General features: G+C 72.2%; 56 protein-coding genes and 5 tRNA genes (2 of these 61 only partly in view). 50 read left to right on the top strand and 11 right to left on the bottom strand.

The annotated features are described in order from the left end of the window. From gltX to AF335_RS30380, 8 genes are all read left to right on the top strand, one after another. On the top strand, positions 1-738 hold the 3' portion of the coding sequence (gltX, locus tag AF335_RS30415) for a glutamate--tRNA ligase (protein ID WP_102921646.1). The gene continues 735 nt to the left of window position 1, outside the view; only the last 738 of its 1,473 coding nucleotides appear in the window; its start codon lies beyond the left edge, outside the window; its stop codon occupies positions 736-738. A gap of 293 nt (positions 739-1,031) precedes the next feature. Next, positions 1,032-1,103: transfer RNA gene (locus AF335_RS30410), tRNA-Gln, on the top strand. Positions 1,104-1,174: 71 nt separating this feature from the next. After that, positions 1,175-1,247: transfer RNA gene (locus tag AF335_RS30405), tRNA-Glu, on the top strand. Positions 1,248-1,309: 62 nt separating this feature from the next. Next, positions 1,310-1,382: transfer RNA gene (locus AF335_RS30400), tRNA-Glu, on the top strand. Between the two features lie 12 nt (positions 1,383-1,394). Beyond that, positions 1,395-1,466, top strand: a tRNA-Gln gene (locus tag AF335_RS30395). Between the two features lie 32 nt (positions 1,467-1,498). After that, positions 1,499-1,571: transfer RNA gene (locus AF335_RS30390), tRNA-Glu, on the top strand. Positions 1,572-1,657: 86 nt separating this feature from the next. Then, complete coding sequence (locus AF335_RS30385) at positions 1,658-2,551, top strand: MEDS domain-containing protein (protein WP_170127843.1); 894 nt, start codon at positions 1,658-1,660, stop codon at positions 2,549-2,551. Beyond that, a complete protein-coding gene (locus tag AF335_RS30380) occupies positions 2,541-3,533 on the top strand; it encodes an MEDS domain-containing protein (protein WP_102921644.1) in 993 nt (330 codons plus the stop codon). The genes AF335_RS30385 and AF335_RS30380 overlap by 11 nt, the downstream gene beginning before the upstream one ends. A 58-nt stretch (positions 3,534-3,591) precedes the next feature. Here the strand turns inward: AF335_RS30380 and AF335_RS30375 are convergent, their stop codons facing one another. Beyond that, positions 3,592-4,230, bottom strand: a complete 639-nt coding sequence (locus AF335_RS30375) for a MerR family transcriptional regulator (RefSeq protein WP_184742832.1) — start codon at positions 4,228-4,230, stop codon at positions 3,592-3,594. Positions 4,231-4,309: 79 nt separating this feature from the next. On the opposite strand from AF335_RS30375, the gene AF335_RS30370 reads away from it, so the two are divergent. Beyond that, complete coding sequence (locus AF335_RS30370; RefSeq protein ID WP_102921642.1) at positions 4,310-4,825, top strand: DUF4188 domain-containing protein; 516 nt, start codon at positions 4,310-4,312, stop codon at positions 4,823-4,825. A gap of 20 nt (positions 4,826-4,845) precedes the next feature. Here AF335_RS30370 and ndgR read toward each other — a convergent pair whose 3' ends face one another. Beyond that, entirely contained in the window at positions 4,846-5,574 is a 729-nt protein-coding gene (ndgR, locus tag AF335_RS30365) for an IclR family transcriptional regulator NdgR (RefSeq protein WP_087926089.1), read from the bottom strand. Between the two features lie 129 nt (positions 5,575-5,703). Between ndgR and leuC the strand changes: the two genes are divergently transcribed. The 4 genes from leuC (at position 5,704) to AF335_RS30345 (ending at position 9,021) form a co-directional block, all read left to right on the top strand. Then, on the top strand, positions 5,704-7,146 hold the full coding sequence (gene leuC, locus AF335_RS30360; protein WP_102921641.1) for a 3-isopropylmalate dehydratase large subunit: 1,443 nt from the start codon (positions 5,704-5,706) through the stop codon (positions 7,144-7,146). A gap of 6 nt (positions 7,147-7,152) precedes the next feature. Beyond that, complete coding sequence (leuD, locus tag AF335_RS30355; protein ID WP_102921640.1) at positions 7,153-7,758, top strand: 3-isopropylmalate dehydratase small subunit; 606 nt, start codon at positions 7,153-7,155, stop codon at positions 7,756-7,758. A 169-nt stretch (positions 7,759-7,927) separates the two neighbouring features. Further along, on the top strand, positions 7,928-8,173 hold the full coding sequence (locus AF335_RS30350) for an SCO5555 family protein (protein ID WP_095581146.1): 246 nt from the start codon (positions 7,928-7,930) through the stop codon (positions 8,171-8,173). A gap of 125 nt (positions 8,174-8,298) precedes the next feature. Continuing rightward, entirely contained in the window at positions 8,299-9,021 is a 723-nt protein-coding gene (locus AF335_RS30345) for an HU family DNA-binding protein (RefSeq protein WP_102921639.1), read from the top strand. A gap of 250 nt (positions 9,022-9,271) precedes the next feature. Here AF335_RS30345 and AF335_RS30340 read toward each other — a convergent pair whose 3' ends face one another. Next, on the bottom strand, positions 9,272-9,475 hold the full coding sequence (locus AF335_RS30340; protein WP_102921638.1) for a hypothetical protein: 204 nt from the start codon (positions 9,473-9,475) through the stop codon (positions 9,272-9,274). Between the two features lie 9 nt (positions 9,476-9,484). After that, entirely contained in the window at positions 9,485-10,138 is a 654-nt protein-coding gene (gene cofC / locus AF335_RS30335) for a 2-phospho-L-lactate guanylyltransferase (RefSeq protein ID WP_102921637.1), read from the bottom strand. 160 nt (positions 10,139-10,298) lie between these two features. Here cofC and AF335_RS30330 point away from each other — a divergent pair, with 160 nt between their 5' ends. From AF335_RS30330 to AF335_RS30320, 3 genes are read left to right on the top strand one after another with little or no spacing between them, the layout of a single operon-like run. Continuing rightward, positions 10,299-11,108 carry a lysophospholipid acyltransferase family protein gene (locus AF335_RS30330; protein WP_102921636.1) on the top strand — a complete coding sequence of 270 codons (810 nt, stop codon included), beginning with the start codon at positions 10,299-10,301 and terminating at the stop codon, positions 11,106-11,108. Further along, positions 11,105-12,106, top strand: coding sequence for an NAD(P)H-dependent glycerol-3-phosphate dehydrogenase (locus AF335_RS30325; RefSeq protein WP_102921635.1), 1,002 nt, complete (start codon positions 11,105-11,107; stop codon positions 12,104-12,106). The genes AF335_RS30330 and AF335_RS30325 overlap by 4 nt, the downstream gene beginning before the upstream one ends. A gap of 34 nt (positions 12,107-12,140) precedes the next feature. Next, positions 12,141-13,289: a D-alanine--D-alanine ligase family protein gene (locus AF335_RS30320; protein WP_102921634.1), complete on the top strand. Its 1,149-nt coding sequence runs from the start codon at positions 12,141-12,143 to the stop codon at positions 13,287-13,289. Here AF335_RS30320 and AF335_RS30315 read toward each other — a convergent pair. Together AF335_RS30315 and AF335_RS30310 are read right to left on the bottom strand one after the other, a co-directional pair. Further along, positions 13,286-13,786: a DUF3515 domain-containing protein gene (locus AF335_RS30315; RefSeq protein ID WP_102921633.1), complete on the bottom strand. Its 501-nt coding sequence runs from the start codon at positions 13,784-13,786 to the stop codon at positions 13,286-13,288. The genes AF335_RS30320 and AF335_RS30315 overlap by 4 nt on opposite strands. Before the next feature lie 20 nt (positions 13,787-13,806). Further along, the gene (locus AF335_RS30310) at positions 13,807-14,040 is read right to left on the bottom strand and encodes an Lrp/AsnC family transcriptional regulator (RefSeq protein WP_087926078.1); all 234 of its coding nucleotides are present in this window, start codon (positions 14,038-14,040) and stop codon (positions 13,807-13,809) included. Between the two features lie 137 nt (positions 14,041-14,177). On the opposite strand from AF335_RS30310, the gene AF335_RS30305 reads away from it, so the two are divergent. Beyond that, positions 14,178-15,176: a thiamine-phosphate kinase gene (locus AF335_RS30305; RefSeq protein ID WP_102921632.1), complete on the top strand. Its 999-nt coding sequence runs from the start codon at positions 14,178-14,180 to the stop codon at positions 15,174-15,176. A 10-nt stretch (positions 15,177-15,186) separates the two neighbouring features. Beyond that, positions 15,187-16,020, top strand: coding sequence for a bifunctional hydroxymethylpyrimidine kinase/phosphomethylpyrimidine kinase (gene thiD, locus AF335_RS30300; RefSeq protein ID WP_102921631.1), 834 nt, complete (start codon positions 15,187-15,189; stop codon positions 16,018-16,020). Positions 16,021-16,186: 166 nt separating this feature from the next. Here the strand turns inward: thiD and rpmB are convergent, their stop codons facing one another. Then, positions 16,187-16,372 (bottom strand): 50S ribosomal protein L28, encoded by a 186-nt coding sequence (gene rpmB / locus AF335_RS30295; protein ID WP_087926075.1) that lies wholly within the window; start codon positions 16,370-16,372, stop codon positions 16,187-16,189. Positions 16,373-16,696: 324 nt separating this feature from the next. On the opposite strand from rpmB, the gene AF335_RS30290 reads away from it, so the two are divergent. The 10 genes from AF335_RS30290 (at position 16,697) to mutM (ending at position 26,711) form a co-directional block, all read left to right on the top strand. Continuing rightward, positions 16,697-18,403, top strand: coding sequence for a DAK2 domain-containing protein (locus tag AF335_RS30290; protein WP_184742829.1), 1,707 nt, complete (start codon positions 16,697-16,699; stop codon positions 18,401-18,403). A 37-nt stretch (positions 18,404-18,440) separates the two neighbouring features. Then, complete coding sequence (gene recG, locus AF335_RS30285) at positions 18,441-20,645, top strand: ATP-dependent DNA helicase RecG (protein ID WP_102921630.1); 2,205 nt, start codon at positions 18,441-18,443, stop codon at positions 20,643-20,645. Between the two features lie 268 nt (positions 20,646-20,913). After that, positions 20,914-21,432 carry a hypothetical protein gene (locus tag AF335_RS30280; RefSeq protein WP_102921629.1) on the top strand — a complete coding sequence of 173 codons (519 nt, stop codon included), beginning with the start codon at positions 20,914-20,916 and terminating at the stop codon, positions 21,430-21,432. 88 nt (positions 21,433-21,520) lie between these two features. After that, positions 21,521-22,120 carry a 16S rRNA (guanine(966)-N(2))-methyltransferase RsmD gene (gene rsmD / locus AF335_RS30275; protein ID WP_102921628.1) on the top strand — a complete coding sequence of 200 codons (600 nt, stop codon included), beginning with the start codon at positions 21,521-21,523 and terminating at the stop codon, positions 22,118-22,120. Then, complete coding sequence (gene coaD / locus AF335_RS30270; protein ID WP_087930387.1) at positions 22,117-22,626, top strand: pantetheine-phosphate adenylyltransferase; 510 nt, start codon at positions 22,117-22,119, stop codon at positions 22,624-22,626. The genes rsmD and coaD overlap by 4 nt, the downstream gene beginning before the upstream one ends. Before the next feature lie 100 nt (positions 22,627-22,726). Further along, positions 22,727-23,905, top strand: a complete 1,179-nt coding sequence (locus AF335_RS30265; RefSeq protein ID WP_102921627.1) for an ATP synthase subunit B family protein — start codon at positions 22,727-22,729, stop codon at positions 23,903-23,905. 223 nt (positions 23,906-24,128) lie between these two features. Then, positions 24,129-24,725: a YceD family protein gene (locus AF335_RS30260; RefSeq protein ID WP_184742826.1), complete on the top strand. Its 597-nt coding sequence runs from the start codon at positions 24,129-24,131 to the stop codon at positions 24,723-24,725. A gap of 2 nt (positions 24,726-24,727) precedes the next feature. Beyond that, positions 24,728-24,901: a 50S ribosomal protein L32 gene (gene rpmF, locus AF335_RS30255; RefSeq protein ID WP_030087884.1), complete on the top strand. Its 174-nt coding sequence runs from the start codon at positions 24,728-24,730 to the stop codon at positions 24,899-24,901. Positions 24,902-24,920: 19 nt separating this feature from the next. After that, positions 24,921-25,724 carry a ribonuclease III gene (gene rnc, locus AF335_RS30250; protein WP_095581131.1) on the top strand — a complete coding sequence of 268 codons (804 nt, stop codon included), beginning with the start codon at positions 24,921-24,923 and terminating at the stop codon, positions 25,722-25,724. 93 nt (positions 25,725-25,817) lie between these two features. Beyond that, positions 25,818-26,711 (top strand): bifunctional DNA-formamidopyrimidine glycosylase/DNA-(apurinic or apyrimidinic site) lyase, encoded by an 894-nt coding sequence (gene mutM / locus AF335_RS30245; protein ID WP_102921626.1) that lies wholly within the window; start codon positions 25,818-25,820, stop codon positions 26,709-26,711. 11 nt (positions 26,712-26,722) lie between these two features. Here the strand turns inward: mutM and AF335_RS30240 are convergent, their stop codons facing one another. Next, positions 26,723-27,547: a CAP domain-containing protein gene (locus AF335_RS30240; protein WP_244927205.1), complete on the bottom strand. Its 825-nt coding sequence runs from the start codon at positions 27,545-27,547 to the stop codon at positions 26,723-26,725. Between the two features lie 327 nt (positions 27,548-27,874). On the opposite strand from AF335_RS30240, the gene AF335_RS30235 reads away from it, so the two are divergent. The 4 genes from AF335_RS30235 (at position 27,875) to AF335_RS30215 (ending at position 34,273) form a co-directional block, all read left to right on the top strand. Continuing rightward, on the top strand, positions 27,875-28,156 hold the full coding sequence (locus tag AF335_RS30235; protein ID WP_102921624.1) for an acylphosphatase: 282 nt from the start codon (positions 27,875-27,877) through the stop codon (positions 28,154-28,156). A 436-nt stretch (positions 28,157-28,592) separates the two neighbouring features. Next, positions 28,593-28,799 (top strand): hypothetical protein, encoded by a 207-nt coding sequence (locus tag AF335_RS30225; protein ID WP_087926066.1) that lies wholly within the window; start codon positions 28,593-28,595, stop codon positions 28,797-28,799. A gap of 293 nt (positions 28,800-29,092) precedes the next feature. Continuing rightward, entirely contained in the window at positions 29,093-32,656 is a 3,564-nt protein-coding gene (smc, locus tag AF335_RS30220) for a chromosome segregation protein SMC (protein WP_102921623.1), read from the top strand. A 213-nt stretch (positions 32,657-32,869) separates the two neighbouring features. Then, positions 32,870-34,273, top strand: coding sequence for a sugar porter family MFS transporter (locus AF335_RS30215; RefSeq protein WP_102921622.1), 1,404 nt, complete (start codon positions 32,870-32,872; stop codon positions 34,271-34,273). Between the two features lie 409 nt (positions 34,274-34,682). On the opposite strand, the gene AF335_RS30210 is transcribed toward AF335_RS30215, so the two are convergent. Beyond that, complete coding sequence (locus AF335_RS30210) at positions 34,683-36,146, bottom strand: purine-cytosine permease family protein (protein WP_102921621.1); 1,464 nt, start codon at positions 36,144-36,146, stop codon at positions 34,683-34,685. Between the two features lie 230 nt (positions 36,147-36,376). Here AF335_RS30210 and ftsY point away from each other — a divergent pair, with 230 nt between their 5' ends. Further along, a complete protein-coding gene (gene ftsY, locus AF335_RS30205; RefSeq protein ID WP_102921620.1) occupies positions 36,377-37,612 on the top strand; it encodes a signal recognition particle-docking protein FtsY in 1,236 nt (411 codons plus the stop codon). A gap of 133 nt (positions 37,613-37,745) precedes the next feature. Here the strand turns inward: ftsY and AF335_RS30200 are convergent, their stop codons facing one another. After that, positions 37,746-38,417 carry a bifunctional DNA primase/polymerase gene (locus tag AF335_RS30200; RefSeq protein WP_102921619.1) on the bottom strand — a complete coding sequence of 224 codons (672 nt, stop codon included), beginning with the start codon at positions 38,415-38,417 and terminating at the stop codon, positions 37,746-37,748. A 451-nt stretch (positions 38,418-38,868) separates the two neighbouring features. Here AF335_RS30200 and nsdA point away from each other — a divergent pair, with 451 nt between their 5' ends. The 5 genes from nsdA to ffh all read left to right on the top strand — a co-directional run bounded on the left by nsdA (position 38,869) and on the right by ffh (position 46,566). After that, entirely contained in the window at positions 38,869-40,380 is a 1,512-nt protein-coding gene (gene nsdA, locus AF335_RS30195; protein ID WP_376697760.1) for a transcriptional repressor NsdA, read from the top strand. A gap of 296 nt (positions 40,381-40,676) precedes the next feature. Next, positions 40,677-42,002, top strand: a complete 1,326-nt coding sequence (locus AF335_RS30190) for an ammonium transporter (protein ID WP_102921618.1) — start codon at positions 40,677-40,679, stop codon at positions 42,000-42,002. After that, positions 41,999-42,346, top strand: coding sequence for a P-II family nitrogen regulator (locus AF335_RS30185; RefSeq protein WP_102921617.1), 348 nt, complete (start codon positions 41,999-42,001; stop codon positions 42,344-42,346). The genes AF335_RS30190 and AF335_RS30185 overlap by 4 nt, the downstream gene beginning before the upstream one ends. Positions 42,347-42,365: 19 nt before the next feature. Then, positions 42,366-44,789 carry a [protein-PII] uridylyltransferase gene (locus AF335_RS30180; RefSeq protein ID WP_102921616.1) on the top strand — a complete coding sequence of 808 codons (2,424 nt, stop codon included), beginning with the start codon at positions 42,366-42,368 and terminating at the stop codon, positions 44,787-44,789. 229 nt (positions 44,790-45,018) lie between these two features. After that, entirely contained in the window at positions 45,019-46,566 is a 1,548-nt protein-coding gene (ffh, locus tag AF335_RS30175) for a signal recognition particle protein (protein WP_102921615.1), read from the top strand. A 108-nt stretch (positions 46,567-46,674) separates the two neighbouring features. Here the strand turns inward: ffh and AF335_RS30170 are convergent, their stop codons facing one another. After that, entirely contained in the window at positions 46,675-47,520 is an 846-nt protein-coding gene (locus AF335_RS30170; RefSeq protein WP_102921614.1) for a class I SAM-dependent methyltransferase, read from the bottom strand. Positions 47,521-47,810: 290 nt separating this feature from the next. Here AF335_RS30170 and proS point away from each other — a divergent pair, with 290 nt between their 5' ends. From proS to AF335_RS30110, 12 genes are all read left to right on the top strand, one after another. Continuing rightward, positions 47,811-49,226, top strand: coding sequence for a proline--tRNA ligase (proS, locus tag AF335_RS30165; RefSeq protein ID WP_095579112.1), 1,416 nt, complete (start codon positions 47,811-47,813; stop codon positions 49,224-49,226). Positions 49,227-49,448: 222 nt separating this feature from the next. Continuing rightward, positions 49,449-50,042: a hypothetical protein gene (locus tag AF335_RS30160; RefSeq protein ID WP_102921613.1), complete on the top strand. Its 594-nt coding sequence runs from the start codon at positions 49,449-49,451 to the stop codon at positions 50,040-50,042. Between the two features lie 157 nt (positions 50,043-50,199). Further along, the gene (rpsP, locus tag AF335_RS30155; protein ID WP_087926054.1) at positions 50,200-50,640 is read left to right on the top strand and encodes a 30S ribosomal protein S16; all 441 of its coding nucleotides are present in this window, start codon (positions 50,200-50,202) and stop codon (positions 50,638-50,640) included. A gap of 2 nt (positions 50,641-50,642) precedes the next feature. Further along, a complete protein-coding gene (locus AF335_RS30150) occupies positions 50,643-50,882 on the top strand; it encodes an RNA-binding protein (RefSeq protein ID WP_020868149.1) in 240 nt (79 codons plus the stop codon). A 90-nt stretch (positions 50,883-50,972) separates the two neighbouring features. Further along, positions 50,973-51,569: a ribosome maturation factor RimM gene (gene rimM / locus AF335_RS30145; protein WP_102921612.1), complete on the top strand. Its 597-nt coding sequence runs from the start codon at positions 50,973-50,975 to the stop codon at positions 51,567-51,569. Then, on the top strand, positions 51,569-52,384 hold the full coding sequence (trmD, locus tag AF335_RS30140) for a tRNA (guanosine(37)-N1)-methyltransferase TrmD (protein ID WP_102921611.1): 816 nt from the start codon (positions 51,569-51,571) through the stop codon (positions 52,382-52,384). Before rimM ends, trmD begins: the two co-directional genes overlap by 1 nt. 132 nt (positions 52,385-52,516) lie before the next feature. Then, positions 52,517-52,864 carry a 50S ribosomal protein L19 gene (rplS, locus tag AF335_RS30135; RefSeq protein ID WP_087926051.1) on the top strand — a complete coding sequence of 116 codons (348 nt, stop codon included), beginning with the start codon at positions 52,517-52,519 and terminating at the stop codon, positions 52,862-52,864. A 51-nt stretch (positions 52,865-52,915) separates the two neighbouring features. Beyond that, positions 52,916-53,740: a signal peptidase I gene (lepB, locus tag AF335_RS30130; RefSeq protein WP_102921610.1), complete on the top strand. Its 825-nt coding sequence runs from the start codon at positions 52,916-52,918 to the stop codon at positions 53,738-53,740. Then, positions 53,733-54,812 (top strand): signal peptidase I, encoded by a 1,080-nt coding sequence (gene lepB / locus AF335_RS30125; RefSeq protein WP_102921609.1) that lies wholly within the window; start codon positions 53,733-53,735, stop codon positions 54,810-54,812. Before lepB (AF335_RS30130) ends, lepB (AF335_RS30125) begins: the two co-directional genes overlap by 8 nt. Then, the gene (gene lepB, locus AF335_RS30120) at positions 54,745-55,809 is read left to right on the top strand and encodes a signal peptidase I (RefSeq protein ID WP_102921698.1); all 1,065 of its coding nucleotides are present in this window, start codon (positions 54,745-54,747) and stop codon (positions 55,807-55,809) included. Before lepB (AF335_RS30125) ends, lepB (AF335_RS30120) begins: the two co-directional genes overlap by 68 nt. Before the next feature lie 85 nt (positions 55,810-55,894). Next, on the top strand, positions 55,895-56,692 hold the full coding sequence (gene lepB, locus AF335_RS30115) for a signal peptidase I (RefSeq protein ID WP_102921608.1): 798 nt from the start codon (positions 55,895-55,897) through the stop codon (positions 56,690-56,692). Further along, positions 56,682-56,715: the beginning of an NUDIX hydrolase gene (locus AF335_RS30110; RefSeq protein WP_102921607.1), read on the top strand. The gene runs 458 nt beyond the window's last position; the window shows 34 of its 492 coding nt (coding positions 1-34); its start codon is at positions 56,682-56,684; the stop codon falls past the right edge of the window. Before lepB (AF335_RS30115) ends, AF335_RS30110 begins: the two co-directional genes overlap by 11 nt.

The following is a 56,715-nucleotide window of genomic DNA, read 5'->3' as shown; positions in this document are numbered from 1 at the left end:
CACCTCCCGTACGTCATGGGCGAGGGCAACAAGAAGCTCTCCAAGCGTGACCCGCAGGCGTCGCTGAACCTCTACCGCGAGCGCGGTTTCCTCCCGGAGGGCCTGCTCAACTACCTCTCCCTGCTCGGCTGGTCCTTCTCGGCCGACCAGGACGTCTTCACCATCCCCGAGATGGTCGCCAAGTTCGACCTCTCGGACGTGAACGCCAACCCGGCCCGCTTCGACCTGAAGAAGGCCGAGTCGATCAACGCCGACCACATCCGCCTGCTGGACGGGAAGGCGTTCGCCGACGCCTGCGCCCCCTGGCTCAAGGCCCCGCACGCCGCCTGGGCGCCCGAGGCGTTCGACCAGGCCGCCTGGGAGGCGATCGCGCCGTACGCGCAGACCCGCGTCACGGTCCTCTCCGACATCACCGCCAACGTCGACTTCCTCTTCCTCGACGAGCCGGTGGAGGACGAGGCGTCCTGGGTCAAGGCGATGAAGGAGGGCTCCGACGCCCTGCTGCGCACCGCGCGGGCCAAGCTGGCCGCCGCCGACTGGAACGCTGACGCCATCAAGGCCGCGGTCGTCGAGGCGGGCGAGGAGCACGGCCTGAAGCTCGGCAAGGCCCAGGCCCCGGTCCGGGTGGCCGTCACCGGCCGTACGGTCGGCCTGCCGCTGTTCGAGTCCCTGGAGATCCTGGGACGCGAGCGCACCCTGGCACGGGTGGACGCGGCCCTGGCGAAGCTCACGGCCTGACGTCCGCTCCCAGCAGCCCCCGTGGGGCCCGGCAGCCCCTCGGGGCCTGCCGGGCCCCACGTGCGTCAGCGGCCGTACGACGGCCGCTCAAGCGCTGTTCAGGGGCCGTTCGAGGGGTGCGCCCGGCCGTTCGAGAGCCCGCCCGGGGTGCCCGGACGGCGGTCGCTGGTTATCGGTTTTGGAGCCCCGACCACCTTCGGGTAATGTTCTTCCTGCGCCGCCCGAGAGGGCCGAGAGGCCGGAGCGGACGGAGCAAGCCCGAGCAAGACCCCTTCAAAAGGGTCGAGTTCTGGTGGGGTATGGTGTAATTGGCAGCACGAGGGTTTCTGGTTCCCTTAGTCTAGGTTCGAGTCCTGGTACCCCAGCAAAAGAAATTCACTCGGATTTCTTTTGATAAAGTAGGAAACGCAGTAACAAGCAGTAAAGCGCAGTGCGAGCCCCCGTTGTGTAGCGGCCTAGCACGCCGCCCTCTCAAGGCGGTAGCGCCGGTTCGAATCCGGTCGGGGGTACAGATCCTGAATCCGTCACCATCCAGGTAATCACTGGAGGCGACGACGAATGGATCGCTAGGGCCCCCGTTGTGTAGCGGCCTAGCACGCCGCCCTCTCAAGGCGGTAGCGCCGGTTCGAATCCGGTCGGGGGTACTGGTATCACCATGGGATATGGTGTAATTGGCAGCACGAGGGTTTCTGGTTCCCTTAGTCTAGGTTCGAGTCCTGGTATCCCAGCGCAGAGAGCGATAGCTCTGCAAGCAAAGCTAGCCCCCGTTGTGTAGCGGCCTAGCACGCCGCCCTCTCAAGGCGGTAGCGCCGGTTCGAATCCGGTCGGGGGTACAAGCGAAGAAATGTCTTCCGCATCTGCGGGGGGCATTTTTTCATGCGCCCTTCCGCCCGCTCGTGCCCGCCTCGATAATCCACGCATGGTCCCTCCTCACGGTGTGCACCGCCGGGTCCACGTCGGTGATCTCCGGCCCGGCGACCACGCGTGCCTGCTGTTCGCGTCGGAGGAGGAACGGACCTCGATCCTGCGCGGCTTCGTCCTCGGGGGCCTCGACGCCGAGCACAAGATCCTGTATCTCGCCGGGGCGGACGGACCACCGGGCCCCCAGGCGCTCCTGGAGCAGTGCCGGCTCACCGGACTGCCCGGCGGCCTGGACGGCCGGCTGGAGGTCCTCCGGCCCGCCGAGCTCGCCCCCGGGCAGGGCCGGTTGGACCCCGCCGCGCTGCTCGGCCGGCTGCGGGACGCCGCGGACCGTTCCCGGAGCGAGGGCTACCGCGGCCTGCGGGTCACCGGCGACCTGTGCGCCGTCCTGCGCGACGGGCCCGACCTCTCCCGGCTGCTGCGCTACGAGACCCTGCTGGCCACCGAGTTCAGCTCGGCCCGGACGCTCGCGGTGTGCCAGTACGACATCCGGCGCTGCGATCCCGCCGCCCTGGACGCCTTCGCCTCGGCCCACCTCAGGAGTGTGGAAGTGGACCCGCTCGTCCGCACGGCCGAACTGACCGTCGTCCGCACCTACAGCCCGCCGGGCCTGCGCATCGAGGGCGTGGTCGACGCCGGCTCGCACCGCCGCGTCAGGGACGCCCTGCGCTCCGTCGCCTCCGTCCGCGGCGACGTCCGGCTGGAGATGTCCCGGGTGGAGTTCCTGGACCTCGCCGGGCTGCGACTCCTGATGACCTTCGCGAGGGCCCGCGCCGCCCGGCACTGCACCGTCGAGCTGACCGGGCTGCCGCCCCACCTCCTGCACGTCATCACCCTCATCGGCTGGGACCGCACCCCGGGCCTCCGGCTGGGGGCCGCGCATGCCTGCTGACCACGCCGACGGGCCCGCGCCCGCACCAGGACGCGCCCGGGGCTTCGTCCACCACGCCTGTCTCTACGGCAGCGACGAGGACTTCCTCGCGATGGCGCTGCCGTTCGCCCGCGCCGGACTGGCGGCGGGCGAGCCCGTACTGGCCGCGACCACGCCGGCCAACATCGACCTGCTCCGGCGGGCCCTGGGGGAGCGCGCGTACGCCCTCGACACCGCCGAGACCGCCTACTTCGGCCGCCGTCCCGTCGAGCGGGTCTCCGCCTTCCTGCGCTACCACGACCGCCGCGCCCGGCCGGGCCGGCGGATGCGGATGATCGCCGAGCCGGTCTGGGGCGGCCGGTCCGACCGCCAGATCGCCGAGTGGCAGCGGATGGAGTCCGGGCTCAACGTCCTGCTGGCCGCGCTGCCGGTGTGGATGATCTGCCCGTACGACACCCGTGTCGTGCCGCCGGCCGTGGCCGAGGCCGCCTGCGCGACCCATCCGGCGCGCCTGGAGGGCGAACGGCTGACGCCCTGCGCGGCCTACACCGACCCCGGGGCCTACGCCGAGGCCGTCCGTCCCGCGCCGGTCGCCGCGCCGCCCACGGCGGCCGAGTCCGGTCCGGCCGACCGGGTCGCGGACGTGCGCCGGTTCGCCCGGGAGCGGGCCGCCGCCGCGGGCCTGGCCGGTGAGCGGCTGTCCCTGGCCGAGCTGGCCGTCTGCGAGGCCGCGAGCCATCTGCTGGCCGCCGGGGGCGCGCGCGTGGTCCTGAGAGCCTGGGAGGAGCCCGGGGCCGTGCTGTACGAGCTGTCGCGCCCGGAGCCGTCCGGCGCCCCCGTGCCGCCCTTCGCCGGATTCCGGCCCCCGGGCGGCGCTCCCGGTGCCGAGGACGGCCTCTGGCTCGCCCGCACCCTCAGCGAGTGGCTGGAGGTGCGCACGACGGGCCCGGCGACACTGATCACCCTGCGCATCGCGGGCCCGCGGGACGCCGAGCGGCTGTGAGCACCGGGGACCCTGGGCGCCCGGCCGTTCCCCGGCCCCACGAGCGGGCGCCCGTACGTCAGAGGAAGCGGCGGGCGGACTCCTCCGCGTGCGCCAGCCGGCGCAGGCTCAGCAGCACCGGCTCGTAGAGCACGGTCAGCACGACGGCCGCCTCGATCTGCCCGGCCCGGGTCTCCTCCCGCTCCACGAGGTCGAGGTCGCTGACGGCCAGCCGCTCGGCCAGCCGCCCGTACGGCAGCAGCTGCTCCACGTCGCAGGGGTAGCCGAGGCGGACGATCGCGGCGACGGCGGCGATCAGCGTGCGGTGGGCGGGGGAGAGCTCGTCCGGGCCGCACTCGCACGGCCAGCCGAGCCGCCGCAGCAGCTCCGTCACCGAGCGCCGGGCGGCGTCGGCGGCCGGGTCGTCCCCGGCGGGCCCGGGGCCGAGCGGCAGGGCCAGGGTCGCCGCGCCGAGGCGCTCGTGGTGGTCCAGCGACTCGTCCTCGGCCGCGGAGATCACCTCGCGGGCGGTGGCCACCGGCACCTTGCCGATCTGGATCAGCGCCCGTGCCAGCCGCAGCCGGCGCAGGTGGTCCTCGCCGTACTCGGACTGGGTGGCGGAGACCCTGCGGCCCGGCTGGAGGAGGCCCTCGCGCAGGTAGTACTTGATCGTCGCGGTGGGCACCCCGCTGCGTTCGCTCAGCTCCGCCAGTCGCATCCTCTTGCGTCCCTTGTTAGGTAGTGTCACTATCCAAGCATGGATAGCGTCGCTATCCAATATGGATTGGGGGGATCTCATGGGTGGTACCGAACCGATCGCCGGGCGGGTCACGGCGAAGAGCGAGACCGTCGTCGTCTTCCTCATCGGGATGCGGGTCAACCGCTGGCGGGCGGTGCGCCACTGGCTGCCCACCCTGCTGGCCATGCCGCGCATGCTCAAGGAGCTGGCCGGCGACGAGGGGAGCGGCCTGCTGGCCCTGCGGCGGCTCGGCGGCGGGCCGCGGGAATTCGGCACGGTCCAGTACTGGGAGTCGCGCGAGAAGCTCCTCGCGTACGCCTCGGCCGCCGGCCGGGAGCACCGCCCCGCGTGGGCGGCGTTCAACCGCCGCGCGCGGGGCGGCGGGGGAGCGGTGGGCATCTGGCACGAGACGTTCGACGTCCCGGCCGGCTCCGTGGAGTCCGTCTACAACGCCATGCCGGAGGCGGGCCTCGGCACGGCGTTCGGGACCGAGCCCGTCGGGCGGCGCGGCGAGCGCGCCGCCGAGCGGCTCGCGTACGGCGCCGCCGAGGCGGGGGAGGCCGCCCGGCCCTAGCCGGGGACCCGCCCCGGCCGTCAGCCGTTGCGGCGCAGCGCCTCGCTGAGCCGCACGGCCGCGTCGATGACCGCCTGGGCGTGCATCCGGCCCGGGTGGCGGGTCAGGCGCTCGATCGGTCCGGAGACCGAGACGGCGGCCACGACCCGGTTGGACGGGCCGCGCACCGGCGCCGAGACCGAGGCCACACCCGGCTCCCGCTCGCCGATCGACTGGGCCCAGCCGCGGCGGCGCACACCCGAGAGCGCGGTCGCCGTGAAGCGCGCGCCCTGCAGGCCGCGGTGCAGCCGCTCCGGCTCCTCCCAGGCCATCAGCACCTGGGCCGCCGAGCCGGCCTTCATCGGCAGCGTGGAGCCGACCGGCACGGTGTCCCGCAGTCCGGACAGCCGCTCCGCCGCGGCCACGCAGATGCGCATGTCGCCCTGCCTGCGGTAGAGCTGCGCGCTCTCGCCCGTCACGTCCCGCAGGTGGGTGAGGACCGGGCCCGCCGTGGCCAGCAGCCGGTCCTCGCCGGCCGCCGCGGCCAGCTCGCTCAGCCGCGGGCCGAGGATGAAACGGCCCTGCATGTCCCGCGCCACCATCCGGTGGTGCTCCAGCGCCACCGCGAGCCGGTGGGCCGTCGGGCGCGCCAGCCCGGTCGCCGTGACCAGCCCGGCCAGCGTGGCCGGACCGGACTCCAGAGCGCTGAGAACCAGAGCCGCCTTGTCGAGAACGCCCACACCGCTCGAGGCGCCACCAGAGTTGTCCATGAAACGATACTTGCGTCTCACACTGTGAAACGCAAGTTCAAATTCTCCGGAGACGCGCCAACCTGGACGCACAGGACCCCACAGGCACGACTACTTGGTCCGGCGACGGCGCCGGCCGGAGGGACAGCGATGGGACGGACACTCGCGGAGAAGGTCTGGGACGACCACGTCGTCACGCGCGCCGAAGGCGAGCCCGACCTCCTCTTCATCGACCTGCACCTGCTCCATGAGGTGACCAGCCCGCAGGCGTTCGACGGCCTGCGCAAGGCCGGCCGCGCGGTGCGCCGCCTGGACCTCACCATCGCCACCGAGGACCACAACACCCCCACCCTCGACATCGACAAGCCCATCGCGGACCCCGTCTCCCGCACCCAGCTGGAGACGCTCCGCCGCAACTGCGCCGAGTTCGGCGTACGGCTGCACCCGCTGGGCGACGTCGAGCAGGGCGTCGTCCACGTGGTGGGACCGCAGCTGGGACTGACCCAGCCCGGCACCACCGTGGTCTGCGGCGACAGCCACACCTCCACGCACGGTGCGTTCGGCGCGCTGGCCTTCGGCATCGGCACCAGCCAGGTCGAGCACGTGCTCGCCACCCAGACCCTGCCGCTGGCCCCCTTCCGGACCATGGCCGTCACCGTCGAGGGCGAACTGCCCGAGGGGGTCACCGCCAAGGACCTGATCCTCGCCGTCATCGCCCGGATCGGCACCGGCGGCGGCCAGGGCTACGTCATCGAGTACCGCGGGTCCGCCGTCGAGAAGCTCTCGATGGAGGCGCGGATGACCGTCTGCAACATGTCCATCGAGGCGGGCGCCCGGGCCGGCATGATCGCCCCCGACGAGACCACCTTCGCCTATCTGAAGGACCGCCCCCACGCCCCCCGGGGCGAGGACTGGGACGCCGCGGTCGCCTACTGGCGCACCCTGCGCACCGACGACGACGCCGTCTTCGACCACGAGGTGGTCATCGACGCCGCCGAGCTCTCCCCCTTCGTCACCTGGGGCACCAATCCGGGCCAGGGCGCGCCGCTGTCGGCCGCCGTCCCCGACCCCGCCTCGTACCCGGACCCCTCGGACCGGTTCGCCGCCGAAAAGGCCCTGGAATACATGGGGTTGACGGCGGGTCAGGCACTGCGGGGCATCTCCGTGGACACCGTCTTCGTGGGCTCCTGCACCAATGGCCGCATCGAGGACCTGCGCGCCGCCGCGGCCGTCCTGGACGGCCGCCGGATCGCCGGCGGAGTCCGGATGCTGGTCGTCCCCGGCTCCGTGCGGGTGGGGCTCCAGGCCGTCGAGGAGGGGCTGGACAAGGTGTTCACCACGGCCGGCGCCGAATGGCGGCACGCGGGCTGCTCGATGTGCCTGGGCATGAACCCCGACCAACTCGCGCCCGGGGAGAGGTGCGCGTCGACCTCCAACCGTAACTTCGAGGGCAGGCAGGGGAAGGGCGGCCGGACCCATCTGGTCTCGCCGCAGGTCGCCGCCGCCACCGCCGTACTGGGCCATCTGGCCTCCCCGGCGGACCTCGCCGGCCGGGCCGCCGCGTCCGACGTCCGCACCCCCGTGGAGGCATGAGCAGTCATGGAAGCATTCACCACGCACACCGGCCGGGCCGTACCGCTGCGCCGCGGCAATGTCGACACCGACCAGATCATCCCGGCGCACTGGCTGAAGAAGGTCACCCGCGACGGCTTCGAGGACGGGCTCTTCGAGGCGTGGCACAAGGATCCGGAGTTCGTCCTGAACCGTCCGGAGCGGGCCGGGGCCTCGGTCCTGGTCGCCGGTCCCGACTTCGGCACCGGCTCCTCCCGCGAGCACGCGGTGTGGGCGCTGCAGAACTACGGCTTCCGGGCCGTGGTCTCCTCCCGCTTCGCCGACATCTTCCGGGGCAACTCGCTCAAGAACGGACTGCTGACCGTCGTCCTCCCGCAGGAGACCGTCGAGGCCCTCTGGAAGCTGACCGAGGCCGACCCGGCCGCCGAGGTGACCGTGGACCTCGTCGCGCGGCAGGTCCGGGCCGAGGGCATCACGGCCGATTTCGCCCTTGACGAGAACGCCCGGTGGCGCCTGCTGGAGGGACTGGACGACATCGGCCTGACCCTGCGGCACGCCGACGGCATCACCGCCTACGAGGCCCGCCGGCCCTCCTTCAAGCCCTCCACCAGGCCCCTCGGGGCCCAGGTCTGACACGGATTTCCAGCAGTTTCGGGGAGGTCCGGGCAACCGGTCGGGGACCCGGATTTTCGCTGCTCACCCAGGGTTTGACATGATGCGCCCCCTGTCTTCGGACAGGGGGCGCATCGCTCTGTTGAGGCCCTGTGAAGCGACAACTCGCCTCAGATGGCACAATCGGTGCATGGAACGCGACAGCCAACTCGAGCTTTACCGGCTCGTCGCCGACCGACTGAAGGAAGCGCACACAAGGGTGCGCGCACTGCAAGTCCCGGAGGGCGTACGGATGGCGCTGTCCCGGAAGCTGCTGGCCATCACGGCCGCGGCAAAGCACGATCTCTCAGGCGCGGCAATGCGTCTGGACCGGCTGATGAACGACCTCGACGAGGGCCGTTTCCCCGAAGAGCCCGACCGTGACGGAACTCCGTGATGGTCGAGTTCGTTGCGGCACAAGGGTGATTAGACCGTTTCGTGTTTGATTTGCGGTATATATCTGCCTAACGTGCGAAAAGGCTGGAACGCATTCGTTCCAGCAATGTCTCCGAAGGGGAAGACGTGAACAAGGCGCAGCTCGTTGAAGCGATTGCCGACAAGCTCGGCGGCCGTCAGCAGGCCGCAGACGCCGTCGACGCGGTGCTCGACGCGATCGTCCGTGCGGTTGTCGCCGGCGACCGGGTCTCGGTCACCGGCTTCGGCTCGTTCGAGAAGGTCGACCGTCCGGCCCGTTACGCCCGCAACCCGCAGACGGGTGAGCGCGTGCGGGTCAAGAAGACCTCGGTGCCCCGCTTCCGCGCGGGTCAGGGCTTCAAGGACCTGGTGAGCGGCTCGAAGAAGCTGCCGAAGAACGACGTCGCGGTGAAGAAGGCGCCCAAGGGCAGCCTTTCGGGCGGCACCAAGACCACCGCCAAGGCCGCGGCCAAGAAGGCCACCGCCAAGAAGGCCACGGCGAAGAAGGCCACCACGGCCACCACCGCCAAGAAGACCACGGCGAAGACCGCGGTCAAGAAGACCACGACGGCGGCCGCGAAGAAGGCCACCGCCACCACCAAGAAGGCCGCGGCGAAGAAGGCCACGCCGGCCAAGAAGACGACGGCCGCCGCCACCAAGGCCGCCGCCGCCAAGAAGGCCACGCCGGCCAAGAAGACCACGGCCGCCGCCAAGAAGACGACGGCCAAGAAGACGGCGCCCGCCGCCAAGAAGACCACGGCGACCAAGGCTCCGGCGCGCAAGACCACCGCGCGCAAGACCACCGCCAAGAAGTCCGCCGCCAAGAAGTAAGGCGACGGACGGCGTCACGCGCCGGGCCGGGCTCCCCTCGGGGAGCCCGGCCCGCGGTGTGTGCCGGCCGCCGGCCCCCGCGCGGTCCCCACCGGGGCCGGGGCGGGGCCGTAGGCGTGTCCGGGGTGTCCCCGGGGCATGCCGGGCACGGCTGAAGCATGTCCGGGGCACGTCTGTGGCACGTCTGTGGCACGGCTGAGGCACATCCGGGGCGCTCCCGGACGGGCCCCGGGCCGGTCCGGCGGAGCCCTCAGAAGGTCTGGAGCGTCACCAGCGTCACCCGGCGGCCCGCCGGGGCCTCCTCGACCTCGATCCGGACCCGCTGACCGGGCCGCAGCAGCCGCAGCCCGCCCGCGTCGAACGCCGTCGCGTCGAACGGCACCGGGGTGCCGTCGTCCAGGAGGACGCTCCCGGAGCGGGTCTGAGGGTCGTAGGTGTACGCGGTGGCCTGCATACCGGCAGCCTAGTCGGCCCCTATGACACCGGGGATCCGCAGACCGCCGGCCGCGGCCGACGTCCGCGGCCCCACGCCCAGCGCCAGGGCCGCCCGCAAATCCTCCGCCGTGTCCACGTCCCGGCGCACCGAATCCACGTCCGCCAGCTCGATCTCATGGGCCCCCGAAGCGCGGTGACGGGAGCGCGAACGTCCCTCGAACGCCGGAGCCAATTCCATTCCCGGAGCCGCCGCCAGCAGCGTCGTACCGATTCCCGCCGCATCGGCGAGAAATGCCCGGGGGAATTCCGCGGCCGAATCGAGCACCCGGCCGAGTTCCATCGGTCGCAGCGCCGGCAGATCCGCGTTGAGCGTTGCCACCGCCGCGCGCGGGGCCCGTTCCCGCACCGTGCGCGCACCGTGCGCGAGGGCGCCGTTCAGCCCGCCCGCCCCCGGCGGCTCGGGCAGGATCCGGGCGCCGAGCGCCCCGAGCCGGCGCCCCGCCACCGCGTCGTCAGTGACGACCACCACATCCCCCACCGCCCGACAGGCCAGTGCCGCGGCCACCGTGTCCAGCGCGAACGCCAGCGCGAGCGCGGGCCGTGGCGCCCGCCCCGTCGCCGCGGCGAGTCGGCTCTTGGCCAGTGCCAGCGGCTTCAGCGGCACCACCAGGGTCCAGACCACATCCGCCCCCTCTCTTCGCATCAGCCACATTGTCACCCGCTGCCGCAGCCGCCCGGGGAGGCCGGGGTTACGGTGTTCTCGACAGACCGGGTACCTGGGGCGACACTTGTGCGGCCCCCGGGTTCATACAGCCCCCAGGTCCCAAGAGAAGGGTGTCCGAGTGTCCCGCCACAGAATCGGCTTCTGGTACCGCTTTACGGCGGTGTTGGCAAAACCGCCGCTCGTGGTTCTGTTCAAGCGGGACTGGCGAGGAATGGAGCACATTCCGGTCGACGGCGGTTTCATCACCGCGGTCAACCACAACTCCTATCTCGACCCGCTGTCGTACGCCCACTTCCAGTACAACACCGGGCGCGTCCCGCGCTTCCTCGCCAAGGCCGCCCTGTTCAAGGGGGGCTTCGTCGGCACGATCCTGCGCGGCACGGGCCAGATCCCCGTCTACCGCGAGTCCACCGACGCCGCCACCGCCTTCCGGTCCGCCGTCGACGCCATCAACCGGGGCGAGTGCGTGGCCTTCTACCCCGAGGGCACCCTCACCCGGGACCCGGAGATGTGGCCCATGGAGGGCAAGACCGGCGCCGCCCGCGTCGCCCTGCTCACCAAGGCGCCCGTCGTCCCCGTCGCCCAGTGGGGCGCCAACGAGGCCATGCCGCCGTACGCCAAGGAGAACAAGCTCCGGCTGTTCCCCCGCAAGACGCTCAAGGTACTGGCGGGCCCGCCCGTCGACCTGTCCGCGTACTACGGCAAGGAGCCCACGGCGGAGGTGCTGCGCGCGGCCACCGAGGACATCATGTCCGCCATCACCGCGCTGCTCGCCGAACTCCGCGGCGAGCCCGCGCCCGCCGAGCCCTACAACCCGCGGAAGGCGCTGGCCGAGGCCCGCCGCAAGGCCCGCGAGGAGAAGCGGGCGGCGGAGGCCGGACAGTCGCCGGCGGCACGGGAAGAGCGGAAAGAAGGGGACGGCAAGTGACGAAGTGCGCCGTGTACGGCACCGGCTCCTGGGGCACCGCCTTCGCGATGGTCCTCGCCGACGCCGGCTGCGAGGTGACCATGTGGGGCCGCAGGGCGTCCCTCGTGGACGCCGTCAACACCACCCGCGTCAACCCCGACTACCTCCCGGGCATCGAGCTCCCGGCGGCCGTGCGGGCCACCACCGACCCCGCCGAGGCGGCCGAGGGAGCGGCGTTCGCCGTGCTCGCCGTGCCCTCCCAGACGCTGCGCGGCAACCTCTCCGAGTGGGCGCCGCTGCTGCCCTCCGACACCGTGCTGGTCTCCCTGATGAAGGGCGTCGAGCTGGGCACGGCCAAGCGGATGAGCGAGGTCATCGAGGAGGTCGCCAAGGTCTCCCCGGACCGGGTCGCCGTCCTCACCGGCCCCAACCTCGCCAAGGAGATCGCCGACCGGCAGCCCGCCGCCGCCGTCGTCGCCTGCCGGGACGAGTCGGTGGCCAAGCGCCTCCAGGCCGCCTGCCACACCCCGTACTTCCGCCCGTACACCAACACCGACGTCGTCGGCTGTGAGCTGGGCGGCGCCGTGAAGAACGTCATCGCGCTCGCCGTGGGCATCGCCGACGGCATGGGCCTGGGCGACAACGCCAAGGCGTCCCTCATCACCCGGGGCCTCGCCGAGACCACCCGGCTGGGCCTCGCGATGGGCGCCGACGCGCACACCTTCGCCGGCCTGGCGGGCATGGGCGACCTCGTCGCGACCTGCTCCTCGCCGCTCTCCCGGAACCACACCTTCGGCACCAACCTCGGCCGCGGCATGACCCTGGCCGAGACCATCGCGGTCACCAAGCAGACCGCCGAGGGCGTCAAGTCCTGTGAGTCGGTGCTGGATCTGGCCCGCCGGCACGACGTCGACATGCCGATCACGGAGACCGTGGTGGAGATCGTCCACGAGGGGAAGCCACCGCTGGTGGCCCTCAAGGAGCTGATGTCGCGCAGCGCCAAGCCGGAGCGGCACTGACCCACGCCGTACCACGAGGTAGTCTCGTCGCGATATGAGCAGCGAGACCTCCACCCAGAGCCCTGACCGGAAGCCGCGCGTCGCGGTCGTGTTCGGCGGCCGCAGTTCCGAACACGCGATCTCCGTCGTCACCGCCGGCGCCGTGCTGGCCGCCATCGACCGCACGAAGTACGACGTGCTGCCGATCGGCATCACCACCGACGGCCGTTGGGCGCTGACGGCCGACGACCCCGAGCGGATGGCCATCGCCGAACGCGCGCTGCCGAACGTCGAGCAGCTCGCCCAGTCGCCCGACGGCACCGTGGTCCTTCCGGTGGACCCCTCCAGCCGCGAGATCGTCTACTCCGAGCCCGGCACGGTGCCCAAGGCGCTGGGCGAGGTCGACGTGGTCTTCCCCGTCCTGCACGGCCCCTACGGCGAGGACGGCACCCTCCAGGGCATGCTGGAGCTCTCCGGCATCCCCTACGTCGGCGCCGGCGTCCTCGCCTCCGCCGTCGGCCAGGACAAGGAGTACATGAAGCGCGTCTTCGTCTCCTTCGGCCTGCCCGTCGGCCCGTACGAGGTCATCCGCCCCCGCGAGTGGCAGGCCGACCCGGCCGCCGCCCGCAAGAAGATCGTGGACTTCGCCGGCGAGCACGGCTGGCCGCTCTTCGTGAAGCCCGCCCGCGGCGGCTCCTCGGTGGGCATCACCAAGGTCGACGACCTCTCCGGGCTGGACGAGGCCGTGGCCGAGGCCCGGCGCCACGACCCGAAGGTCATCGTCGAGGCGCTGCTGCGCGGCCGGGAGATCGAGTGCGGCGTCCTGGAGTTCGAGGACGGGCCGCGCGCGAGCGTCCCCGCCGAGATCCCCCCGGTCACCGCCCACGACTTCTACGACTTCGAGGCGAAGTACATCGACTCCGCCACGGGCCTGGTCCCCGCGCCGCTCACGCCCGAGGAGACCGCGGAGGTCCAGGAGCTGGCCATCCGGGCCTTCGACGCGACCTCCTGCGAGGGCCTCGTCCGCGCGGACTTCTTCCTCACCGAGGACGGCGGGTTCGTCATCAACGAGATCAACACCATGCCGGGCTTCACGCCCATCTCGATGTACCCGCGCATGTGGCAGGAGACGGGCGTCAGCTACCCGGAGCTGATCGACACCCTCGTCCAGGCGGCGCTCCGCCGCTCCACGGGCCTGCGCTAGACGACCCCGATGGGGACGGTCGCGGAGACGGCGCCGGCGAGATCGGTGAGCGCACCGAGATCGCCGGCCTCACCCGCGACCTTCTTCGGCAGGGTCACCTCCACATTCGCCTCCCGCAGCGTGGTGGTGCAGCGGACGCTGCCGTCCGGCTGCCGCTCGGCCAGCCACTCCACGCCGTCGATCTCCACCGACAGCGCGTTGCGGTCGTAGTGTGGGTTCCCCTCCGTGATGACCTCGGGCTTGGGGACACCACAGCGCAGCTCGACCGCGGGGCTGCCCCAGACGGCCGTGAAGTCCGAGACGGGGGCGGCGGTGCGCCGCCGCATCCCGGCCACGGAGTCGGGCAGCTTCTCGTGGAGCGCCCGGCAGAGCCCCACGGCCCGCTCCGGCGGGGTGGGGACGGCCGGCCCCGCCGGGCCGCCGGCCGATGTGCAGCCGGCGGCGCAGAACACGAGGAGAGCGGGCAGGGCGAGCGACCGGCGGAGCGAGGACTTCACCGGCCGAGCATACGGGGGAGCTAGAGATGGACCACCGGACAGGTCAGGGTGCGGGTGATGCCCTCCACCGACTGGATCTTGGCGACCACCATGCGGCCGAGCGCGTCCACGGTGTCGGCCTGGGCGCGGACGATCACGTCGTACGGACCGGTCACGTCCTCCGCCTGGATCACCCCCGCGATCTTTGCGATGACTTCGGCGACGGTCGACGCTTTGCCGACCTCGGTCTGGATCAGGATGTACGCCTGTACCACGGAACCTCCAGGGCGGCTACGAGGATCATGTGGGGAGAAGAGACGCCACGGTACCGCGTCGCCGTACGGCGCGGGGAGACCCGCGCTGCCTGCGCGGCGCGGCGCATGTCACAACCGATACTCCTAGGAGGAGCTCAGTGAAAGGCACCGTGGGCGAGTTGGGGGAGTTCGGGCTCATCAGAGAGCTGACCTCCCGGCTCACCACCACCCCTGCGGTCCGGCTCGGGCCGGGTGACGACGCCGCGGTGGTGGCTGCGCCCGACCGTAGGGTCGTGGCCAGTACGGACGTGCTCCTCGAGGGACGGCACTTCCGCCGCGACTGGTCCACCGCGTACGACGTCGGGCGTAAGGCGGCCGCGCAGAACCTCGCGGACATCGCCGCCATGGGCGCGGTGCCCACCGCGATCCTGCTGGGCCTGGTCGTGCCCGCCGAACTCCCGGTGACCTGGCCGACCGAGCTGATGGACGGCATCCGGGACGAGTGCCAGGTGGCCGGCGCGGCCGTGGTCGGCGGCGACGTGGTGCGCGGCGACACCATCACCGTGGCCATCACGGCCCTGGGCGACCTGCGCAACCACGAGCCCGTCACCCGCTCCGGCGCACAGCCGGGCGACGTGGTCGCCGTCACCGGCTGGCTCGGCTGGTCCGCGGCCGGGCACGCGGTGCTCGCCCGCGGCTTCCGCTCGCCCCGGGCCTTCGTCGAGGCTCACCGCCGCCCCGAGCCGCCGTACCACGCGGGCCCCGCGGCCGCCGGGCTCGGCGCGACGGCCATGACGGACATCAGCGACGGTCTGATCGCCGACCTCGGGCACATCGCCGAGGCCAGCAAGGTCCGGATCGACCTGCGGACGGCCGCGATCGACGTACCGACCCAGATGTCCGACATCGGGCAGGCCGTCGGCGTCGACCCGCTCCAGTGGGTGCTGACGGGGGGAGAGGACCACGCCATCGTGGCGACCTTCCCGCCGGACGTGAAGCTGCCCGCCCGCTGGAAGGTCATCGGCGAGGTGGTCAACCCCTCCGCCCTGCCCCAGGTGACCGTCGACGGCGCCCCCTGGGACAAGGCCGGCGGCTGGGACCACTTCGGGGACGCCGAGCCCGAGGACCCCGCCGGAAGCGGACACCCCGCGGGGTAGATTCGGCCGCATGCCGATATCGCGCCTCCCTCTGGCACCGCCGACACCCCCGCGGGTGCTGACCGTCGCCGGGTCCGACTCCGGCGGCGGTGCGGGCATCCAGGCCGACCTGAAGACCATGCTCGCGCTCGGTGTGCACGGCATGAGCGTGCTCACCGCCGTGACCGCCCAGAACTCGCGCGGGGTGCAGGGGGCCTGGCCGCTCCCCGCCGATGTGGTGCGGGCGCAGTTCCGCAGCGTCGTCGACGACATCGGGGTGCGGGCCGTCAAGACCGGAATGCTCGCCTCCGCCGAGTTGGTGGAGACGGTCGCCGGACTGCTCACCGGAATCCAGGCTTCCGAAGTGCCCGTGGTCGTCGACCCCGTGGGCATCTCCAAACACGGCGATCCGCTGCTCGACGCCTCCGCCCTCGACGCGGTCCGGCTGAAGCTGCTGCCCACAGCGACCGTGGCCACCCCCAACCTCGACGAGGTCGCCTGGCTCACGGGCGTCCGCGTGACCACCGAGACCGGCCTCAGGCGGGCGGCGGAGGCACTCCTGGCCCTCGGCCCCGCCTGGGCGCTGATCAAGGGCGGTCATCTGCCCGGCGGGCACGACGCCGTCGACCTGCTGACCGACGGGACCGAGGAACACTGGTTCCGGGCGCCCCGCCTCGACAACCGCCACACCCACGGCACGGGCTGCACGCTCGCCAGCGCCGTCGCCTCCGAGCTCGCCAAGGGGCGGACCGTCCCGGAGGCGGTGGCGGCCGCCAAGGAGTACGTCACCGGAGCCATCGCGGCGGGCTTCCCGCTGGGCGGGGGCATCGGCCCCGTCGACCACGGCTGGCGCTTCCGGCCCTGATCCCACGGCGGCGGTCCCGGACCGCCGCCCCGGGCGCCGCCGGGCATGCGAAAAGCCGGCCCACCGTGAGGTGGACCGGCTTTCAGGGCAACCGGAGGGGGCTCCGCGCGACGCGAACGTCGCCACGGGGCCGACTCACCCCCGCTTGCGCGGGGAGAACCACTCGCTAGCGCGAGACCTTGCCGGCCTTGATGCAAGAGGTGCAGGCGTTGATCCGCTTCGGCGTGCGCCCGATCACTGCGCGCACCCGCTGGATGTTGGGGTTCCAACGACGGGGGGTACGGCGGTGCGAGTGCGAAATAGCGTTGCCGAAGCCCGGCCCCTTGCCGCAGACGTCGCAGTTGGCAGCCACGGGTTACTCCAAAGACGGGTCACCCCCGCTTACGCGGGGACAACAGGCACGTACGGTGAATCCCTGCGTGCCGAGATCTCTGAAGCAGTGACCGGCAAAGTCAGGGGGGTATGGCCCGATTTTCATCGGGCAACCGGAGCAGCATACAACGACCGCTCCCGTACAACGAAACTACCATGGCTGTTCTCGCCGTGGTCGCCCGCGGTCCGCGCCACGGTCCCGCCACGATCCGCCGGTATCCGGTCAGGGTCGGCCACCCCGGGGCCCCGCCCCCGGCACGGGGCTACGCTGCCGATCACTGCCCCGAAGCCCAGGAGGACACAGGTGCCGCACTCCCCCCGAGAGCCCGTCCGGGGGTGCCCCCGGGCCGCCGAGGTGGTGCGCACCTGGTGCGCCCTGGCCCTCGACGCGCTCGGCCGGGCCCGCGAGGAGATCGACGCGATCAACGTCTATCCCGTCGCGGACGGCGACACCGGCACCAACCTCTACCTGACCGTGGAGTCCGCGACCCGGGCCGTCGAGGCGGTCTTCGACGGCCACGCCACCGCGGGCCCCGCCTCCCGCCCCACGCTCCCCGACGCCGCCCGGGCGATGGCCCACGGCGCCCTCATAGGCGCTCGCGGCAACTCCGGCACCATCCTCGCGCAGCTCCTCCGCGGCATGGCCGAGGCCGTCATCGCCGCCGAGGCCTCCTCCGGCGGCGCGGACGGCGCCGACCTGCTCCGCCGGGCGCTCCGCCGGGCCGTGGCCTCCGCCTACGAGGGGGTGGCCCGCCCGGTCGAGGGCACGGTGCTGACCGTCGCCGCGGCCGCCGCCGAGGGCGCCGCGCGGGCCGTCGGCGATGTCGCGGCGGTGGCCCGCGCCGCCGACGAGGCGGCCCGTACGGCACTCGCGATCACCCCCGGCCAGCTCGACGTCCTGGCGCGGGCCGGCGTCGTCGACGCCGGCGGCCTCGGCCTCGTGGAGGTGCTCGGCGCCCTGGCGCGGGCGCTCTCGGGCGGCTCCGGCGGCGCGGCCCCGCGCGTGCGGCAGGAGACGGCGCCCGGCCCCGCTCCGGAGGGCGCCGCGGAGCCCGTGGCGGCGGGAGACTGCCACGCGGGCACCGGTGCCACCCCCGCCTACGAGGTGATCTACCTCCTGGAGGCCGACGACGCCGCCGTCGCCCGGCTCCGGACCCGGCTCGACGCGCTCGGCGACTCCCTCGTGGTCGTCGGCGGCGACGGCCTCTGGAACGTCCACGTCCATGTGGACGACGCCGGAGCCGCCGTCGAGGCCGGCGTCGAAGCCGGCCGCCCGCACCGGATCCGCGTCAGCCACTTCGGCCGGTCCGGTACGGCCGACCCCGCCGTACCCCGTACCCGCGAGCCCGTGCAGCGCGCCGTCGTGGCCGTCGTGCCCGGCGAGGGCCTGGCCGGCCTGTGCGCGGGGGCCGGGGCCACGGTCGTCGCGACCCGCCCGGGGGAGCCGCCCGCCAGCGGGGAGCTCCTGGAGGCCATCCGGCGCGCCCACGCGCGCGAGGTCGTCCTGCTGCCCAACGACCCCGAGCTGCGGCACACCGCGGCCGCCGCGGCCGAGCAGGCGCGGGCCGAGGGCGTACGCGTCGCCCTCATCCCCACCCGCGCCGCCGTCCAGGGCATCGCCGCGCTCGCCGTCCACGAGCCGGGCCGCCGCTTCGACGAGGACGTCGTGGCCATGACCTCGGCCGCCGGCGCCACCCGCTACGCCGAGCTGGCCGTCGCCGAACGGCAGTCCTGGACCACGGTCGGCGTCTGCCAGGCCGGGGACGTGCTCGGCCTGATCGACGGCGACGTCGCCGTCATCGGCGCCGAGCTGGCCGCCACCGCCGAGACCGTCCTCGACCGGATGCTCGCCGCCGGCGGCGAGCTGGTCACGCTCGTCCTCGGCGAGGACGTCCCCGACACCGTCGCCGACCGCCTGGAGCGGCATGTGCGCGGCCGCCACCTCGCCGTGGACACGGTCGTCTACCGCGGCGGCCGGCAGTCCGCGCCCCTGCTCATCGGCATCGAATGACGGCGGGTGCCCCGCTCTGTCACACCCATGGTGTGCAATGGACGGCGTGCCCGCGCTGCAAGAACCCCTGAAGAAGATCCTCGGCGGCAACACCGCGAAGGTGATGGCCGAGCACCTCGACCTGCACACCGTCGGCGACCTGCTGCACCACTACCCGCGCCGGTACGCCGAGCGCGGGGAGCTGACCCGCCTCGCCGACCTGCCGCTCGACGAGCACGTCACGGTCGTCGCCCAGGTCGCCAAGGCCGCCATGAAGACCTTCAACCACGGCAAGGGCGTCCGCCTCGAAGTGGTCGTCACCGACGGCAGCGGCTCGCTGACCCTGGTCTTCTTCGGCCGGGGCGCCTACGCACGGGAGAAGGAGCTGCTGCCCGGCCGCCGCGGCATGTTCGCGGGCAAGGTCTCCGTGTTCAACCGGACCCGCCAGCTCCTCCACCCCGACTACGAACTGCTGGACAAGGACGGCGACACCTCCGCCGGAGCCGTGGAGTCCTTCGCCGGCCGGCTGCTGCCCATCTACCCCGCGTGCAAGCAGTTCCAGTCCTGGAAGCTCACCAAGGCCGTGGACACCCTGCTCGACCTCTTCGAGGCCGAGCACTGGGAGAACATCGTCGACCCGCTGCCCGCCGCGCTGCGCGACGGCCGGGGTCTGGCCGAGCTCGCCGACGCCTTCCGCAAGGTCCACCGGCCGGGCTCCAAGGCCGACATCGAGGACGCCCGGGCCCGGCTGAAGTGGGACGAGGCGTTCGTCCTCCAGATCGCCCTGGCCCGCCGCCGGCACTCGGACGGCCAGCTCCCGGCCGTCGCCCGCAAGCCCGTCGCGGACGGCCTGCTCGACGCCTTCGACGCCAAGCTGCCCTTCACCCTCACCGACGGCCAGCGCAAGGTCTCCGCCGAGATCTTCGACGACCTGGCCACCGAGCACCCCATGCACCGCCTCCTCCAGGGCGAGGTCGGCTCGGGCAAGACCATGGTCGCCCTGCGCGCCATGCTGGGCGTCGTGGACGCGGGCGGCCAGGCCGCGATGCTCGCCCCCACCGAGGTGCTCGCCCAGCAGCACCACCGGTCGATCACGGAGATGATGGGCGAGCTCGCCGAGGGCGGCATGCTCGGCGGGGCCGAGCGCGGCACCAAGGTCGTGCTGCTGACCGGCTCCATGGGCGCCGCCGCGCGCCGGGCCGCGCTGCTCGACCTGATCACGGGCGAGGCGGGCGTGGTCATCGGCACCCATGCCCTGATCGAGGACAAGGTGCGGTTCCACGACCTCGGCCTGGTCGTGGTGGACGAGCAGCACCGCTTCGGCGTCGAGCAGCGCGACGCCCTCCGCTCGAAGGGCGAGCAGCCCCCGCACCTGCTGGTGATGACCGCGACCCCGATCCCGCGGACCGTCGCCATGACCGTCTTCGGCGACCTGGAGACCTCCGTCCTCGACCAGCTCCCGGCCGGCCGCTCGCCCATCGCCACCCATGTCGTCCCCGCCAAGGACAAGCCGCACTTCCTGGCCCGCGCCTGGGAGCGCGTGCGCGAGGAGGTCTCCGGCGGCCACCAGGCGTACGTGGTGTGCCCGCGCATCGGCGACGAGGAGGACGCGCCCCGGAAGAAGTCCGCCGAGGACGACGCGGAGAAGCGCCCGCCCCTCGCCGTCCTCGACATCGCCGGGCAGCTCGCGAAGGGGCCGCTCGCCGGACTGCGCGTGGAGGTGCTGCACGGCAGGATGCAGCCCGACGCCAAGGACGACGTCATGCGCCGCTTCGCCGCCGGGGAGGTCGACGTGCTGGTCGCCACCACCGTCATCGAGGTGGGCGTCAACGTCCCCAACGCCACCGCCATGGTGATCATGGACGCCGATCGGTTCGGCGTCTCCCAGCTGCACCAGCTGCGCGGCCGCGTCGGCCGGGGCTCCGCCCCCGGCCTGTGCCTGCTGGTCAGCGAGATGCCGGAGGCGTCCCCGGCGCGCGCCCGGCTGACCGCGGTCGCCGGCACCCTGGACGGCTTCGAGCTCTCCCGCATCGACCTGGAACAGCGTCGCGAGGGCGACGTGCTCGGCCAGGCCCAGTCCGGTGTCCGGTCCTCGCTGCGGATGCTCGCGGTCATCGAGGACGAGGAGGTCATCGCGGCGGCCCGTGAGGAGGCCACCGCCGTGGTCGCCGCCGACCCCGAGCTCACCGGCCTGCCCGACCTGCGGACCGCCCTGGACGCCCTGCTCGACAAGGACCGCGAGCAGTACCTGGAGAAGGGCTGAGAGGGCCCCGGAGGAAGGGCGGGGACGGGGGCGGGAGGCGGTCCGGAGGAAGGGCGGGGACGGGGCGGGAGGCGGTCCGGAGGAAGGGCGGGAGCGGGGCGGGGCGGTCCGGAAGAAGGCTCGGAAGAACGGCCGGAAGACGCCCCCCGCAGGGCTTCGCCGGAGCCCTTCCCGACCCGGTCGAATGTCAGACCCCCCTGGGAGAATGGACACAGTCCGAGCCAATCCATAAACGGATGGGCGGACTTGGACCATTGGGGGCTCATACATGTCGTTCCGTCACATCAATGAACTGCCGCTCGGCGACAAGATCTTCCGGATCGAGCTCGCCAGCGACGACGACACCACCGTCACCCTCACTCTCACCGGCTGGCAGGAGGACGCGCCGGGCACCCCGCTCGCCTCCGGCACGCTCACCCTGCCGCTCACCGACGTCCCGCCGCTGCGCATCGCGCTCAACCGCGCGCTGCGGGCCCTCGCCCTCGTCGCCGACGTCGCCGAGCCGATCCCCGACCGCGACGTCCTGCGCGAGCTGTTCCCCGGCCACGGCGCCCCGTGGATCCCGCAGCACGAGGAGGACCTCACCCGGCGCTTCCACGCGGGCGAGAGCATCGCCCGGACGGCCGCCCGCTTCGGCCGCACACCCGACTCGGTGCGCACCAAGCTCCGGGAGCTCGGCCACGACCCCCGCCGCCCGGAGTACTGCCCGCCCGACGGCTGCCTGTCCTGGTCGCGGTACGCCTCGCCGGCCCTCGTGGGCGCGGCCGGGGACACCGCGCAGGGCTGAGCCCGCGCCGACGGCCTAGGCTGATGGGGTGGCGGCCGCCCGTACCGGGCCGCCGCCCCGTCACCCAGCACGAAGGACACCAGGACCGATGACCCGCGTGATCGCCGGCACCGCCGGCGGACGCCGACTCGCCGTGCCGCCCGGCACGGGCACCCGCCCGACCTCCGACCGGGCGCGCGAGGGCCTGTTCTCCACCTGGGAGTCGCTGCACGGCCCCCTGGAGGGCTCCCGCGTCCTGGACCTCTACGGCGGGTCCGGCGCGGTCGGCCTGGAGGCGCTCTCGCGCGGCGCCGCGCACGCCCTGCTGGTGGAGGCCGACGCCCGCGCCGTCCGCACCATCCGGGACAACGTCCGCGCGGTCGGCCTGCCGGGCGCCGAGGTCCGGGCCGGCAAGGCCGAGCAGGTCGTCGCCGGCCCCGCGCCCACCCACCCGTACGACGTGGTCTTCCTCGACCCGCCCTACGCGGTCGACGACGCCGCGCTGTGCGAGATTCTCCTCACACTCCGGACCCGGGGCTGGCTTGCCGACGAGGCGCTGGTCACCGTGGAGCGCAGCACCAGGGGCGGGGAATTCCCCTGGCCGGACGGCTTCACGGCCCTGAGGGCCCGTCGCTACGGCGAGGGAACGCTTTGGTACGGTCGCGCCGCCTCGACGTGCACCGCAGAAACACCGCCATGCGCGTCATGAATGGACCGGAGAGCGAGGAACCACTGTTGCGCCGCGCCGTATGTCCGGGGTCTTTCGACCCCGTCACCAATGGACACCTCGACATCATCGCCCGCGCCTCCAGGCTGTACGACGTCGTGCACGTCGCGGTGATGATCAACAAGTCGAAGCAGGGACTGTTCACCGTCGACGAGCGGATAGACCTGCTCCGCCAGGTCACCGCGGAGTACGGCAACGTGCAGGTGGAGTCCTTCCACGGGCTGCTCGTCGACTTCTGCAAGCAGCGTGACATCCCCGCGATCGTCAAGGGGCTGCGAGCCGTCAGCGACTTCGACTACGAACTCCAGATGGCCCAGATGAACAACGGCCTCTCGGGCGTGGAGACCCTGTTCGTCCCCACCAACCCCACCTACAGCTTCCTCTCCTCCAGCCTGGTCAAGGAGGTCGCGGCCTGGGGCGGGGACGTCTCCCACCTGGTGCCGCCGCTGGTGCTGGAGGCGCTCACCGAGCGGCTGGGCGACCGCTGACGCGCTGACAGCGCGTCAACAGGTGTCGTGCGGGGGCCGACTGGCCGTACAGTCGTCCCCGTTCGTTCCCATCGGCCAAGAGAGAGCGGCGAGCGTCAAGGTGGACGTGCAGAAGAAGCTCGACGAGATCGTGGCGACCGTCTCCGGCGCCCGGTCCATGCCCATGTCGGCCTCCTGCGTGGTCAACCGCTCCGAGCTGCTCGCCCTGCTGACCGAGGTGCGGGCCGCGCTGCCCGACTCCCTCGCCCGGGCCGAGGAGCTCATCGACGGCCGGGAGCGGCTGGTCGCCGACGCCCGTGAGGAGGCCGAGCGGATCCTCGAGTCCGCCCGCGCCCACCGCGGGTCGCTGATCTCCGACACCGAGGTCGCCCGGCAGTCCCAGGACGAGGCCGACCGCATCCTCGCGGCCGCCCGCCGCGAGGCCGAGGAGGTCCGCGCCGAGGCCGACGACTACGTCGACGGCAAGCTCGCCAACTTCGAGGTCGTCCTCACCAAGACCCTGGGCTCGATCGACCGGGGCCGCGAGAAGCTGCTGGGCCGCACCGGGCCCGGCGGCCCCGGCCCCGACGGCGAGCCCGACGACGTCCCGGAGCCCAGCTCCGACCCCCGCGTCCAGAAGGAGCGCGTGGACGCCTACGCCGACGCCCGGCTCGGCGCCGTCGCGGCCGTCCTCGCCGGCACCCTCGAAGCCGTCGGCAAGGGCCGGCAGAAGCTGCTCGGCGCCCGCCCGGCCGACGAGCTGGGGGCCCACATGGCCGCCCAGGAGCGGCTCCCCGCGGGCCACCGCACCAGCGACGCCGACTTCCTCGCCGAGCTGGCCGCGCCCCAGCACCTCGCGCCGGCCGTGCGGCCCGGTCACCCGGCCCCGGCGGCGCCCGCCGAGCCGGAGGTGGTCTCCGTCACCTCGCTGCCCGCCCAGCCCGACTACACCGGCCACGGCGGTCAGGGGGGCCACGGCGGCTACGCCGACCCCTACGCCGCCACGGCCTACCAGCCGGACCCGTACGCCTATCCGTCGTACGCGCCGCAGGCCGACCCCTACGCCGCGCAGGGCGGCTACGCCCAGCACGACCCCTACGCCTGGCCCGCGCAGGCCGCCACGGACGGCTACGGGGCGCAGGGCGGCTATCCGCCGGAACCCCGGCACCAGGAGCCGCAGCAGCTCCAGGAGCCTCACCAGCCCCATCAGGCGCACCGGCCTCAGCTCGACGAGACCAGCCTCTTCGACACGAGCATGATCGACCTCGATCAGCTGCGCAGGTACGAACAGGGGCTCTGACGGGCCCGGGGCGCTTCGGCCGGGCGCTGAGCAGCCGGGACCCGGCGCCCGCCCGGCCGCCGATTGGGTCTACGGCGGCCTGTCCAGTATCCTGGCTCATCGGTCGCGTGTGCATTCGCGATCAGGGCTGCCCGCGACGCCTTTCGAGCGTCGGGTGCGGCCGACACCGCAGCGTAGAAAGCAGGAAACCCTGAACGCCCGCCTTGATCACCGTTCCCCTCTCGTGTTCGACACGCGTGAGCTGGGCCGGCGTCCCGGCGCGCTGAAGAGGGTCGCCCGCTCCGTCCCGGCCCCCGCCGATCTCGGTATCGAGGTCATCGGGGTCGCCGAGGGCGCGACGGTGGAGCTCGACCTCCGACTGGAGTCGGTCATGGAAGGGGTGCTTGTCACAGGCACCGCCCGTGCACCGCTGACAGGGGAGTGCGTAAGGTGTCTGGAGCCGCTGGAGCGAGAGCTCGACGCGGACTTCCAGGAGATGTACTCCTACCCCGACGCCGACGCCCGGAGCCGCCTCGCGGCCACGGACGACGACGCCGAGGAAGACGAGGAGGACACGCTCTTCCTCGAGGACGACATGGTCGACCTCGAACCCGTGCTGCGGGATGCGGTAGTGCTCTCACTGCCGCTGCAGCCGGTGTGCCAGGAAGACTGCCTTGGCCTGTGCTCCGAGTGCGGAGCACGGCTGGCGGACGACCCGGACCACCACCATGAGTCCGTCGACATCCGTTGGGCGGCACTGCAGGGACTCGCCGGTTCACCCCAGGACGGCGAGATGGACAACGCACCCCGTTCCAACGGGGATGACTCACAGGAGAAGTAGCCGTGGCTGTTCCGAAGCGGAAGATGTCGCGCAGCAACACGCGCCACCGCCGGTCGCAGTGGAAGGCTGCGGTCCCCACCCTGGTGGCATGCGCTAGCTGCCACGAGCCGAAGCTCCAGCACATCGCGTGCCCGAGCTGCGGCACCTACAACAAGCGCCAGGTCCTCGAGGTCTGATCGGCGGGTGACAGGCTTCATGTCAGACGCCACCAGGTCGTCCCGCACTCGCGGGAACGAACCGGAACCGAAGGCGCCGACGGACACGGCCTCGTCTCACACGCTTCTGGAAGGGCGGCTCGGGTACAGACTCGAGACCGCCCTTCTGGTGCGTGCGCTGACTCACCGTTCCTACGCGTACGAGAACGGCGGGCTGCCCACCAATGAGCGACTGGAGTTCCTCGGGGACTCCGTGCTCGGTCTGGTGGTCACGGACACGCTCTACCGCATCCACCCCGACCTCCCCGAGGGCCAGCTCGCCAAGCTGCGCGCCGCGGTGGTCAACTCCCGTGCGCTGGCCGAGGTCGGCCGCGGACTGGAGCTGGGCTCCTTCATCCGGCTCGGCCGTGGTGAAGAGGGCACGGGAGGCCGCGACAAGGCGTCCATCCTCGCGGACACCCTGGAAGCGGTGATCGGGGCGGTCTATCTGGACCAGGGCCTCGAAGCCGCCGGGGAGCTCGTGCACCGGCTCTTCGATCCACTGATCGAGAAGTCCTCGAACCTCGGCGCCGGCCTGGACTGGAAGACCAGCCTCCAGGAGCTCACGGCCACCGAGGGGTTGGGTGTCCCGGAGTACCTCGTCTCCGAGACCGGTCCCGACCACGAGAAGACCTTCACGGCTGCTGCCCGCGTCGGTGGTGTCGCGTACGGCACCGGCACCGGCCGCAGCAAGAAGGAAGCGGAGCAGCAGGCGGCGGAAGCCGCCTGGCGCGCCATCCACGAAGCGGCGGAGGCCCGTGCGGCCGAAGCCAAGGCAGCGGCCGAGGCCGACGCCACTTCGTGACGCTCGCATCGTCGATCGCCGGGTGTGCCCTCGGGGCCGCCCGGCGATCGCGATGACGGCGCCTCACCCGTAGGCCCTTTCCGGAGGAGCACCGTGCCCGAACTGCCCGAGGTCGAGGTCGTACGGCGCGGCCTGGAGCGATGGATCTGCGGGCGCACGGTCGCCGACGTGGAGGTTCTGCACCCGCGCGCGATCCGCCGGCACCTCGCGGGCCCCGGTGACTTCGCCGCCCAGCTGACCGGCCGCCGCCTCGGCACGGCGCACCGGCGCGGCAAATACCTCTGGCTGCCCCTGGTGGCACCTTCCCCGGCCGCGGGCCCGGCCGCCCCGGACCGCTCCGTCCTCGCCCACCTGGGCATGAGCGGCCAGCTCCTCGTCCAGCCGCACGACGCCCCCGCCGAGAAGCACCTGCGCATCCGCGTCCGCTTCGCCGACGACACCCCCACGGAGCTGCGCTTCGTGGATCAGCGCACCTTCGGTGGCCTGTCGCTGCACGACACCGTGGCCGGCGACCCCGACGGCCTCCCGGACGTCATCGCGCACATCGCGCGCGACCCCCTGGACCCCGGCTTCGACGAGGCCGCCTTCCACGCCGCGCTGCGCGGGCGCCGGACGACCGTCAAGCGGGCCCTGCTCGACCAGTCGCTGATCAGCGGCGTCGGCAACATCTACGCCGACGAGGCGCTGTGGCGCTCCCGGCTGCACTACGACCGCCCGACGGCCACGCTGACCCGCCCGCGCAGCGCCGAGCTCCTCGTCCACATCCGCGAGGTCATGAACGAGGCACTGGCGGTCGGCGGCACCAGCTTCGACAGCCTCTACGTCAACGTGAACGGCGAATCGGGCTACTTCGACCGGTCGCTGGACGCGTACGGGCGCGAGGACGAGCCGTGCCGCCGCTGTGGCACGGCCATCCGCCGGCGGCCCTGGATGAACCGGTCCAGCTACTTCTGCCCGCGCTGCCAGCGCCCGCCGCGCCCGGCCTGACGGACACCGGCTCAATAGCCGAAGTCCTGGGTCCACCAGGGGCCGTTCGCACTGGTGAGGTTCACCCCGATGCCCAGGGTCCGGTACGCGCCGTTGAGGATGTTGGCGCGGTGGCCGGTGCTGCGCATCCAGGCTTCCATCACGGCGCGGGCGTCCGGGTGGCCGCGGGCGATGTTCTCGCCGCCGAGATTGCCGATGCCGCGCCTGGCGGCGCGGTCCCAGGGCGTCTTGCCGTCCGGGTCGGTGTGGGAGAAGAAGCCGCGCCGTGCCATGTCGTCGCTGAACGACTGGGCGAGCGCGCTGAGCCGGTCGCTGGCGACCAGCGGCTTGAGGCCCGCCCTGGCCCGCTCGTCGTTGACCAGGGCCAGGATCTGGCCCACCGGGCTCGCCCGGAAGGTGTCCGCCTCGGGCGCCGCCGGGCGGGAGCCCGCCGGCACGGTGCCCTCCGTGCCGGTGTCGTGGGCGACGGCCGGGGTGGCGGCGGGGCTCGGGGAGCCGTGGCTCTCGTCCGGGGGAGAGGGGTCGGAGACCGGCTGCCGGACCGGGGACGTCCCGGCGTCGGTGGGGACGGGGGCGTCGAACCGGGTGACCGGGGCGGAACGGGTGTGCGGGCCCTCCGGGGCGTGGCCCACCGGGAGCCGGCCCCGCCCGGGGACGGGGGCGGCCGGTGCTTCGCCCCCGGTCTCCAGCGCGGGCGAGTCGTCGGTCCGCACCTGACCGCCGCCGCTGGGGCCGGCGCCGAGCTGGAAGGCGTCGCCGCCGGAGAAGAAGCCGGAGGCCACGGCGACCACGCTCATGGCCATCGCCGCGGAGGCGCCCAGCAGCCCCGTACGCACCGGGGTCTTGGCGCGGCCGCGCGCGGGGGCCGCCGGTGAAGGGGGTGCGGGGGGCCTGCCGGGGCGGCGGGGGTGGAGGTGCCGGGCGTGGGGGCTGGATTCGGCCGTCCTGTGGGGCAGGGGAGCAGGGGCCGCGGGGGGAGTCGCCGGTGTGCGGCGGGGGGTCTGTGGGGCAGAGCGTCGATGGCGACCCATCCGCTGCCTTCCTTACGTGCTCGGCGTTGTCGTGCGTCACTCGTACGGGCTAGACCTGTTGAGCGGCGACTGTACGGCAATAGGGACGGGGTCAAAGTGCTGCGCACGCAATTGGCCGGTTAGCGTGCAGACATGAACGAAGATGTCCGTCTGACGGCCTGGGTCCGTGGCCATGTGCAGGGTGTCGGCTTCCGCTGGTTCACCCGCGAGAACGCTTTGCGCATCGGAGGGCTCGCCGGCTTCGCCTCGAATCTCGCCGACGGCCGGGTGCAGGTCGTCGCGGAAGGGGGCCGTCCGGGCTGTGAACAATTGCTCGATTGGTTGCGCGAGGGCGACACACCCGGTCGTGTGGACGGTGTCACCGACCTCTGGGGCACACCCCGAGGGGGTTATGACGGCTTCGAGATTCGCTGATCCCCACCGATCAAAAAAACGAATCTTCTCCCAGGAAGGCGGGAGAAGGCCCGGGAAGGGGACCGTGCGGAAGGGGCGGCATGGGGCGCGATGACCTTATTGATATGCCGCTGGCATATTCGAAAGGAAGAAATTCCCTGATGGTTGCCAACTCGGCCCGGGCGTGGAAGGCTGCCACTCAACGGATGATCTCCACGCCCCTCCGGGCCCCAGGTCGATGACCGCCGCGCATTCGGCGCCGCGCACCCTTGGGACGCCTGCGGATACGGGGTGTGATCGTGTTGACCGTCAAAACTTTTGGTGAGACTCTGGAAGCCCCGCGCACCTTAGCTGTTTGGCATTGAAGACTGCAGTAACGATGGCAGACACCGCGGGTGCGAATCCCTCACGACCCACACCGCTTCGGTCGGTCACTCAGTGTGGAGGACCATCCATCATGGCAAAGGCGCTTCTCGGTTACGTCGGCGGCTCCGACCCCCGAGTCCTCTCCGAGATGCGACGGCTTCAGCAGCGTGTCCAGGACCTGGAATCCGAGCTCATTCGGATGCAGGCCGAGAACGACGCGCTGTCTGCCGCCGCTCACCACGGCGACTCGCTGCTCGACAGCATCGACGTATCCCACGCGGAGCCTGCGCTCGCCTGACCGCCAGCCCTGCCCCGGGGGCCTGGTCGGGCTGCACTGTCAGCCGCTTGAGAGTTGCAAGGGACGCTTCGGCGTCCCTTCGTCGTATCCGGCCGGAGCCCGTCCGATCGTATGACGTCGGCCGATTCCGGTCGGTTCTGCCGATTTTTCCTTTGCCCCCCTCACGACACTGATGTGCCCGGGACGTTCCGGCGTGAAACCAAAAAGGGAAACGGGCGCCGGGCCGGCGCCCTCTCGCCGGGGGCCGTGGCGTCACCGGAACGAGGGGCGCCCGGGCGGTAGAGTCCTACCGCGTGCACCTCAAGAGCTTGACCCTGCGTGGGTTCAAATCCTTCGCTTCCGCGACGACCCTGCGCTTCGAACCGGGCATCACCTGTGTCGTCGGCCCCAATGGGTCGGGCAAGTCCAATGTCGTCGACGCCCTTTCCTGGGTCATGGGCGAGCAGGGCGCGAAGTCGCTGCGCGGCGGCAAGATGGAGGACGTCATCTTCGCCGGGACGACCGGCCGCCCGCCGCTGGGCCGGGCCGAGGTCTCCCTCACGATCGACAACTCCGACGGCGCGCTCCCCATCGACTACGCCGAGGTCACCCTCACGCGGACGATGTTCCGCAACGGCGGCAGCGAGTACCGGCTCAACGGCGACACCTGCCGGCTGCTCGACATCCAGGAGCTGCTCTCCGACTCCGGCATCGGCCGCGAGATGCACGTCATCGTCGGTCAGGGACAGCTCGACTCCGTGCTGCACGCCGACCCCACCGGGCGGCGGGCCTTCATCGAGGAGGCCGCGGGCGTACTGAAACACCGCAAACGCAAAGAGAAGGCGCTGCGGAAGCTCGACGCCATGCGCGCCAACCTCGCCCGCGTGCAGGACCTCTCCGACGAACTCCGGCGACAGCTCAAGCCGCTCGGGCGGCAGGCCGCGGTCGCGCGCCGGGCCGCGGTCATCCAGGCCGATCTGCGCGACGCCCGGCTGCGGCTGCTCGCCGACGACCTCGTGACCCTGCGGGAGGCGCTGCGCGCGGAACTCGCGGACGAGGCCGCGCTCAAGGCCCGTAAGGAGGCCGCCGAGGCCGCCCTCCGGGAGGCGTCGCTGCGGGAGACGGAGCTGGAGGAACAGGTCCGCACCCTCGCCCCGCGCCTCGCGCAGGCCCAGCAGACCTGGTACGAGCTGTCCCGGCTCGCGGAGCGGGTGCGCGGCACGATCGGCCTGGCGGACCAGCGGGTCACGAGCGCCACCTCCGCGCCCGGCGAGGAGAGCCGTGGCCGCGACCCGGAGGACCTGGAGCGCGAGGCGGCCCGGATCCGCGAGCAGGAGGCCGAGCTGGCGGCGGCGCTGGAGGCGGCGGGCCGGGCCCTGGAGGACACGGCGGAGCACCGGGCCGAGCTGGAGCGCCGGCTGGCGGAAGAGGAACGGCGGCTCAGGGATGCCGCACGGGCCGTCGCCGCCCACCGCGAGGGCCTGGCCCGGCTCCAGGGGAAGGTGACCGCGGCCCACGGCCGGACGGCCTCCGCCCAGGCCGAGATCGACCGGCTGGCCACCGCCCGCGACGAGGCCCTGGAACGGGCCACCGCGGCCCAGGAGGAGTACGAGCGCCACCGTGCCGAGGTCGAGGGGCTCGACGCGGACGACGCGGAGCTCGTCGGCCTCCACGAGGAGGCCCGCGGGGAACTGGCCGACGCCGAGACGGCCCTGACCGAGGCCCGCGAGGCGGCGACGACGACCGAGCGCCGCCGCGCGGCGACCGCGGCCCGCCGCGACGCCCTTGCGCTCGGCTTGCGCCGTAAGGACGGCACGGACGCGCTGCTGGCGGCGCAGGAACGATTGGCCGGACTGCTCGGACCGGCGGCCGAACTGCTGTCCGTCGCCCCCGGCCACGAGCTGCCGGTCGCCGCCGCGCTGGGCGCGGCGGCGGACGCGCTGGCCGTGACGGACACGACGACGGCGGCCGGCGCCCTGCGGCTGCTCCGTAAGGAGGACGCGGGACGGGCGGCGCTCCTGATCACCCCGCCGTCGCCCGGGGGCGCGGCCGTGGCCCGGCCCGCCGGTCTGCCGGCGGGCGCCGTGCCCGCCGCCGACCTCGTCACCGGGCCCGCGGGCGCGGTGGCCGCCGCCGCACGGCTGCTGCGGGACGTCGTGGTCGTCGTGACGCTGGAGGACGCCGAGGAGCTGGTCGCGGCGCGCCCGGAGCTCACCGCCGTCACCGCCGAGGGCGATCTGCTCGGCTCCCACTTCGCCCACGGCGGCTCCGGCGGCGCCCCGAGCCTGCTGGAGGTGCGCTCCGCCGTGGACGAGGCCACGGCCGAACTCACCGGGCTGGACGCCCGGTGCGTGGAGCTGGCGGCCGCTCAGCGGGCCGCCGGCGAGCGGCGGACGGCGTGCGCGGCGCGGGTGGAGGAGCTGGCCGCCCGGCGCGGCGTCGCGGACCGTGAGAAGTCGAAGGTCGCGCAGGCGCTGGGGCGGCTCGCGGGCCAGGCGCGCGCGGCGGCGGACGAGGCGGGCAGGACGGCCGCCGCCGTGGCCCGGGCCGAGGAGGCGCTCGTCCGGGCCACCGAGGAGGCCGAGGAACTCGCCGAACGCCTGGCGGTGGCGGAGGAGGCGGCCCCGGAGGACACGGACGAGCCCGACACCGCCGTCCGCGACCGGCTCGCCGCCGACGGGGCCAACGCCCGTCAGACCGAGATGGAGGCGCGCCTCCAGGTCCGTACGCACGAGGAGCGGGTCAAGGCGCTCGCCGGACGGGCGGACGGGCTGGACCGGGCGGCGCGCGCGGAGCGGGAGGCGCGGGCGCGCGCCGAACAGCGGCGCGCCCGGCTGCGGCACGAGGCGCGGGTCGCCTCGGCCGTGGCGGCGGGCGCCCGCCAGCTGCTGGCGCACGTCGAGGTGTCACTGGTCCGCGCCGACCGGGAGCGCGCGCACGCCGAGACGGCGAAGGCCGAGCGGGAGCGCGAGCTGATCGCCGAGCGGAACCGGGGCCGGGAGCTCAAGGGCGAGCTCGACAAGCTCACGGACTCGGTGCACAAGGGCGAGGTGCTGGGCGCCGAGAAGCGGCTGCGCATCGAGCAGCTGGAGGCCCGGGCCCTGGAGGAACTGGGCGTCGAGCCGGCGGCGCTGGTCGCCGAGTACGGGCCCGACCAGCCCGTACCGCAGGCGCCGGCCGAGGGCGAGGAGCCGTCGGCCGAGGGGGCGGGCGTGGCGTACGTACCGTTCGCGCGGGACGAGCAGGAGAAGCGGCTGAGGGCGGCCGAGCGCGCGTACCAGCAGCTGGGCAAGGTGAATCCGCTGGCCCTGGAGGAGTTCGCGGCGCTGGAGGAGCGTCACCAGTTCCTCTCCGAACAGCTGGAGGACCTGAAGAAGACCCGCAGCGATCTCCTCCAGGTGGTGAAGGACGTCGACAGAAGGGTCGAGGAGGTCTTCACGGAGGCGTACCGGGACACGGCCCGTGAGTTCGAGGGCGTGTTCTCCCGGCTGTTCCCCGGGGGCGAGGGGCGCCTCGTCCTGACCGATCCCGGCGACATGCTCGCGACCGGCGTGGACGTCGAGGCGCGCCCGCCGGGGAAGAAGGTCAAGCGGCTGTCCCTGCTGTCGGGCGGCGAGCGGTCGCTGACGGCGGTGGCGCTGCTGGTGGCGATCTTCAAGGCCCGTCCGAGCCCGTTCTATGTGATGGACGAGGTCGAGGCGGCGCTGGACGACACCAACCTCCAGCGGCTGATCAGGATCATGGAAGAGCTCCAGGAGAGCTCCCAGCTGATCGTGATCACTCACCAGAAGCGGACCATGGAGGTCGCGGACGCGCTGTACGGCGTGTCCATGCAGGGCGACGGGGTTTCGAAGGTCATCAGCCAGCGTCTGCGGTGATCGTCTTCAAGTGTTGAACGCAACACTGGGGAAGCCCGGAGGAAACTTCTTGGTTACGACCTATTGACTTAGAAAAATGAAGGCATAAGGTCTGCACCGTTGCTAATACCTTCAAGTGGTAGGCCCCAAGGAGTTATGCCCCACTTGAAGGGCCAGCCCCCCACGCCCGGCAATGCCGCCGGGCCCCAGGAGTTCACGTTGACCAGCACTGCGATGGCGCAGGGGTCCGAGGGCCGTAAGGCCCAGCCGGACCACCTCGGCCATGTCATCTTCATCACCGCGGCAGCGGCCATGGGTGGCTTCCTCTTCGGCTACGACAGTTCCGTGATCAACGGCGCTGTCGAGGGCATCCGCGGGAAGTACGACATCGGCTCCGCCGCTCTGGCCCAGGTCATCGCCATCGCCCTGATCGGCTGCGCGATCGGTGCCGCCACCGCGGGCCGCCTCGCGGACCGCATCGGCCGGATCCGCGTCATGCAGATCTCCGCGACGCTCTTCACGATCAGCGCGGTCGGCTCGGCACTGCCCTTCGCCCTCTGGGACCTCGCCTTCTGGCGCGTCCTCGGCGGCATCGCCATCGGCATGGCCTCCGTCATCGGCCCGGCCTACATCGCCGAGGTCTCCCCGCCCGCGTACCGCGGCCGCCTCGGCTCCTTCCAGCAGGCCGCCATCGTGGTGGGCATCGCCATCTCCCAGCTCGTCAACTGGGGCATCCTCAACCTCGCCGACGGCGACCAGCGCGGTCACCTGATGGGCATCGAGGCGTGGCAGCTGATGCTCGGCGTCATGGTCGTCCCGGCCGTCCTCTACGGCCTGCTCTCCTTCGTGATCCCCGAGTCGCCGCGCTTCCTGATCTCGGTCGGCAAGATCGACCGCGCGAAGGCCGTCCTGGCCGACGTCGAGGGCAAGGAAATCGATCTCGACAAGCGCGTGACCGAGATCGAGCTGGCCATGCACAGCGAGGAGAAGTCCACCTTCAAGGACCTGCTCGGCGGCAAGGCGGGCCTGCTGCCCATCGTCTGGGTCGGCATCGGCCTCTCGGTCTTCCAGCAGCTCGTCGGCATCAACGTGGCCTTCTACTACTCGGCCACCCTCTGGCAGTCCGTCGGCATCGACCCGAGCGACTCGTTCCTCTACTCGTTCACCACGTCGATCATCAACATCGTCGGCACCGTCATCGCGATGATCTTCGTCGACCGCATCGGCCGCAAGCCGCTCGCGCTCGTCGGCTCCGCCGGTATGGCGGTCTCCCTGGCCCTGGAGGCATGGGCCTTCTCCGCCAAGGCGGCAGACGGCTCCCTGCCGACCACCCAGGGCACGGTGGCCCTGGTCGCGGCCCACGCCTTCGTGCTCTTCTTCGCCCTCTCGTGGGGCGTCGTGGTCTGGGTCTTCCTCGGCGAGATGTTCCCGAACCGCATCCGCGCCGCGGCGCTCGGTGTGGCGGCGTCCGCGCAGTGGGTCGCCAACTGGGCCATCACCGCGAGCTTCCCGAGCCTGGCGGACTGGAACCTGTCCGGCACGTATGTCATCTACGCGGTCTTCGCCGTGCTCTCGATCCCCTTCGTGATGAAGTTCGTGAAGGAGACGAAGGGCAAGGCGTTGGAGGAGATGGGCTAACTCCCCCGCTGCCCTCTCCTCAAGGACGCTGCTCCGGCTCACCGATGAGCCGGGGTGGCGTCTTTTTGTGTGCGGGTATGTGTGCCGGGGTCTGGCTGGTGCCCCGATGGCGGGTGGCCGCTGCGCGGGGCTTTCCCCCAGCCTCGCCCCTTCCCGAACGGGGCTCCGCCCCGGACCCCGGTCCTCAAACGCCGGACGGGCTGGAATTCAGCCCGTCCGGCGTTTGAGGACACCGCGCGTCAGCGCGGAAGGGGGGCCCGGGGGCTCGCCGCCGGTTTCGGGAAGGGGCGGGTAGGGGACAAGGCCCCGCGCAGCGGCAACCCGCACCCACGCGCCCCACCCCAAAACGCGAACGCCCCTCCACCGTGACCACGGTGAAGGGGACGCTCGACGAAACCCAGAGAAGACGCTACGCCGCGACCTTCTCCCGCGAAGCGGCCCCGGCCGCATCGGAAGCCCCGCCCTCGGCCGGCGTCGGCAGGACCGCCATCAGAACCGCCGAGATCACGATCGTCGCCGCCCAGCTCAACCCGTACTTGCCGATGAACGTGGAGGCCAGCGGACCGGTGAACCAGTCGCACTTGGTGAAGCAGATGCCGGCGGCCAGCGCGACGGCCCACGCCGTCATCGCCTGCCAGCAGAAACCGCCGACGTACCAGTAGCGGCTGGTGCGGCCGGTGTCCATCAGGCCCTCCGCGTCGTAGCGCACGGCGCGCGTCCGGCGGCGGGCCATGTCGACGGCGTAGACGCCGATCCAGGCGGAGAAGGAGACCGCGAGCAGGATCAGGAAGGTGATGAAGGAGCTGAGGAAGCTCTTCGCGACCAGCATCAGCAGCAGGCCGCCGACCAGCGAGATGACGGCGTTGATGCTGACGGCCATCGCGCGCGGCAGCTTCACGCCCATGGTCTGGGCGGTGAAGCCGGCGGAGTACATCGAGAGGCTGTTGATCAGCAGCATGCCGACGATCGCGGTGGCCAGGTACGGCACGGCCAGCCAGGTCGGCAGGATGTCGCCGAGGAAGGAGACCGGGTCCGGCGCGTCGGCCAGGCCCGGGGTGGCCACGGCCATGACCGCGCCCATCAGCACCATCGGGACCATCACCAGGCCGGCGCCGGAGACCGTCACACCGGCGATCTTCTTGCCGGACGCGGCGTGCGGGAGGTAGCGCGTGAAGTCGGGGCCGGTGGGCACCCAGCTGATGCCGCCGGCGGCGATGGTGCCGATACCGGCGATCATCATCGCGGTGGTGCCCGCGGGCTTGGAGAAGACGTCGTCCCAGTGGATGTTGGCGATCAGATAGCCGAGCACCAGCACGCTGAAGATGCCGAAGAGGTACGTCGACCACGTGTTGCAGACGTTCAGGGCCTTACGGCCCATGCCGCTCACCAGGAAGGTGCAGGCGACGAACACGAACAGCGTGATGACGATGAGGATGTTGTTGCTCTTGATGCCGAAGAGCAGATCAAGGACGGTCAGCACCGCGTAGGCGCCGGTGACCGCGTTGATCGTCTCCCAGCCGAAGCGGGCGACCCACAGGATCGAGCCGGGGAAGAGGTTGCCGCGGACGCCGAAGGTCGCGCGGGAGAGCATCGCGCCCGGGGCGCCGCCCCACTTTCCGGAGACCGACAGCACGCCGACCATGCCGAACGACGCGAGCGCGGCGCACGCGGCGACGATCAGGACCTGCCAGAAGTTCAGCTGGTTGAAGACCACCAGGGCGGCGCCCATGGTGAGCAGCAGCACGCTGATGTTGGCGGCGACCCAGGTCGGGAAGAGCTCCCGGACCCTGCCGTGACGCTCATGGTCCGGGACGGGCTCGATGCCGCGGGTTTCTATTGCGCCTTCGGAATCGGCGGGGACGACGTTGTCCATGTGGGGGGCTCCGTGCGGGTGAAGCGGGGGGCGGATCAAGCGCTCAAGGTGGGCAGAAAGAGACGCTGCGGACTCTACGCGCGTCACACAGGGTCACGCCATCGTACTTTGCTCCAACTTTGGTCGGTTAGTGGCTTTGGTCCTTGTCGTTAAATACGAACTGGGTAGCAAGTCACATGTCAGCGGCGCGGCCGTGCGCCCACGGCGAGGTGTCCGATACTGGGTCCGTTATGGAAATCGTCATCCTTGCTGTAGTCATCGCTGTGGTCGCGCTCGGCGCGATCAGCGGGCTCGTGGTCAGCAGCCGTAAGAAGAAGCAGCTGCCCCCGGCCCCGCCGAGCAGCCCGTCCGTCACCGCGCCGCCCGCCGAGCCACACGTCGGCGAGGAGGCCGAGACCCCGAGCGCGGAGCCCCGCAGGACCGTCGAGGAGGTGGACCTGCCCGTCGCCGAGGCCCCCGAGGCCGCGGCGCCCGTCGCCGAGCCGGAGGTCCCCGAGGCCCCGGCCGCCCCCGAGATCGAGGTTCCCGAACCCACCGCCGGCCGGCTCGTCCGGCTGCGCACCCGCCTCTCCCGTTCCCAGAACTCCCTGGGCAAGGGTCTGCTGACCCTGCTCTCCCGCGAGCACCTCGACGAGGACACCTGGGAGGAGATCGAGGACACCCTCCTCACCGCCGATGTCGGCGTCGCGCCCACCCAGGAGCTGGTGGAGCGGCTCCGTGAGCGGGTCCGGGTGCTCGGCACCCGTACGCCCGACGAGCTGCGCACCCTGCTCCGCGAGGAGCTGCTCGCCCTCATCGGCACGGACTCCGACCGGAGCGTCCACACCGAGCCCGGCGTGGGCGTGAACGGCGAGGAGAAGCCGGGCGTCGTCCTGGTCGTCGGTGTCAACGGCGTCGGCAAGACCACCACCACGGGCAAGCTCGCCCGGGTGCTCGTCGCGGACGGCAAGTCCGTGGTCCTCGGCGCGGCCGACACCTTCCGCGCGGCCGCCGCCGACCAGCTCCAGACCTGGGGCGAGCGCGTCGGCGCCCGCACGGTCCGCGGGCCCGAGGGCGGCGACCCTGCGTCGATCGCCTTCGACGCCGTCAAGGAGGGCATCGCCGAGAACGCCGACGTTGTCCTCATCGACACCGCCGGCCGCCTGCACACCAAGACCGGTCTCATGGACGAGCTCGGCAAGGTCAAGCGCGTCGTGGAGAAGCACGGCTCGGTCGACGAGGTGCTGCTCGTCCTCGACGCCACCACCGGGCAGAACGGCCTGGTCCAGGCGCGGGTCTTCGCCGAGGTCGTGGACATCACCGGCATCGTGCTCACCAAGCTCGACGGCACCGCCAAGGGCGGCATCGTCGTCGCCGTCCAGCGCGAGCTGGGTGTGCCGGTCAAGCTCGTGGGCCTGGGCGAGGGCGCGGACGACCTCGCGCCGTTCGAGCCGGAGGCGTTCGTCGACGCCCTGATCGGGGAGTGACGCCGACCGGGCAGTGACCCGGAGCCACCGGATCATCCGGAGGGACGCACCCTCCCGGACCATGTCGGGGCCCCGCCGCGGATGCGACCGCGGCCGGGCCCCGACGTCTGTCCGCCCGGAAGTCCCGAGGCGGTCAGCCGCGGGACGGTGTGCGGTGGCAGACGTACGCCAGGGTGCCCAGCAGCAGCCGGGCCTCCGGCGGGCGGCCCGCCGTGTCCAGCGTGGGCGGGCGCAGCCAGCGCATGGGGCCGAGGCCCGCGTGGTCGGAGGGCGGCGCCGTGATGTGGTCGCCGGGGCCCAGACAGCGCAGGTCGAGCCGGGCGTCGTCCCAGCCCATGCGGTAGAGCAGCCGGGGGAGCTCGGCGGCGGCGCCGGGGGCCACGAAGAACAGCGCGCGGCCGTGCGGCGTCAGCGCCACCGGGCCCAGCGGCAGCCCCATCCGCTCCAGCCGGGCCAGCGCGTGCCGGGCGACCGGCTCGGCGACCTCCAGGACGTCGAACGAGCGGCCCACGGGCAGCAGAACGGCGGCGCCCGGCACCTCGGCCCACGCGGCCGCGGCGGCGTCGAGCGTGGCGCCCGCGGGAACCGGCGGTGCGAAGGACAGCGGGTGCGCGCCGGGGGAGGGGCAGTCGGCGGCGCCGCACGAACACATCACGCCCCCGCTCCGGGTGGCGCGGGCCCCCGGGACCACGTCCCATCCCCACAGGCCGGTGTACTCCGCCACCGTGGTCGCGTACTCCGACGCGCGTCCGCGGCGCCGAGAGCTCGAGCGCAGGTCCCGGATGCCGCCGATTGTGAAGCCCATGCCCCCTCCAACGGGTCGTGCTCGCCGATGGTTACGACTCGGAGTGTCTCGAACACGGACGGTCGCCGAATCCCTTCCCGTGGCGGCGTGACGGTGCGCGACAGGTGGTGCGGAACGGGGCGTGCGCCATGTCGTGCTCCAGTTCGCCCCCGCCCTGATCGCCATGTGTCAAGTCAATCGCGTAGAGGTGCGGTTGAGTTCATTCCTTGGGGTGGCGAATGGTGGCGTTTACTGGACTGCACTCGCGGGAGCGGTGATCGTAGGATTACTTTCGGTGCACGGACCCAAGGAGATGCACCACCGGCGGGTACGCCAGAGGGCGTGGCCCGTCCCGCCGCTCGGTCGTTACTACCCCTGACCGGGGTGTCGCATCGCCGGACGCGCCGCCGTGACGGACGGCGGGCCGTCCGCGGTTCACGCACAGAGCAGATTTCGGGATGGGGGCTTCCAGGTGGGCGGCAACGGCAGCGGCGCCGAAGGTGCCGAGAGGGCCGACAAGGCCGACAGGTCCGATCGGGCCGAGAAGCGTCCCAACGAGCAGTTGGGCTCCTGGTTCCTGCGCAGCGGCTGGTCCAAGGGCGAGCTGGCGCGCCAGGTCAACCGCAGAGCGCGACAGCTCGGTGCCCACCACATCAGCACGGACACCTCGCGCGTCCGCCGCTGGCTCGACGGCGAGCAGCCCCGCGAGCCGATCCCGAAGATCCTCTCCGAGCTGTTCTCCGAGCGCTTCGGCTGCGTCGTGGGCATCGAGGACATCGGCCTGCGCACCGCCCATCAGTCGCCCTCCGTCTCGGGGGTCGACCTGCCCTGGGCGGGCCCCCAGACCGTCGAGCTCATCAGCGAGTTCTCCCGCAGCGACCTGATGCTGGCCCGCCGGGGATTCCTCGGCGCCTCGCTCGCCCTCTCCGCGGGCCCCTCGCTGATCGAGCCCATGCAGCGCTGGCTGGCCCCCGGCCCCTCCGGCCGTGACCCCCGCGACGGGCAGTCCGCCACGCGCCTGTCCCGCCTCTCCGGGCCCGAGCTGGATCTGCTCGAGTCCACGACCATGATGTTCCGGCAGTGGGACGCCCAGTGCGGCGGCGGCCTGCGCCGCAAAGCCGTCGTCGGCCAGCTCCACGAAGTCACCGACCTGCTCCAGGAGCCCCAGCCGGCGGCCACCTCCAAGCGGCTCTTCCGGGCCGCCGCCGAGCTGGCCGAGCTGGCCGGCTGGATGAGCTACGACATCGGCCTCCACCCCACCGCGCAGAAGTACTTCGTCCTGGCCCTGCACGCCGCCAAGGAGGCCGGCGACCGCCCCCTCGGCTCGTACATCCTCTCCAGCATGAGCCGGCAGATGATCCACCTCGGCCGGCCGGACGACGCCCTGGAGCTGATCCACCTCGGCCAGTACGGCTCCCGTGAGACGGCCACCTCCCGCACCCAGGCGATGCTCTACGCCGTCGAGGCCCGCGCCTACGCCAACATGGGCCAGCCCGCCAAGTGCAAGCGCGCGGTCAACATGGCGGAGGACTGCTTCTCCGACTGCGCGGCGGGCGACGGCGACCCCGACTGGATCCGCTTCTTCTCCGAGGCCGAGCTCAACGCCGAGAACGCCCACTCCTACCGCGATCTCGCCTATGTGGTCGGCCGCAGCCCGACCTACGCCTCCCTCGCGCGCCCCAAGATGGAGCGGGCCGTCGAGCTCTTCGAGCAGGACGCCGAGCACCAGCGGTCGTATGCGCTCAACCTCATCGGCATGGCCACCGTGCACCTGATGGAGCGCGAGCCCGAGCAGTCCACGGTCCTCGCCGGGAAGGCGCTGAAGATCGCCAAGCAGGTCCGTTCGGAGCGGGTCAACAACCGCCTCCGCAAGACCGTGGACAACGCCGTCCGGGACTTCGGCGAGATGGCCGAAGTCGTGGCCCTCACCGAGCAACTGGGCGTCCACCTGCCGGAATCGGCAGAGGCCGTGCACGCGGTCTGAGCTCCTTCCGGCCCCTGATCCCGGCCGCGGCGACCTTCCCGTACAGCCCGACTCGGCTCCCCCACGCCAGGTCGCACAGGGCGGTCGTCGCGGTCGGTCGCATGCCCGTACACAGGGCGAAGGCGAGCGGAACGCCGTTCGTCGATGGTTCATCCGCGCGTAACACGCACGGGGCCATCGTCACTGCCGCGAAACAACCGACCGCATCGACTGAAATCCCGCTGCGCGAACCTCATGGCGAAAACCGGCCCACTGGATACCGCCCGTACGGGCCGCCGCTGTGAGGGGACGCGACCGTGAATGGCGCAGATACCGCTTTCGTATTGATCAGTGCCGCGCTCGTCATGCTGATGACCCCGGGGCTGGCCTTCTTCTACGGAGGCATGGTGCGGGTCAAGAGCGCCCTCAACATGCTGATGATGTCCTTCATCTCGCTGGGCATCGTCACCGTGCTGTGGGTCCTCTACGGCTACTCCCTCGCCTTCGGCGATGACATCGGCGGCGGTCTGCTCGGCGGTTTCGACCACATCGGTCTCAAGGGCATCCGCCCGGAGACGCTGACGGGCGGCAAGGAGGGCATCCCGGTCTTCGCCTTCGCCCTCTTCCAGCTGATGTTCGCGGTCATCACCCCCGCGCTGATGAGCGGGGCGCTCGCGGACCGGGTGAAGTTCAGCGCGTGGGCCGTGTTCATCGCCCTCTGGGTGACGATCGTCTACTTCCCCGTCGCCCACTGGGTCTGGCAGGCCGACGGCTGGCTCTTCAAGCTCAAGGTGATCGACTTCGCCGGCGGTACGGCCGTGCACATCAACGCGGGCATCGGCGCCCTCGCCGCCGTGCTCGTGGTCGGCAAGCGCATCGGCTTCAAGAAGGACCCGATGCGCCCGCACAGCCTGCCGCTGGTGATGCTCGGCGCGGGGCTGCTGTGGTTCGGCTGGTTCGGCTTCAACGCAGGCTCGGCGCTCGCGGCCAACGGCACCGCCGCCAACATGGCGCTGAACACCCAGGTGGCGACCGGTGCCGCGATGCTCGGCTGGCTCGTCTACGAGCGCGTCCGGCACGGCGCGTTCACCACGCTCGGCGCCGCCTCCGGAGCCGTCGCGGGCCTCGTCGCCATCACCCCCTCCGGCGCGGCCGTGAACGCCTTCGGGGCCGTCCTCATCGGCCTCGTGGCCGGGTCCGTCTGCGCCTGGGCCGTCGGCATCAAATTCAAGCTGGGCTTCGACGACTCCCTCGACGTGGTCGGCGTGCACTTGGTCGGCGGCGTCATCGGCACCCTGCTCGTGGGACTCCTCGCCACCGACGGCGTCGGCGGCCTCACCCAGCTCGGCCGGCAGGCCACCGGGGCGTTCGCGGTGATGGCCTACTCCTTCGTCGCCTCCTGGCTGCTGGCCAAGCTCGTCGACCGGACGATCGGCCTCCGGGCTGCCGAGGACGACGAGCTCGCCGGCATCGACCAGGCGTTCCACGCCGAGACCGCCTACGACTTCAGCGCGGTGGGTGCGATCTCCGCCACCCGTGGCGGCGGACACCCCGCCGGTCCCGGCCACGCCCAGGACGACCGGGACCGGGACGATCAGAGCGGGACGCAGGACAAGAAGGCGAACAAGAAGGTGGACGCATGAAGCTCATCACCGCGGTCGTCAAGCCGCACATGGTCGACGAGATCAAGGCCGCGCTGCGGACCTCCGGCGTCCGGGGCATGACCGTCAGCGAGGCCAGCGGATCCGGTCGGCAGCGCGGCCACACCGAGGTCTACCGCGGCGCCGAGTACACCGTCGACCTCGTACCCAAGATCCGTATAGAGGTCCTCGCCGAGGACGGCGACGCCGACACCGTCGTCGACGTCATCGTCAAAGCCGCCCGCTCCGGGGACCAGGGGAAGATCGGCGACGGCAAGGTCTGGGTGGTCCCCGTCGAGACCGTCGTCCGGGTCCGGACCGGCGAGCGCGGACCGGACGCCCTGTGACCCCAGGAGGGAGCCTGTGTTGACGTCCATCCCGTCCACCACGGGAAGCGACCCCTGTCCCGACAGCTACGCGGCCGCCCGGCTGCGCCTCCTGCACCAGGGAGTGCTGACCGGACCGCCGCGCCGCGCGGCGCTCGCCCGGCTCACCGACCAGTGGCTCGCGGCCCTGCTCGGCGAGGCGCACGGCGTCGCCCTCGTGGCCGTCGGCGGCTACGGACGCGGGGAGCTGTCCCCGCGCAGCGACCTCGACGTCATGCTGCTGCACGACGGCTCCGTGGACGCCTCGAAGATCGCCGCGATCGCCGACCGCGTCTGGTACCCCGTGTGGGACATGGGGCTCGCCCTCGACCACTCCGTGCGCACCCCGGCCGAGGCCCGCAGGACCGCGGCCGACGACCTCAAGGTCCACCTCGGCCTGCTCGACGCCCGCCACCTCGGCGGCGACGAACGGCTCACCGCGGCCCTGCGCGCCACCGCCTACGCCGACTGGCGGGCCCAGGCCCCGCTCAGGCTCCCGGAGCTGCGCGAGCTCGGCGAGGAGCGGGCCCGGCGCCAGGGCGAGCTGAGGTTCCTGCTGGAGCCCGACCTCAAGGAGGCGCGCGGCGGGCTCCGCGACGCCGTCGCCCTGCGCGCCGTCGCCGCCTCCTGGCTGGCGGACGCCCCGCGCGAGGGCCTGGAGCGGGCCCGCGGCCTGCTGCTCGACACCCGCGACGTCCTGCACCTGGTCACCGGCCGGGCCACCGACCGGCTCGCCCTCCAGGAACAGGACCAGATCGCCACGGCCCGCGGCCTGCCCGACGCCGACGCCCTGCTGCGCGAGGTCTACGAGGCCGCGCGCACGGTCTCGTACGCCGCCGACGTCACCTGGCGCGAGGTCGGCCGCGTCCTGCGCGCCCGCTCCGGCCGGCCCCGGCTCCGGCGGATCCTCGGCGGGCGCGGCGGCCGGGGCGGGTTCGTGGAGCCCGAGCGGGTGCCGCTGGCCGAGGGCGTCGTCGAGCAGGACGGCGAGGCCGTGCTGGCCCGTACGGCCCGGCCCGAGCGCGACCCCGTGCTGCCGCTGCGCGCCGCCGCGGCGGCGGCGCAGGCCGGCCTGCCGCTGTCCCCGCACGCCGTGCGGCGGCTCGCGGCCACCGCCGGCCCGCTGCCGGTGCCCTGGCCGGCCGAGGCCCGTGAGGCGCTCGTCACGCTGCTCGGCGCGGGCGAGCCGGCCGTCGCGGTCTGGGAGGCCCTCGACGCCGAGGGGCTCGTCTCCGGACTGCTGCCCGAGTGGGAGCACGTGCGCTCGCGCCCGCAGCGCAACCCCGTGCACCGCTGGACCGTCGACCGCCACCTGGTGGAGACGGCCGTCCGCGCGGCGGCCCTCGCGCGCGGCGTCCACCGCCCCGACCTGCTGCTCGTCGCGGCCCTGTTGCACGACATCGGCAAGGGCCGGCCCGGCGACCACTCCGCGGCCGGCGAGGCCCTCACCCGGGAGGCGGCCGCCCGGATCGGCTTCGACCCGGCCGACACCGACGTCCTGGCCACGCTCGTCCGCCACCACCTGCTGCTCGCCGAGACGGCCACCCGCCGCGACCTCGACGACCCCGCGACGGTCCGCGCCGTCACCGACGCCGTCGCGCACCCCGGCACCCTGGAGCTGCTGCACGCCCTCACCGAGGCCGACGCCCTCGCGACCGGACCCGCGGCCTGGAGCGCCTGGCGCGCCTCGCTGGTGGCGGATCTGGTGCGGCGCGCCGCCGCCGCTCTCGCGGACGGCGCGGCCCCGGACCGGGCCGTCCCGGGCCCGCCCTCCGCCGAGGACGGCCGGGTGGTCGCCGAGGCCCTGCGCACCGGCGGCCCGGCCGTACGGCTGCGCTCGCGCCCGGAGGGCACGGCCCCGGACGACGCGGCCGTCCCGGTCGGCGTCGAGCTGACGATCGCCGTCCCCGAACAGCCCGGGGTGCTGCCGGCGACGGCCGGTCTGCTCGCTCTGCACCGCCTTACGGTGCGCGCGGCGGAGCTGCGGGCAGTCGACGGGGCGCTGCTGCTGAACTGGCGGGTGGCCACCGAGTTCGGCTCCCTGCCGGAGCCCGCGCAACTGCGCAACGACCTCGTGCGCGTCCTGGACGGCTCGCTCGACGTGGTGGCGCGGCTGGCCGAGCGCGAGGCCGCGTACAACGATCGGCGCAGGGGAATCACGCACGCGCCGCCCCGGGTGACCGTCGCCACCGGCGGTTCGCGGGAGGCGACGGTGCTGGAGGTGCGCGCCCAGGACGCCCCCGGGCTGCTGCACCGCATCGGCCGCGCCCTGGAGACGGCGGGGGTGTGGGTGCGCAGCGCGCACGTCTCGACGCTGGGTTCCAACGCCGTGGACGCGTTCTATGTGACGACGGGGGAGGGGGCTCCGTTGACAGAGCCGGATGCGGGGGTTCTGGCCGAGGTGCTTGAGCAGGCTTTGAAGTAGGGGCGTGACCAGCGGCGCGAGACGGCGTTGAGCATGGTGCTTCCCCGCGCAGGCGGGGGTGACCCACAGGTCAAGGACCGGGCTGTCGGCGCGGAGGTCTGCTCCCCGCGTAGGCGGGGGTACCGTCCTCGCCTGTCGTTTTCGGCAGGCGAGGACACTTAGCTTGTACGGCCGGATACCCTTGAGGGCGATTGCCCCTGCCCCCTGACCCCGAGGACCGACGAGCACCGTGTTCGATACCCTCTCCGACCGCCTTGCAGCGACTTTCAAATCTCTCAGGGGCAAAGGCCGCTTGAGCGAGGCGGACATCGACGCCACGGCGCGCGAAATCCGTATCGCCCTCCTTGAGGCGGATGTGGCGCTCCCCGTCGTCCGCTCCTTCATCCGTCAGGTCAAGGAGCGGGCCGCCGGCGCCGAGGTCTCCCAGGCGCTCAACCCCGCCCAGCAGGTCATCAAGATCGTCAACGAGGAGCTCATCGGCATCCTCGGCGGCGAGACCCGGCGCCTGCGCTTCGCCAAGACCGCGCCGACCGTCATCATGCTCGCCGGTCTCCAGGGTGCCGGTAAGACGACGCTGGCCGGAAAGCTCGGCCACTGGCTCAAGGGCCAGGGCCACGCCCCGCTGCTCGTCGCCTGTGACCTCCAGCGCCCCAACGCCGTCAACCAGCTCGCGGTCGTCGCCGAGCGCGCCGGTGTCGCGATCTACGCTCCGGAGCCGGGCAACGGCGTCGGTGACCCGGTGCAGGTCGCCAAGGACTCCATCGAGTTCGCCCGGGCCAAGCAGCACGACGTCGTGATCGTCGACACCGCCGGCCGCCTCGGCATCGACCAGGAGCTGATGCAGCAGGCCGCGGACATCCGCGACGCCGTCAGCCCGGACGAGGTCCTGTTCGTCGTCGACGCGATGATCGGTCAGGACGCCGTCAACACCGCCGAGGCGTTCCGCGACGGCGTCGGCTTCGACGGCGTGGTCCTCTCCAAGCTCGACGGCGACGCCCGCGGCGGTGCCGCCCTGTCGGTCGCGCACGTGACCGGCAAGCAGGTCATGTTCGCCTCCAACGGCGAGAAGCTGGACGACTTCGACGCGTTCCACCCGGACCGCATGGCGTCCCGCATCCTCGGCATGGGCGACATGCTCAGCCTCATCGAGAAGGCCGAGCAGACCTTCAGCCAGGACGAGGCCGAGAAGATGGCGGCCAAGCTGGCGAAGGGGCCGAAGGAGTTCACGCTCGACGACTTCCTGTCCCAGATGGAGCAGGTCCGCAAGATGGGCAGCATCAGCAAGCTGCTCGGGATGCTGCCCGGCATGGGCCAGATCAAGGACCAGATCAACAACCTCGACGAGCGCGACGTCGACCGCACCGCCGCGATCATCAAGTCGATGACCCCGGCCGAGCGCCAGGACCCGACGATCATCAACGGCTCCCGTCGCGCCCGTATCGCCAAGGGCTCCGGCGTGGACGTCAGCGCCGTGAAGAACCTGGTGGAGCGCTTCTTCGACGCCCGCAAGATGATGTCGCGCATGGCCCAGGGCGGCGGCATGCCCGGGATGCCCGGCATGCCGGGCATGGGTGGCGGCGCGGCCCGTAAGAAGAAGCAGGTCAAGCAGGCCAAGGGCAAGCGCCAGAGCGGCAACCCGATGAAGCGCAAGGCCGAGGAGCAGGCCGCGGCCGCGCGCCGCGAGCAGCAGGCGGACAACCCGCTGGGTCTGCCGCAGGGCGGCCAGGCCGCGCAGAACTTCGAACTGCCGGACGAGTTCAAGAAGTTCATGGGCTGATCCTTACGGACAGCCGGAAGCCCCTCGCGGTGGACCGCGAGGGGCTTCCGGCATACGGCGCGGCGGCCCGGCGCGCGTCCCCTCGCGCCGTAAGGCTCGCGCGCGTCCTTACGGCGTGCGCTGGACCCGGGCTATCAGATAGCGGAAGACATTGGGCATCCAGACCGTGCCGTCACGACGCAGGTAAGGATGGAGCGCCTCGGTCAGCTCCTTGGTGACCTGCTCCTCGTCCGTGGCCCGTGCCGCCGCGTCGAACGCGCCCGTGGAGAGCATGCCGCGCACCGCGCTGCCCATGTCGGCGTAGCCGTACGGGCACGCCACCCGGCCCGAGCCGTCGGGGCGCAGCCCCGCCCGCTGGGCGAGCTCCTCCAGGTCGTCGCGCCCGCTCGGGCGCCAGCGGGCGGGGGCGCACATGGGGTCCGCGAGCCGGGCCGCGACCCTGAGCGCTCCGGAGGCCGCGCAGCGCTCCTGGGGGCCCCAGCCGGCCAGGACGACCGGGGCGCCGTGCTCGGCGAGGCCGGCCGCCCGGGCGAGCGCCCCGGCCATGCCCCGGGCGCTGCCGCCCGCGCAGTACAGCGGGTCGAAGGCGGTGATGAGGTTGAAGGCCGTACCGCCGGGGTCCACGACGGACTCCGGGCCGCCGTGCCCCAGGTGCGCGCCGTCCTCGCGGGCGTCCTCCGGCAGCAGGCGCTCACGGGCCAGGGCCAGGCGCCGTCCGTCGGTGTCGACCCCGCGGACCGAGGCGCCCCGGCCCGCCGCCATCAGGAGGGCCAGTCCGGAACCGCAGCCCAGGCTGAGCAGCCGGGTGCCGGCCCCGACCTCCAGCCGTTCGTACACCGCTTCGTAGAGCGGCACCAGCATCCGTTCCTGGATCTCCGCCCAGTCGCGGGCCCGGGTCATGGACCCGGGCGACGAAGAGGACGGCAGGTGCCGCCGCACGAGCGTTGGTGTCATCGAAAGCGCCCCAATCCGCCGAGAGACGTGTGCGTGCCCGAATCTGCCCCGCCCCCATGTGCTGCCGTGCGCGCTGCTGTGAAGCACCCCCGTATTGCCAGAGAACTCCGCTTCCGTCCCCGAGTCCAGAGGGTGGCGCGAGAACACTGCCCGTATGCCCACGATGGCATGTGCCGCGTGCCCGCGCACGGGAAGCCGGGGGTGGCGCGCACCCCGGCGGGCGGTCCGCCGCGAGGGCCGGCGAGGAGGGGATTCACGCTCGGACGGATCGGCCCCGTACCATTCGCACCATGGCAAAGGCTCCCATTCTCACCCCCCAGGCGGACGACTTCCCGCGCTGGTACCAGGACTTGATCAACAAGGCCGAGCTGGCCGACAACGGCCCGGTGCGCGGCACCATGGTCATCCGCCCGTACGGGTACGGGCTCTGGGAGCGCATGCAGCAGGAGATGGACGCGCGCATCAAGGACGCGGGCGCCTCCAACGCGTACTTCCCCCTCTTCATCCCGCAGTCCTACCTGACGCGGGAGGCCGAGCACGTCGAGGGCTTCGCCCCCGAGCTCGCGGTCGTCACGCACGGCGGCGGCAAGGAGCTGGACGAGCCGGTCGTCGTCCGGCCCACCTCCGAGACGATCATCAACGAGTACTTCTCCAAGTGGGTGCAGAGCTACCGCGACCTGCCCCTGCTGATCAATCAGTGGGCCAATGTGGTCCGTTGGGAGATGCGCCCGCGCGTCTTCCTGCGCACCAGCGAGTTCCTCTGGCAGGAGGGTCACACCGCCCACGCCACCTACGAGGACGCGCGCGACTACGCCGCCCGGATCCACCGCGACGTCTACTACGACTTCATGGTCAACGTCCTGGGCATCGATGTCGTCCTGGGCCGCAAGACGGCCAAGGAGCGCTTCGCGGGCGCCATCAACACCCTCACCCTCGAGGGCATGATGGGCGACGGCAAGGCCCTGCAGATGGGCACCAGCCACGAGCTGGGCCAGAACTTCGCCAAGGCGTTCAACACCTCCTACCTGTCGAAGGACGGGCAGCAGGAGATGGTCTGGCAGACCTCCTGGGGCGTCTCGACCCGCATGGTCGGCGGTCTGATCATGTCCCACGGCGACGACAGCGGCCTGCGGGTCCCGCCGCGTCTCGCCTCGGTCCAGGCCGTCGTCCTCGCGATCAAGGGTGACGACGCGGTGATCGCCAAGGTCCGCGAGATCGGCGACCAGCTCAAGGCCGCCGGCATCCGCGTGCAGGTCGACGACCGCACGGACACCCCCTTCGGCCGCCGCGCCGTGGACTGGGAGCTCAAGGGCGTACCGGTGCGCATCGAGGTCGGTCCGCGCGACCTGGAGAACGGCACCGCGATGCTGGCCCGCCGGATCCCCGGCGGCAAGGCGCCCGTCCGCCTCGACGAGCTCGTCGCGCTGCTGCCGAAGGTCCTGGAGGAGGACCAGGCCACGCTGCTGGCGGAGTCCCGCGAGCGCCGTGAGGCCCGTACGACCGACGTGGCGACCATCGAGGAGGCCGCCGAGGCCGCCGTGGCCGGTGGCTGGGCGCGCATCCCGTGGGCCGACCTCGGTCCGGAGGGCGAGGCCAAGCTGGCCGAGCAGGCCGTGTCGGTGCGCTGCCTGGTCGGCGAGGACGGCTCCGTGCCGGACGCGGACGACGCTCCGGGCACGATCGCCATCGTGGCCCGCGCCTACTGACGTAGCCGCCGCGCGCGGGGGCGCTCCTTCCGGTACGCCCCCGTGATGCGCGCTTACCGAGGAGTCAGTACGTCCCGGCTTGCGAACGGGTGCGCGGGTTCTCCACAGATCTGCGCACCCGCCCTCGTCGCGACGCATGAGCATGAAACTGACTGGTACGTGCAAAATATTTGGGATGGCCCGGTATCGGAACACCGGGCCACCTCTGCTCGTTGTCACGACGTGAGCACGACACCACCTGTTCTCGCCGCAGAGCTGGCGCAGGCGTGGGCCGACATTCAGCGGTACCACCCCGAGCTGCCGGATCTTGCCGCGCCCGAATCCTTGATCGGGGAGTCGTCGTCCGCATGCGGCGCCGAGCTCTCCTTCGAACGGCTGCTGCACGAGGCAGTGCACGGCATCGCGGCCGCCCGCGGTGTCCGTGACACCTCGCGAGCCGGCCGCTACCACAATCGCCGGTTCCTGGCGATCGCCGAGGAGCTGGGGCTCGACCACAGCGAGGAGCCGCATCCCAGCAGCGGCTTCTCGCTGGTCGTACTCAATCCGGAGGCGCGCAAGCGCTACCGCTCGACCATCGACAGACTGCAGCGGGCCCTGAAGGCGCACACGGTCGCCACCACGGCGGTGGACACCTCGCGCACCTTCCGCGGTCCGGCCGCGCGACACGGCTCGTCCGGCGGAGGGGTGCGCGTCAAGGCGGTGTGCGACTGCGGCCGAAATGTTCGGGTCGTGCCCTCCGTGCTCGCACAGGCGCCGATCATGTGCGGTGGGTGCGGTCAGCCTTTCCGGATCCCCGAGGCGGTCTCGGTCGGCTGACCTGGAGCGGTATGGCACAATGGGTCGCTGTACTCGACAGTCGCATAGGACCCCTCTCTCCTCCGGCTGACGCGTCCATTCGGGCACTCCGAGTGCCGCAACCCCACGTGGCATCCCGTTGTGCCCAACCACGTCAAGACCAGGAGACACCACTCCAGTGGCAGTCAAGATCAAGCTGAAGCGTCTGGGCAAGATCCGTTCGCCTCACTACCGCATCGTCGTCGCCGACTCCCGTACCCGCCGTGACGGCCGGGCCATCGAGGAGATCGGTCTGTACCACCCGGTGCAGAACCCCTCGCGCATCGAGGTCGACTCCGAGCGTGCCCAGTACTGGCTGAGCGTCGGCGCGCAGCCGACCGAGCCCGTCATGGCCATCCTCAAGGTCACCGGCGACTGGCAGAAGTTCAAGGGTCTGCCGGCCCCGGCCCCGATGCTCCTCCCCGCGACCAAGGAGGACAAGCGTCGCGCGTTCGACGAGTTCACCAAGGGTCTCGAGGCCGGCGCCGCGAAGGGTGAGGCCATCACCCCGAAGGCCAAGAAGTCGGAGAAGAAGGACGAGGCCGCCGCGGCCGAGTCCGCTGAGTCGACCGAGGCCTGAGGATGCTCGAGGAGGCCCTTGAGCACCTCGTAAAGGGCATCGTCGACAACCCCGACGAAGTGCAGGTCGCATCCCGCAACCTGCGGCGCGGGCGTGTGCTGGAGGTCCGGGTCCACCCCGACGACCTCGGCAAGGTGATCGGTCGTAACGGCCGCACCGCACGCGCACTGCGCACCGTCGTGGGCGCCATCGGCGGCCGTGGCATCCGCGTCGACCTCGTCGACGTCGACCAGGTCCGCTGAGAAGCGATTGAGCACCGGCACGGGCCGGGAAGGGCCACGGCCCTTCCCGGCCCGTTGTCGCGTTCGTACGGAAAAGCAGAGGTACAGAAAGTGCAGCTTGTCGTCGGCAGGATCGGCCGTGCCCATGGGATCAAGGGCGAGGTCAGCATCGAGGTGCGTACGGACGAGCCCGAGCTCCGGCTCGGCCCCGGCGCCGTCCTGGCCACGGACCCCGCCGGCGCGGGTCCGCTGACCATCGAGACCGGCCGGGTGCACAGCGGCCGGCTGCTGCTGCGCTTCGCGGGCGTCAAGGACCGCACGGCCGCCGAGGCGCTGCGCAACATCCTCCTGATCGCCGAGGTCGACCCCGAGGAGGGTCCCGAGGACCCCGAGGAGTTCTACGATCACCAGCTGATCGACCTGGACGTCGTCACCGTCGACGGCGAGGAGATCGGCCGGATCACGGAGATCGCGCACCTGCCCGCGCAGGACCTGTTCATCGTGGAGCGCCCGGACGGCGGCGAGGTGATGATCCCCTTCGTCGGCGAGATCGTCACGGAGATCGACCTGGAGGAGCAGCGGGCGGTCATCGACCCGCCGCCCGGTCTGATCGACAGCTCCGAGGCCGTCGTCGCGAGCGCGCGTGAGGCCGAGGGTGCCGAGACCGACGTGACCGGTGAGTCCGGCGACGCGAAGGGTGACGTCTGATGCGACTCGACGTCGTCACGATCTTCCCGGAGTACCTGGAGCCGCTGAACGTCTCCCTCGTGGGCAAGGCGCGCGCCCGCGGCCGGCTGGATGTGCGCATCCACGACCTGCGGGAATGGACCCACGACAAGCACAACACCGTCGATGACACGCCGTACGGCGGCGGCCCCGGCATGGTGATGAAGCCCGAGCCCTGGGGCGAGGCGCTGGACGCGGTCATCGAGTCCGGGACCGGCGACGACAAGCCCGTCATCGTCGTGCCCACGCCCAGCGGCCGGCCGTTCACCCAGGCGCTCGCCGTCGAGCTGTCCGAGAAGCCGTGGCTGGTCTTCACACCCGCCCGCTACGAGGGCATCGACCGCCGCGTCATCGAGGAGTACGGCGACCGGGCCGACGTCCGCGAGGTCTCCATCGGCGACTACGTCCTGGCCGGCGGCGAGGCCCCGGTGCTGGTCATGGTCGAGGCCATCGCCCGGCTGCTGCCCGGCGTCCTCGGCAACGCCGAGTCGCACCGCGACGACTCCTTCGCGCCCGGCGCCATGGCCGATCTGCTGGAGGGCCCGGTCTACACCAAGCCCCCGGAGTGGCGCGGCCGGGGCATCCCGGACGTCCTGCTCAGCGGCCACCACGGCAAGATCGCCCGGTGGCGCCGCGACGAGGCGTTCCGGCGTACGGTCGCGAACCGGCCCGACCTGATCGAGCGCGCGGACCCGGCGGTCTTCGACAAGAAGGACCGCGAGATGCTCTCGATCCTGGGCTGGGGCCCGGGCCCCGACGGCCGATTTTGGCGAGTGGCCCCGGACGTGGAAGAATAAGCCGTTGCCTTGCGCCCGGCGCGCGCCCCTGCCACAGGGGGAACGACGTCCGCCCGGTGCAACGCACGACCCCCATCATCATTTCGATTTTCCGCTGATGACCTGTGGCATCAGCGAGGAGAGCAGACGGTCATGAACCTTCTCGACAACGTCGACGCCGCTTCGCTGCGCACCGATGTCCCGTCCTTCCGCCCCGGCGACACCGTGAACGTCCACGTTCGCGTCATCGAGGGCAACCGCTCCCGTGTGCAGCAGTTCAAGGGTGTCGTCATCCGCCGCCAGGGCGACGGCGTGCGCGAGACCTTCACGGTCCGCAAGGTCTCCTTCTCCGTCGGCGTGGAGCGTACCTTCCCGGTGCACACCCCGATCGTCGAGAAGATCGAGCTCGTGACCCGCGGTGACGTCCGTCGCGCCAAGCTGTACTACCTCCGTGAGCTGCGCGGCAAGGCCGCGAAGATCAAGGAGAAGCGCGACAACTGAGCCTGAGGTCGGAGTCCGGGCCCGGCCGGGGCCGGATAGGCTTTCGGCTCGATGGACACCGACGTACAGCTTTCGGAGCGCGACCACTCTCCAGAACCCGTTGCGGGGGAGGAGCGGGGGTCGCGCTCCTCGCGTTTTTCCCCGGGTTCCGCGGCGCGCGCCGCCGGGGCCTGGCTCAGGGGCGGCGGTGCGATGCGCCGGGCGGGCCTGCTGCTCACGGCCTGCCTGGTCTTCCTGCTCCTGCTGAGCAACTTCGTCGTCCAGCCCTTCCTGATCCCCAGCGGCTCGATGGAGAACACGCTGCGGATCGGGGACCGGGTGCTGGTCAACAAGCTCGCCTACCGCTTCGGGGACGAGCCGCTCCGCGGTGACGTGGTGGTTTTCGACGGCCGGGGCTCCTTCGTCCAGGAGGCGCCCGTCGAGAACCCGGTGGCGGCGTTGGTCCGTAAGGGCGCATCGTCCGTCGGCCTCATGCGCCCGGCGCAGACCGACTACGTCAAACGGGTCGTGGGCGTGGGCGGCGACCGGGTCACCTGTTGTGACGCGCGGGGCAGGCTCATGGTCAACGGCCGGCCGGTGAGCGAGGACTACCTCCATCCGGGCGACGAGCCCTCGGAGGTGCCCTTCGACATCGTGGTGCCGCAGGGGCGGCTGTGGGTGATGGGCGACCATCGCGGCGACTCCCGGGACTCGCGTGACCACCTCGGCGAGCCGGGTGGGGGCACGGTCCCGGTCGGCAAGGTGATCGGACGGGTCGACTGGATCGGCTGGCCGTTCGGCCGGATGTCCTCGCTGCGGCAGCCCGACGCCTTCGACGGCGTACCGGCCCCGGGGGCGGGCCACTCCGCGGGGCCGGGGCCCGGACCCCATGGGTAGCCACGGGCGCACGGGCGCCGCGGACTCCCCGGGGGTGGCCGATCCGGCCGGCCCCGGGGAGTCCGGTCCGGCCGGTCCGGCGGGGTTCCGCGGTGGCGGTGCCCCCGGGCGTGCGGGCGGCAGGGCGGCGCGCCGGAAGGCCGCGCGGCGGGTCGAGCGCCGCCGGCGCCGGTCCGTGGTCAAGGAGGTGCCGATCCTCATAGCGGTGGCCCTGCTGATCGCGCTGGTGCTGAAGACGTTCCTGGTGCAGGCGTTTGTGATTCCGTCCGGCTCCATGGAGCAGACGATCCGCATCGGTGACCGGGTGCTGGTGGACAAGCTGACGCCCTGGTTCGGCTCCCGGCCGGCCCGGGGCGACGTGGTGGTCTTCAAGGACCCGGGCGGCTGGCTCGAGGGCGAGGAGACCGGAGCCGGGCCGGACCCGGTGGGGGTCAAGCAGGTGAAGCAGGCCCTGACCTTCATCGGGCTGCTGCCCTCGGCCGGCGAACAGGATCTGATCAAGCGGGTCATCGGTACGGGCGGGGACACCGTCAAGTGCTGTGACAGGAACGGCAAAATCACCGTCAACGGAACGCCGCTCGACGAGCCGTACGTCAATCCGGGAAATCCGCCGTCGAAGCTGGAGTTCACCGTGCGGGTGCCGGAGGGCCGGCTTTTCGTCATGGGGGACCACCGCTCGAATTCCGCCGATTCGCGCTATCACCTGGACGACCCCGGCCAGGGTACGGTCCCGGAGAAGCTGGTGGTCGGACGGGCCGCGGTGATCGCCTGGCCGCTCGGCCACTGGCGGAGCCTTTCGGAACCGGACACCTTTGTTTCGGTGCGGGACGCGCCGCGCGCGGGGGCGCGGGCGGCGGATTCGCCGAATAGTGTGTCCTCCATGGATCAGAACGGATCGATCCAGCTCCCGACCCCTGCGGAACTCCCGCTCGTTATGGGAGTGGTGGGCCTGCGTCGTATGTGCGACAGGCAGCAGAGTGGAGAGAGGAGCGGATGTGGGGGACTTGGCGGTCGGCGCACGTTCCGGTCACGGAGAGCCCGAGAAGCGACCCGAGGGGCCCGGAGGGGCTGAGGCGAGCGGCGGGACGCCCGGTGGCGAAGCGCCCGAAGCGGCCTTGTCCCAGGCGCCCGTAACGGCCCAGGCATCCGGCGTCGAGGGCCCGGACGGGCCGAAGGACGCGGGGAGCGATGGCGTGACGCCCGACGAGGACGGCGAGGGCCCGAGCGCGACCCGGCCGAAGAAACAGCGGTCCTTCTGGAAGGAACTGCCGATCCTGATCGGCATCGCCCTGGTGCTGGCGCTGGTCATCAAGACCTTCCTGGTCCAGGCGTTCTCCATCCCCTCGGACTCGATGCAGGACACCCTCCAGCGGGGCGACCGGGTGCTGGTCGACAAGCTGACGCCGTGGTTCGGGGCGAAGCCCGAGCGGGGCGAGGTGGTCGTCTTCCACGACCCGGGCAAGGGCGGCCAGAGCTGGCTCGGCCCCGAGACCCAGCCGCAGGAGACCGGCCCGCTGGGCGGCGGTGTGCAGAAGGTGCTCAGCTTCATCGGGCTGATGCCCTCCGCCGAGGAGCGCGACCTCATCAAGCGGGTCATCGCGGTCGGCGGCGACACCGTGGAGTGCTCGGGCGCCGGCGGCCCGGTGAAGGTCAACGGCAAGGCGCTCGACGAGAAGTCGTACATCTACCCGGGCAACTCGCCCTGTGACGACAAGCCCTTCGGCCCCATCAAGGTGCCCAAGGACCACATCTGGGTGATGGGCGACCACCGCCAGGACTCCCTGGACTCGCGCTACCACCCCACGCTGTACGAGGGCACGGTGCCGGTCAGCGACGTCGTCGGCCGCGCCATCGTCGTCGCCTGGCCGGTCAACCGCTGGTCCTTCCTGCCCGTCCCGGGCACCTTCGACCAGCCGGGGCTGAACGCCGCGGCCGCCGCCGTGCCCCCGGCGCTCGGCTTCGCGGGCGCGGTGCCGCTGGTCCTGTGGCGGCGGCGCCGGCTGCTCGGCCGGACCACGTCCGTCGCGGCGCTGAAGAGCGCGGCGGACAGGACCTCGTCGAAGGGCTGACTCGCGTCCGTACCGCCCGGTAGTGTGCGATCCCCTGCCCTCGGGCAGGGGATCCGGTCTTTTCGAGGCGGGCGGGAGCTGGGGGATGAGCGGAGCGGGACGTACGGGCGACGGCCACGGCCGCGCGGGCAGGGTGCTGTCCGGGCTGGCCGTGGCCGTCGGCTGTGTGCTCTTCCTGGGGGGATTCGTCTGGGGCGCGCTGCTGTACCAGCCGTACACCGTCCCCACCGACTCGATGACGCCGACCATCGGGCAGGGCACCCGGGTGCTGGCCGAGCGCGTCGACGGCAGCGAGGTGCGGCGCGGCGACATCGTCGTCTTCAAGGACAAGGCATGGGGCGACGTACCCATGATCAAGCGCGTGGTGGGCGTCGGTGGCGACACCGTCCGGTGCTGTGACGACCGGGGCCGGCTGACGGTCGGCGGGAAGCCTGTAGAGGAACCGTATCTGCGGGGCGGTGGCCCGGCGTCGCCCACCGGGTTCTCCGCCGATGTCCCGCAGGGGCAGCTCTTCCTCATCGGCGACCACCGCATGACCTCGATCGACTCCCGCTCCCACCTGGCCGACGCCACCCACGGCTCGGTGCCCCGGGAGGCGGTCCAGGGGCGGGTGGACGCCACGGCCTGGCCGATGAGCGGCTGGGGCATGATGGACAGGCCGGAGTCGTTCGCCGCCCTGCCGGGCGGCACGTCCCGGCCGGGGCCGCTGCCGCTGGTGCTGGCCGCGGTCGTCGGCGGTGCGGTGCTCATCCTGGGCGGCGCGGCGTACGGGCCGGTCGTGGCCCTGCTGAGGCCCCGGCGCGGCACCGGCGGGAACGCCGGAAGGGACGCCGGAAGGGACGGCGAGGGCAGGAAGGAGGGGACGGCGGAACGTGTGCGATGAGAACCTCCGCAAGGCCGCGCGGG

This window comes from Streptomyces eurocidicus (assembly GCF_002891295.1).
Taxonomy (GTDB): domain Bacteria; phylum Actinomycetota; class Actinomycetes; order Streptomycetales; family Streptomycetaceae; genus Streptomyces; species Streptomyces eurocidicus.
Note: the sequence above shows the minus strand (reverse complement) of the source record. Positions and strands in the feature narration are given on the sequence as shown.

Coding starts and splice junctions, on each gene's coding strand:
- rnc (WP_095581131.1), top strand. CDS start 24,921: ATGTCAGACGCCACCAGGTCGTCCCGCACTCGCGGGAACGAACCGGAA.
- AF335_RS30200 (WP_102921619.1), bottom strand. CDS start 38,417: ATGGGCTTCACAATCGGCGGCATCCGGGACCTGCGCTCGAGCTCTCGG.
- ftsY (WP_102921620.1), top strand. CDS start 36,377: ATGGAAATCGTCATCCTTGCTGTAGTCATCGCTGTGGTCGCGCTCGGC.
- trmD (WP_102921611.1), top strand. CDS start 51,569: ATGCGACTCGACGTCGTCACGATCTTCCCGGAGTACCTGGAGCCGCTG.
- recG (WP_102921630.1), top strand. CDS start 18,441: ATGGACGGCGTGCCCGCGCTGCAAGAACCCCTGAAGAAGATCCTCGGC.
- AF335_RS30340 (WP_102921638.1), bottom strand. CDS start 9,475: ATGCAGGCCACCGCGTACACCTACGACCCTCAGACCCGCTCCGGGAGC.
- proS (WP_095579112.1), top strand. CDS start 47,811: ATGGCAAAGGCTCCCATTCTCACCCCCCAGGCGGACGACTTCCCGCGC.
- AF335_RS30385 (WP_170127843.1), top strand. CDS start 1,658: ATGGTCCCTCCTCACGGTGTGCACCGCCGGGTCCACGTCGGTGATCTC.
- AF335_RS30280 (WP_102921629.1), top strand. CDS start 20,914: ATGTCGTTCCGTCACATCAATGAACTGCCGCTCGGCGACAAGATCTTC.
- AF335_RS30215 (WP_102921622.1), top strand. CDS start 32,870: ATGGCGCAGGGGTCCGAGGGCCGTAAGGCCCAGCCGGACCACCTCGGC.
- rsmD (WP_102921628.1), top strand. CDS start 21,521: ATGACCCGCGTGATCGCCGGCACCGCCGGCGGACGCCGACTCGCCGTG.
- AF335_RS30380 (WP_102921644.1), top strand. CDS start 2,541: ATGCCTGCTGACCACGCCGACGGGCCCGCGCCCGCACCAGGACGCGCC.
- AF335_RS30210 (WP_102921621.1), bottom strand. CDS start 36,146: ATGGACAACGTCGTCCCCGCCGATTCCGAAGGCGCAATAGAAACCCGC.
- AF335_RS30370 (WP_102921642.1), top strand. CDS start 4,310: ATGGGTGGTACCGAACCGATCGCCGGGCGGGTCACGGCGAAGAGCGAG.
- AF335_RS30350 (WP_095581146.1), top strand. CDS start 7,928: ATGGAACGCGACAGCCAACTCGAGCTTTACCGGCTCGTCGCCGACCGA.
- lepB (WP_102921610.1), top strand. CDS start 52,916: ATGGACACCGACGTACAGCTTTCGGAGCGCGACCACTCTCCAGAACCC.
- lepB (WP_102921609.1), top strand. CDS start 53,733: ATGGGTAGCCACGGGCGCACGGGCGCCGCGGACTCCCCGGGGGTGGCC.
- rplS (WP_087926051.1), top strand. CDS start 52,517: ATGAACCTTCTCGACAACGTCGACGCCGCTTCGCTGCGCACCGATGTC.
- AF335_RS30170 (WP_102921614.1), bottom strand. CDS start 47,520: ATGACACCAACGCTCGTGCGGCGGCACCTGCCGTCCTCTTCGTCGCCC.
- lepB (WP_102921608.1), top strand. CDS start 55,895: ATGAGCGGAGCGGGACGTACGGGCGACGGCCACGGCCGCGCGGGCAGG.
- AF335_RS30225 (WP_087926066.1), top strand. CDS start 28,593: ATGGCAAAGGCGCTTCTCGGTTACGTCGGCGGCTCCGACCCCCGAGTC.
- leuC (WP_102921641.1), top strand. CDS start 5,704: ATGGGACGGACACTCGCGGAGAAGGTCTGGGACGACCACGTCGTCACG.
- ndgR (WP_087926089.1), bottom strand. CDS start 5,574: ATGGACAACTCTGGTGGCGCCTCGAGCGGTGTGGGCGTTCTCGACAAG.
- AF335_RS30375 (WP_184742832.1), bottom strand. CDS start 4,230: ATGCGACTGGCGGAGCTGAGCGAACGCAGCGGGGTGCCCACCGCGACG.
- thiD (WP_102921631.1), top strand. CDS start 15,187: ATGCCGATATCGCGCCTCCCTCTGGCACCGCCGACACCCCCGCGGGTG.
- leuD (WP_102921640.1), top strand. CDS start 7,153: ATGGAAGCATTCACCACGCACACCGGCCGGGCCGTACCGCTGCGCCGC.
- coaD (WP_087930387.1), top strand. CDS start 22,117: ATGAATGGACCGGAGAGCGAGGAACCACTGTTGCGCCGCGCCGTATGT.
- AF335_RS30235 (WP_102921624.1), top strand. CDS start 27,875: ATGAACGAAGATGTCCGTCTGACGGCCTGGGTCCGTGGCCATGTGCAG.
- AF335_RS30185 (WP_102921617.1), top strand. CDS start 41,999: ATGAAGCTCATCACCGCGGTCGTCAAGCCGCACATGGTCGACGAGATC.
- AF335_RS30150 (WP_020868149.1), top strand. CDS start 50,643: ATGCTCGAGGAGGCCCTTGAGCACCTCGTAAAGGGCATCGTCGACAAC.
- AF335_RS30320 (WP_102921634.1), top strand. CDS start 12,141: ATGAGCAGCGAGACCTCCACCCAGAGCCCTGACCGGAAGCCGCGCGTC.